Annotated in this window: 34 protein-coding genes and 2 pseudogenes; 17 read left to right on the top strand and 19 right to left on the bottom strand. The window is 67.0% G+C overall.

Going from position 1 to position 42817, the window contains the following annotated elements; genetic code table 11:
* The first annotated feature begins 211 nt into the window (after nt 1-211).
* The gene (locus ACFE7U_RS02120; protein ID WP_375408076.1) at nt 212-397 is read left to right on the top strand and encodes a hypothetical protein; all 186 of its coding nucleotides are present in this window, start codon (nt 212-214) and stop codon (nt 395-397) included.
* Nucleotides 398-451: 54 nt separating this feature from the next.
* Here the strand turns inward: ACFE7U_RS02120 and ACFE7U_RS02115 are convergent, their stop codons facing one another.
* From ACFE7U_RS02115 to ACFE7U_RS02095, 5 genes are all read right to left on the bottom strand, one after another.
* On the bottom strand, nt 452-1045 hold the full coding sequence (locus tag ACFE7U_RS02115) for a DNA-3-methyladenine glycosylase (RefSeq protein WP_375408075.1): 594 nt from the start codon (nt 1043-1045) through the stop codon (nt 452-454).
* A gap of 10 nt (nt 1046-1055) precedes the next feature.
* Nucleotides 1056-1733, bottom strand: a complete 678-nt coding sequence (gene rnhA, locus ACFE7U_RS02110; protein ID WP_375408074.1) for a ribonuclease HI — start codon at nt 1731-1733, stop codon at nt 1056-1058.
* Nucleotides 1734-1843: 110 nt separating this feature from the next.
* Entirely contained in the window at nt 1844-2455 is a 612-nt protein-coding gene (locus tag ACFE7U_RS02105; protein ID WP_375408073.1) for a DUF1989 domain-containing protein, read from the bottom strand.
* Nucleotides 2445-3152 (bottom strand): guanitoxin biosynthesis heme-dependent pre-guanitoxin N-hydroxylase GntA, encoded by a 708-nt coding sequence (gntA, locus tag ACFE7U_RS02100; protein WP_375408072.1) that lies wholly within the window; start codon nt 3150-3152, stop codon nt 2445-2447. Before gntA ends, ACFE7U_RS02105 begins: the two co-directional genes overlap by 11 nt.
* A 176-nt stretch (nt 3153-3328) precedes the next feature.
* A complete protein-coding gene (locus ACFE7U_RS02095; protein WP_375408071.1) occupies nt 3329-4756 on the bottom strand; it encodes a PLP-dependent aminotransferase family protein in 1428 nt (475 codons plus the stop codon).
* Nucleotides 4757-5112: 356 nt separating this feature from the next.
* On the opposite strand from ACFE7U_RS02095, the gene ACFE7U_RS02090 reads away from it, so the two are divergent.
* The 8 genes from ACFE7U_RS02090 (at nt 5113) to ACFE7U_RS02055 (ending at nt 12159) form a co-directional block, all read left to right on the top strand.
* On the top strand, nt 5113-5595 hold the full coding sequence (locus tag ACFE7U_RS02090) for an MSMEG_0572/Sll0783 family nitrogen starvation response protein (RefSeq protein WP_375408070.1): 483 nt from the start codon (nt 5113-5115) through the stop codon (nt 5593-5595).
* A 97-nt stretch (nt 5596-5692) separates the two neighbouring features.
* Nucleotides 5693-6841: a Nit6803 family nitrilase gene (locus ACFE7U_RS02085; protein WP_375408069.1), complete on the top strand. Its 1149-nt coding sequence runs from the start codon at nt 5693-5695 to the stop codon at nt 6839-6841.
* Nucleotides 6786-7874 carry an MSMEG_0568 family radical SAM protein gene (locus ACFE7U_RS02080; protein ID WP_375408068.1) on the top strand — a complete coding sequence of 363 codons (1089 nt, stop codon included), beginning with the start codon at nt 6786-6788 and terminating at the stop codon, nt 7872-7874. The genes ACFE7U_RS02085 and ACFE7U_RS02080 overlap by 56 nt, the downstream gene beginning before the upstream one ends.
* A gap of 5 nt (nt 7875-7879) precedes the next feature.
* The gene (locus ACFE7U_RS02075; protein ID WP_375408067.1) at nt 7880-8425 is read left to right on the top strand and encodes an MSMEG_0567/Sll0786 family nitrogen starvation N-acetyltransferase; all 546 of its coding nucleotides are present in this window, start codon (nt 7880-7882) and stop codon (nt 8423-8425) included.
* Nucleotides 8425-9402 carry a sll0787 family AIR synthase-like protein gene (locus tag ACFE7U_RS02070; RefSeq protein ID WP_375408066.1) on the top strand — a complete coding sequence of 326 codons (978 nt, stop codon included), beginning with the start codon at nt 8425-8427 and terminating at the stop codon, nt 9400-9402. Before ACFE7U_RS02075 ends, ACFE7U_RS02070 begins: the two co-directional genes overlap by 1 nt.
* The gene (locus ACFE7U_RS02065) at nt 9399-10580 is read left to right on the top strand and encodes an MSMEG_0565 family glycosyltransferase (RefSeq protein WP_375408065.1); all 1182 of its coding nucleotides are present in this window, start codon (nt 9399-9401) and stop codon (nt 10578-10580) included. Before ACFE7U_RS02070 ends, ACFE7U_RS02065 begins: the two co-directional genes overlap by 4 nt.
* The gene (locus ACFE7U_RS02060; RefSeq protein ID WP_375408064.1) at nt 10573-10854 is read left to right on the top strand and encodes an MSMEG_0570 family nitrogen starvation response protein; all 282 of its coding nucleotides are present in this window, start codon (nt 10573-10575) and stop codon (nt 10852-10854) included. Before ACFE7U_RS02065 ends, ACFE7U_RS02060 begins: the two co-directional genes overlap by 8 nt.
* Nucleotides 10855-10875: 21 nt before the next feature.
* Nucleotides 10876-12159, top strand: a complete 1284-nt coding sequence (locus ACFE7U_RS02055; protein WP_375408063.1) for an MSMEG_0569 family flavin-dependent oxidoreductase — start codon at nt 10876-10878, stop codon at nt 12157-12159.
* Nucleotides 12160-12245: 86 nt separating this feature from the next.
* On the opposite strand, the gene rpmG is transcribed toward ACFE7U_RS02055, so the two are convergent.
* From rpmG to ACFE7U_RS02035, 4 genes are all read right to left on the bottom strand, one after another.
* Complete coding sequence (rpmG, locus tag ACFE7U_RS02050; RefSeq protein ID WP_375408062.1) at nt 12246-12413, bottom strand: 50S ribosomal protein L33; 168 nt, start codon at nt 12411-12413, stop codon at nt 12246-12248.
* Nucleotides 12414-12520: 107 nt separating this feature from the next.
* Entirely contained in the window at nt 12521-13693 is a 1173-nt protein-coding gene (locus ACFE7U_RS02045; RefSeq protein WP_375408061.1) for an MFS transporter, read from the bottom strand.
* Nucleotides 13694-13781: 88 nt separating this feature from the next.
* Nucleotides 13782-15098, bottom strand: coding sequence for an efflux RND transporter periplasmic adaptor subunit (locus ACFE7U_RS02040; RefSeq protein WP_375408060.1), 1317 nt, complete (start codon nt 15096-15098; stop codon nt 13782-13784).
* A complete protein-coding gene (locus ACFE7U_RS02035) occupies nt 15091-18318 on the bottom strand; it encodes an efflux RND transporter permease subunit (protein WP_375408059.1) in 3228 nt (1075 codons plus the stop codon). The genes ACFE7U_RS02040 and ACFE7U_RS02035 overlap by 8 nt, the downstream gene beginning before the upstream one ends.
* A 391-nt stretch (nt 18319-18709) precedes the next feature.
* On the opposite strand from ACFE7U_RS02035, the gene ACFE7U_RS02030 reads away from it, so the two are divergent.
* Nucleotides 18710-19672 carry a hypothetical protein gene (locus ACFE7U_RS02030; protein WP_375408058.1) on the top strand — a complete coding sequence of 321 codons (963 nt, stop codon included), beginning with the start codon at nt 18710-18712 and terminating at the stop codon, nt 19670-19672.
* 384 nt (nt 19673-20056) lie between these two features.
* On the top strand, nt 20057-22840 hold the full coding sequence (locus tag ACFE7U_RS02025) for a PAS domain S-box protein (protein WP_375408057.1): 2784 nt from the start codon (nt 20057-20059) through the stop codon (nt 22838-22840).
* A gap of 57 nt (nt 22841-22897) precedes the next feature.
* On the opposite strand, the gene ACFE7U_RS02020 is transcribed toward ACFE7U_RS02025, so the two are convergent.
* The 3 genes from ACFE7U_RS02020 to gcvA all read right to left on the bottom strand — a co-directional run bounded on the left by ACFE7U_RS02020 (nt 22898) and on the right by gcvA (nt 26352).
* Entirely contained in the window at nt 22898-23122 is a 225-nt protein-coding gene (locus tag ACFE7U_RS02020) for a YbdD/YjiX family protein (RefSeq protein WP_375408056.1), read from the bottom strand.
* A gap of 5 nt (nt 23123-23127) precedes the next feature.
* Nucleotides 23128-25185, bottom strand: a complete 2058-nt coding sequence (locus tag ACFE7U_RS02015) for a carbon starvation CstA family protein (RefSeq protein ID WP_375408055.1) — start codon at nt 25183-25185, stop codon at nt 23128-23130.
* 279 nt (nt 25186-25464) lie between these two features.
* The gene (gene gcvA, locus ACFE7U_RS02010; protein WP_375408054.1) at nt 25465-26352 is read right to left on the bottom strand and encodes a transcriptional regulator GcvA; all 888 of its coding nucleotides are present in this window, start codon (nt 26350-26352) and stop codon (nt 25465-25467) included.
* A 95-nt stretch (nt 26353-26447) separates the two neighbouring features.
* On the opposite strand from gcvA, the gene ACFE7U_RS02005 reads away from it, so the two are divergent.
* The gene (locus ACFE7U_RS02005) at nt 26448-27404 is read left to right on the top strand and encodes a zinc-dependent alcohol dehydrogenase family protein (RefSeq protein WP_375408053.1); all 957 of its coding nucleotides are present in this window, start codon (nt 26448-26450) and stop codon (nt 27402-27404) included.
* A gap of 470 nt (nt 27405-27874) precedes the next feature.
* Nucleotides 27875-28258 carry a nuclear transport factor 2 family protein gene (locus ACFE7U_RS02000; RefSeq protein ID WP_375408052.1) on the top strand — a complete coding sequence of 128 codons (384 nt, stop codon included), beginning with the start codon at nt 27875-27877 and terminating at the stop codon, nt 28256-28258.
* A 102-nt stretch (nt 28259-28360) separates the two neighbouring features.
* On the opposite strand, the gene ACFE7U_RS01995 is transcribed toward ACFE7U_RS02000, so the two are convergent.
* The 3 genes from ACFE7U_RS01995 to ACFE7U_RS01985 are packed head-to-tail and all read right to left on the bottom strand — an operon-like array spanning nt 28361 to nt 30422.
* The gene (locus ACFE7U_RS01995) at nt 28361-28972 is read right to left on the bottom strand and encodes a TPM domain-containing protein (protein WP_375408087.1); all 612 of its coding nucleotides are present in this window, start codon (nt 28970-28972) and stop codon (nt 28361-28363) included.
* Nucleotides 28973-28979: 7 nt separating this feature from the next.
* A complete protein-coding gene (locus ACFE7U_RS01990; protein WP_375408051.1) occupies nt 28980-29762 on the bottom strand; it encodes a TPM domain-containing protein in 783 nt (260 codons plus the stop codon).
* Between the two features lie 9 nt (nt 29763-29771).
* A complete protein-coding gene (locus ACFE7U_RS01985; protein WP_375408050.1) occupies nt 29772-30422 on the bottom strand; it encodes a LemA family protein in 651 nt (216 codons plus the stop codon).
* A 180-nt stretch (nt 30423-30602) separates the two neighbouring features.
* On the opposite strand from ACFE7U_RS01985, the gene ACFE7U_RS01980 reads away from it, so the two are divergent.
* From ACFE7U_RS01980 to ACFE7U_RS01965, 4 genes and pseudogenes are all read left to right on the top strand, one after another.
* Nucleotides 30603-30959 (top strand): SelT/SelW/SelH family protein, encoded by a 357-nt coding sequence (locus ACFE7U_RS01980; protein ID WP_375408049.1) that lies wholly within the window; start codon nt 30603-30605, stop codon nt 30957-30959.
* The gene (locus ACFE7U_RS01975; protein WP_375408048.1) at nt 30956-33184 is read left to right on the top strand and encodes a sensor histidine kinase; all 2229 of its coding nucleotides are present in this window, start codon (nt 30956-30958) and stop codon (nt 33182-33184) included. The genes ACFE7U_RS01980 and ACFE7U_RS01975 overlap by 4 nt, the downstream gene beginning before the upstream one ends.
* Nucleotides 33185-33332: 148 nt before the next feature.
* Nucleotides 33333-33788: pseudogene (locus ACFE7U_RS01970) on the top strand (molybdopterin cofactor-binding domain-containing protein); the annotation flags it as partial.
* 311 nt (nt 33789-34099) lie between these two features.
* Nucleotides 34100-35509, top strand: coding sequence for a methyl-accepting chemotaxis protein (locus ACFE7U_RS01965; protein WP_375408047.1), 1410 nt, complete (start codon nt 34100-34102; stop codon nt 35507-35509).
* Between the two features lie 713 nt (nt 35510-36222).
* On the opposite strand, the gene ACFE7U_RS01960 is transcribed toward ACFE7U_RS01965, so the two are convergent.
* From ACFE7U_RS01960 to ACFE7U_RS01945, 4 genes and pseudogenes are all read right to left on the bottom strand, one after another.
* Nucleotides 36223-37647, bottom strand: coding sequence for a phosphomannomutase (locus tag ACFE7U_RS01960; RefSeq protein ID WP_375408046.1), 1425 nt, complete (start codon nt 37645-37647; stop codon nt 36223-36225).
* A 1099-nt stretch (nt 37648-38746) separates the two neighbouring features.
* Nucleotides 38747-39976 (bottom strand): HNH endonuclease signature motif containing protein, encoded by a 1230-nt coding sequence (locus tag ACFE7U_RS01955; RefSeq protein WP_375408045.1) that lies wholly within the window; start codon nt 39974-39976, stop codon nt 38747-38749.
* Complete coding sequence (locus tag ACFE7U_RS01950) at nt 39957-40121, bottom strand: hypothetical protein (RefSeq protein ID WP_375408044.1); 165 nt, start codon at nt 40119-40121, stop codon at nt 39957-39959. The genes ACFE7U_RS01955 and ACFE7U_RS01950 overlap by 20 nt, the downstream gene beginning before the upstream one ends.
* A 1216-nt stretch (nt 40122-41337) precedes the next feature.
* Nucleotides 41338-42671 (bottom strand): annotated as a pseudogene (locus tag ACFE7U_RS01945) (IS1182 family transposase).
* Nucleotides 42672-42817: the final 146 nt, after the last annotated feature.

The raw sequence follows: 42817 nt of genomic DNA, 5'->3' as shown, positions 1-42817 counted from the left end.
CTCGGCGGCTCTTGCTCCTCTGCTTACGCCAAGTTGCGGCCCCCGTCTGCGATCCCAACTGTCGAGGGCCGGTGGGCGACGAACGGCAGCTCACGTGATCGGCAGCGTGCGCTTCGGCACGGAGGCGATGCGATCCGCCGGCCCGGAAACGTTCGGGCAAATTCCGACGCCTAGACCTCGTCACACCAGAACAGCGACGGCGGCGACGCGGATGAACATCACGCCAATCCTCGGGCGACTGGGCCTCGTCCTGATCGGCCTCTGTCTCGTGATGGGCCCGATCGCCGACCCCGTTCACGTGACGGTGGTCTATGCGACCGCAGCCCTCCTCCTCGCCTATTGCTCAGCCGCCGACCTCCTCTTCGCCGGTCGGGACCGTGAGGCTCGGGTTCGCTGATCGTGGGCGGGTCTTGCCGATCGCAGAGCGGCACGCACGGCATCGTCGCCCGGATCACGGAGCGGTGGACTGGGTCGGGACCTCGATCACGGGTCTGGCCGGACGGCTGACGAAGCGGGACCCCGCCGCGAGAAAGCGCCATGGCTGATCGACGGCCTGGGTGATGCCGATGCGGCGGTCCGCGATCACCGCCAGCGGTTCCGTCGCGGTGAGGATCGAGAAACCCGCGCTCCCGACCGCGCGTCCGTCGTGGGCGTCGGTAATGCCGAGCGCCTGCGTCAGCCGGCCCGGGCCGGCGCAGAGCAGGCGCGGCGATGAGAGGCCGCGCCGCCTCTCCATGGCGTCGATTCCGGAACGCGGCTCGATCGCCCGGATCAGGACCGCACTGCCCGGCTCGCACACGACGTTGAGGCACCAGTGCAGGCCGTAGGAGCGATAGACATAGGCGTGGGCCGGCGGACCGAACATGCTCGCATTGCGGCGGGTCTGGCCCCTGAAGCTGTGCGAGGCGGGGTCGGTGCGGTCGTAGGCCTCGGTCTCCACGATGATCCCGCCGACGCCGTCGACATCGATCACGCAACCGACCAGTTCGGCGGCCACCTGCACCACCGGGCGGGCGAAGAAGCCGGGCGCGAGCGCGGTGCTCAAGACACGATCCTCAGGGTGACTTCGCGTTGGGAACCGGCTGCGCGGCCCGCGCCTGCGCCATCCCGTCCGGCCCGAGGTCCAGGGCAAGCCGGATCGCGTCCTCGACGAAGGCACGCGGCGTTACGCCGGCCAGCTTGGCGCGCCGGGAGATCTCGAGCCCGAGGCCAGCATCGATCGCCACCGGCGTGGTGCGGGGCTCACGAACGGCGTCGGGCACCGGCAGCGGAAGCACGATGGGGGTCGCCGGCGGAGCGGCGAGACCGAGAGCCTCGCGCCGGCCCCACGTCGCGAGCCGGTCGGCACGCTCGTTGCCGTCCTCCCCGGAATGGCCCCTGACCCAGGTCCAGCGTACGTCGCGGGCGGCGGCGAGGACATCGAGGCGCTGCATCAGATCGACGTTCTTGACCGGACCGGTAGCGGTGCGCCAGCCGCGCGCCTTCCATCCCCTCATCCATTCGGTGACCGACTTGACCACGTACTGGCTGTCGCAGCGCATCTCGATCGCGGCACCCTCGGGAAAGGATTCGAGAGCCCGAATCGCTGCGGTGAGCTCCATGCGGTTGTTGGTGGTGCCACGCTCGCCGCCGCAGAGTTCGATCGGGCCATCCGGTCCCGTGATCACCACGCCCCAGCCGCCGGGGCCGGGATTGGGATCACATCCGCCGTCGGCATAGACGATGGTCCGCATGAGTTCGCTTGCCTGTCGATCCGGACCGCGCGGCCCTGTTCCGAGGCGGTGGCGCATACCATGATCGACCCGGCACAATCGACCCGGAGTGACAGGATCTTTCCGCGGGATCAGGCTTGCGCGGCCGGAAGGATCTCGTAACGGATCGGCTTGAACGCGTAGTTGTTCGATTGCAGCGCCGAGCAGGCGGTGAGCCCGATGACGAGATCGGTCTCGGCTTCGAAGGTCACGCTGTCGCCCGCCCTGCTCAGGGGCGCCTCGACGTGGAGCGCCCCCGTGCCGCCATCGACGACGACGTTCATGAAGACGTTGAAGGCCACCGGGATGCGATCGGGCCCGATCCCGTAGGGTTCGAGCGCTGCGGCGAGGTTGCCAAAGCACCCGCGATGCGGCGCCTCGTCCCCGTAGATGATGCGGAACGTGTCGGCCGAGCACGGGGTCAGCAGAAAATCGTGCCGCCCGACCGTGTCGGCGACGATGCGCAGGAGCACGTTCGAGCGGTTCGAATAGATCGGGTCGCCGGTGGTGAGGTAGATCCGGCTGGCATAGTCAAGCGTTCTCCCCGAGGAGATGACCTCGTCGAGATCGTCGCGGACGAAGGCGAGGAGGTCGGCGACCTGTTCGCCCTCCGGGTCGATCACCCTCAGCCTCTCCCCCTTGGCCAGGGTGAAGGCGGTGCCCGAGCGCGGCGGGATCTCGCCGCTCACGATCTCACGCGGCATCGTGGGCGGTCCCGTTGACGACGTCGCGCCCCCTAAAGGGGCAGACCCAGTCATCGCCGACCGCGCGGCCGCTATATTGGCGTGCCTCGGAGGCCTCGCCGTGGCGGGCGATCATCGGGTTCATCGACCCGGCGAGCGCAACGTCTCGCGACAGGATGGACTCGCGCAGCTTCTCGTAGCGGCCCTGCTGGCGCAACTGCTCGAACTGGGCACGGATGTTGAAGACGATGACCGGACGGGAGAAGCGCCGGGCCGGGCGGCTCGCGCCGGGATGGAGACCGACGAGGAAGAACGCCTCGCCGCCGAAGGACAACGAGAAATGGGGATTGTCCGGGTCGGGCTCGACGCGAGTATCGTAGCGTTGTCCCAGGAAGCTGTCCTTGTCGGAGAGCGATTGCGCCCTTGCCCAGAGGTGCCGCTCGAACTCCTCTTCCGACAGGGGGGCGGCGCCCTCGAAGACGACGGCGAAGCTTTGGAACAGGTCGGGCTGGTCCCGGTAGCGGCAGATGAAGGCGAGCAACGCCGGGTAGATCCGGGTGTCGTCCCATCCCGAGGCGATGTCTCGAGCAACCAGGACGCGCATCTGGCCCCGCGACAACGCTGATTTGGCACCCACGCAGGGAAAAGTCGGATCCTTGATGAATTCCTTCAGCTCACGCGCCAGAGGATGTTGACTATCATTCGTCGGAAACCGCATGCCGGACAACTCTGGTCTTAACCTGTATCAATCGACCCTCGCGGGTCCCTTCGGATCAGGGCAATAGGAGTCCGGATGACGTTGTTCCGTGCCTGCGGCGGTGCTGCATACACTTGTCCACTGCGGTTTTCCGGCGGAGCCTCCGCGTCGATGGGGGGCGGCAGGGTCGATGCCGCTCAGATGTAGGCCGAGGCCAGGGCCGGCGATCGCTCGAGGGCATGGGCGATCATCTCCAGGGACTGCGTGATCTCGGCCCGGCTCGCGATGCCGCCGAGGCAGATCCGCACCGCTTCCGGAGGCTGCCCGGCGGCGGTGAAGGCATCGCTCGTCACGGTTCCGAGGCCGGCGGAACGGGCCTGGCTCGCGAAAGCGGAGCGCGTCCATCCCTCCGGCAGCGACAGCCAGATGTGGAATCCGTCCGGGTCCGCCGTGACGCCCGCCTCCGGCAGGATGCCGGCGGCGATGCGTTGGCGCACCCGTGACTCGGCGCGGATGAAGGCGAGGATCGCCTGCGCCGTCCCGTCCTCGATCCAGCGGGTGGCGAGCGCGGTGGTGATGGGGGATGCCATCACGGTCGAGGCGCGCAGCAGGGCCGCCAACGGCAGGGCTGCCCGCGCGCTAGGCGCCGGGACGTAGGCGAGGCGAAGGCCGGCGCCGAGGCACTTGGCGAGGCCGGCGACGTGGTAGGTGATCTCGGGCGCCAGCGTGTAGAAGCTCGGCGGCGGCGTCTCCGGCACGAAGCCGTAGGCGTCGTCCTCGATGATCGCCACGTCGTAGCGCCGCGCCACGGTGACGATGGCCGCCCGCCGTTCCGGCGTCACCGTCAGCGTCGTCGGGTTCTGCAGCGTCGGGTTGAGGTAGAGGGCCTTGGGCGCCAACCTCGTGCAGGTCGCCGCGAAGGCGTCGGCGTCGATCCCCTGCGCATCCATCGGCACGCCGGCGACCTTCAGGCGCTGATGAGCGGCCAGTGCCCGCAGCCCGGGATAAGTCAGCGACTCGGAACAGATCGTGTCGCCGGGCTTCGCGACGAGGCCCAGGATCGCGCCGAGGGCCGCATGCGCCCCGGGGCAGAGCATCAGACGGTCCAACGATGCGACGACGCCCCGCTGAGCCAGCCACGTCACGGCCGCCGCCTTGTCGTCCTGGGTGCCGCCGAAACCCTGATAGCGCAGAAGGTTGGGCAGGTCGTGCGAGACCGCCTCGAGCCCCGCCTGCATGCGCGAGAGCAGAACGGGATCGTCGGGTTCGGGTGGAAGGTTCATCGTGAAGTCGACAGGGCCGTGCGTCCGCGGGGCCGCGCTCCTCGTTGACCCGGGCCGTCGCGCCGGTTCGCGCACGTAGGTCCCCTGTCCGACCCGGGATTCGACGAGGCCCCTGCGCTGCGCCTCGACATAGCCGCGCGCCACCGTCGTGAAGTTCAGATCGAGGCGCTCGGCCAGCACGCGCTGCGGCGGCAGGCGCTCGGCCACCATCAGCCGTCCGGTACGGACGTCGTCGGCGATGGCTTCGACGATGGCAAGGTAATGCGGCTTGCCCCAGCGCCGCAGATCGGGGGTCCAACCCTCGGTCGCGGAATCGGGTGCTGGTCGGGAGATCTTGGCCATGAGGCTTGATCCGGTCAGGATACAGTCAATCGCAGAATGATCGGGTTGCAATCGCCGTGCCGGCCCGACCCTCGACCACGAAATCACCGGAAGCAGTCAATCCATACAAGTAAAACAAGACTGTGATCGGGTATTGTCGCCAATTTTGGAAGCATCTGCACAGATCATACGCATCTTGATTGCATTGCCGATCAACCGTTCGAGTCGTGTTTTGAATGCATGATTGATCGTATTCGACAGCGCGGGATCGGATGCGGGACCGGCCGGTGGATGCTGGCATGGGCCTTGCCAATTGCCGTTGAGCCCCGAGCCGCGCGCGGTCGCGGCGTCCCATAACTTCAACGGGAGTGGATCCGATGCCCGCCGTCAGCGCCGAACACCACAAGAAGGGCGATTACTTCGTCGATTATGAGGAAAAGGTCTTCGAGGACGTGAAGGCCGAACCCGGCCAGAAGGCGCTCGTCACCTTCCACACGGTGGCCTTCGAGGGTTCGATCGGCTTCGTGAACCTGCTTCAGGCCACCCGTCTCCTGCGCAAGGGCTTCGAGACCTCCGTACTGCTCTACGGACCGGGCGTGACGCTCGGCATCCAGCGCGGCTTCCCGACGCTGGGCGACGAGGCCTTCCCGGGCCACATGAACATGAACAACCAGATCGCGAAGTTCATCTCCGAGGGCGGCAAGGTCTATGCCTGCCGCTTCGCGCTCCAGGCCCTCTATGGCCACGGCGAGCCCTCGCTGATCGAGGGCATCCGTCCGATCGCCCCCACCGACGTCCTCGACCTCGTGCTCCTGCACAAGCGCGACAACGCGGTGGTGATCGACACCTGGACGGTGTGAGGGCTCGCCATCCCCCTCTCCCCGCGGGTGGGGAGGGGGCATCCAGCCGACCGTCGCTGCGAACCACCAAGGATCTGAGACCACCAAGGGCCTGAGCATGTCCGAAAAGCGCATCGTGCGGGCGGCGGCCGTCCAGATCGCTCCCGATCTCGACGACCCGGCGGGCACCCTCGACCGGGTGCTGGCGGCCGTCGACGAGGCGGCCGGCAGGGGCGCGCGGTTCATCGTGTTCCCCGAGACCTTCGTCCCGTACTACCCGTACTTCTCCTTCATCGCCCCGCCGGCCGCCCAGGGGCCGGCCCACCTGCGGCTCTACGAGGGCGCGGTGACCGTGCCGGGGCCGGTGACGCAGGCCGTCTCGGCGGCAGCGCGCCGGGCCAATGCCGTCATCGTCCTCGGCGTCAACGAGCGCGACCACGGCTCGCTCTACAACGCGCAGCTCGTCTTCGATGCCGACGGCAGCCTTCTCCTCAAGCGCCGCAAGATCACGCCGACCTATCACGAGCGCATGGTCTGGGGTCAGGGCGACGGGGCCGGGCTGACGGTCGTCGAGACCGCAATCGGCCGTGTCGGTGCGCTCGCCTGCTGGGAGCATTACAACCCGCTCGCCCGCTATGCGCTCATGGCCCAGCACGAGGAGATCCACGCAGCGCAGTTCCCGGGCTCCATGGTCGGCCAGATCTTCGCCGACCAGATGGAGGTGACGATCCGCCATCACGCGCTGGAGGCCGGCGCCTTCGTCGTCAACGCCACCGGCTGGCTCACCGAGGACCAGATCGCCGCGATCTGCCCCGACGAAAAGCTGCGCGGGGCGCTCCGCGGCGGCAATTGCACCGCCGTCGTCTCGCCCGAGGGCCGGCACCTCACCCCGCCCATGACGCACGGCGAGGGCATCCTCGTCGCCGACATGGACATGGACCTCGTGACCAAACGCAAGCGCATGATGGATTCGGTCGGCCACTACGCCCGGCCGGAACTGCTCAGCCTCAACCACGACGCCCGCCCCACCCGCACCGTGGTGACCACGCGCGACCCGACCTTCCACGACCTGACCTCCCACGACCAGACCACGCACGACCGGAGCCTCGACCATGAGCGACAGCCCGCTTCTGACCACGCCGGCCGTATCGGCGTTGCCCCAGCGCCTTCCAGGTCGAGGCACGGCTTACCAGGGCACGGCATACCTGGGCATGCCGACGGAGCGCCTGATCAACTCCCTGCAGTCGTTCGGAGTCAGGCTGGCTGACACGAGGGCCGGCGTTCAGAGCCGCCGCGGCGGTGCGGGGCCGAGCGACCACAAGGCGCTCACCATCGCGGGCCGCACCGTGATGGTGCCGGTCCATACGGCGGCCGCCTTCGAGTCGCCCTACCTCGTGCGCCGGCCCGACGCCGACGGGTCGAGCGAGATCGAGCACGACGGTGAGGTCGTCGGCCGCGTCACCTTTCCGGGCAAGCCGCGCTTCTACGCGCTGCAGACCTTCGACGGTGTGCCCTATTCCAAGATCGCGGTGCTGCACGGGCGCGACGTCCTCGCCACCACGATCCTGCAGACCTGCATCCGCTACGCCAGCCGCACCAAGACGTGCCAGTTCTGCTCGATCGGCCAGTCGCTGAGCGCAGGCCGCACCGTCGCCCACAAGACGCCCCAGCAACTCGCCGAGGTCGCCCGCGCCGCCGTGCTTCTCGACGGCGTCAAGCACATGGTCATGACCACGGGTACACCCAACGCCACCGACCGAGGTGCCGCCGTGCTCTGCGAGAGCGCCTTCGCGGTGAAGGCCGCCGTCGATCTGCCGATCCAGGGCCAGTGCGAGCCGCCCGACGACGACCGCTGGTTCGTGCGGATGAAGGCGTCGGGCATCGACGCGCTCGGGATGCATCTCGAAGCCGTGACCCCGGAGGTGCGCGCCCGCATCATGCCCGGCAAGGCCGGCGTGCCGCTGGAGCGGTACTACGATGCGTTCCAGGCCGCCGTGCCGGTCTTCGGTCGCGGTCAGGTCTCGACCTACATCCTGGCGGGCCTCGGCGACACGCCGGAAGCCATCCTGACGATGGCCGAGCGGCTGATCGGGATGGGCGTCTACCCCTTCGTGGTCCCGTTCGTGCCGATCTCGGGCACGCCGCTGGAGGGGCACCCCGCTCCGTCGCCCGAGTTCATGCACGCCATCCTGAAGCCGCTCTCGGACATGCTGGCGGCGGCGGAATTGCGCTCCACCGACATCAAGGCCGGGTGCGGCCGCTGCGGCGCCTGCTCCGCGCTCTCGGCCTACGAGCGGTGAGTGCGATGTTCGATCCCGTCCCGCCCTACCGGCCGAGCCACTTCCGCATCAAGTTCGCCACCGCTCCCTGGGAGCGGGCCGGCACCGCGGCGCTGCGCAGGGAGGTGTTCTGCCGCGAGCAGGCGGTCTTTACGGGCGACGATTGCGACGCCGTGGACGGCCATGCGTTGCCGATCTGCGCGCTCTCGACGCTCGGCGGCGACCCCGACGCCGTCGTCGGCACCGTGCGGATCCACGAGGTTGCCGAAAAGCCCGGCGAATGGTGGGGCTCGCGCCTCGCCGTGGCACCCGATTACCGCCGCGTCGGGGCGCTGGGCGCCGGGCTCATCCACGTCGCCGTAGCGTCGGCCCATGCGCGCGGCTGCACGCGCTTCCTCGCCCATGTCCAGAGTCGCAACATCGCCCTGTTCGAGGCTCTGCACTGGAGGAGCCTCGATACCCTCGACCTCCACGGCCTGCCCCACCACCTGATGCTGGCCGATCTGACGTGTTACCCGCCGATGGCGGACCCCGAGCGCGGCCTCGTCACCCTCCTGAGGCGGGCCGCCTGATGGGTGCGATGCCCGACCTCGCCGAGATCGCCCGCATGATCCGCGACGGCCAGGGCGTGGCGCACAAGCGCGACATCGACGCAGTGATCGGACGCTTGGGGCTCGGCGACCGTGGGGCGACCGTGTCGCTCGGCGACGATTGCGCCGCGATTTCCGACGGCGACGGATTTCTGCTCTTCGCCATCGAAGGCTTCATGGACGGGTTCGTGGCCGCCGACCCGTATTTCGCGGGCTTCTGCGGCGTGATGGTCAATGTCAGCGACATCGCCGCCATGGGCGGACGCCCGATCGCCGTGGTCGACGCCCTGTGGAGCCGGGACCAGGGGCACGCCGACCCGGTCCTGGCCGGATTGCGGGCGGGTGCCGCGACCTACGGGGTCCCGGTCGTCGGCGGGCACAGCAATACGCGCAACGAGGCCGAGCATCTCGCGGTGGCGATCCTCGGCCGTGCCAAGCGCCTGCTCACGAGCTTCGACGCGAAGCCCGGCGACGTTCTGGTCGCGGCGATCGACCTGCGAGGGCGCTTCCGCGATCCGCATCCCTACTGGGACGCCGCAACCGGTGCCCCGCCCGAGCGCCTGCGCGGCGACGTCGCGGTGCTGGCCGAGATCGCCGAGGACGGCCTGTCGCAGGCGGCCAAGGACATCAGCATGGCCGGCCTCGTCGGCACCGCGCTGATGCTGCTCGAATGCTCGGGCGTCGGCGCCGCGATCCGGCTCGACCGGATCCCGCGCCCCGACGGCATTCCCCTGGCGCGCTGGCTCACCGCCTTCCCGAGCTACGGCTACCTCCTCAGCGTCTCGCCCGACCGCCTCGGTTCGGTCCTCGACCGCTTCGCCGCGCGGGGCATCGCGGCGGAGGCGATCGGATCGGTGGATGCGAGCCGGGTCGTGCGCATCGCGCAGGCCGGCGCCGAGGCCGTGGTCTGGGACTTCGCACTGAGCCCGCTCATCGGCTGCGGCGGAGGCGTGCGGTGAGGGAGCGTCGTCTGCGCATCGCGATCCTGACCCATTCCACCAACCCGCGCGGCGGCGTCGTCCACGCGCTCTCGCTGGGCGAGGCGCTGACCGATCTCGGCCACGACGCCGTGGTCCATGCGCCCGATCCCGGCGGCCAGGGCTTCTTCCGCGCTGCTCGCTGCCGGACGACGCCGGTGGCGGCGCAACCCGTCTCCGGCTCCACCATCGAACTCGTCGGTGCCCGCATCGCCGACTACCAGCGCCATTTCGCGACGCCGGCCGCCTGCGACTACGATGTCTTCCACGCCCAGGACGCGATCAGCGGCAACGCCCTCACCACGCTGATGCGCCGGCGGCTGGTCCCGGCCTTCGTCCGCACGGTCCACCACCTCGACCAGTTCGCCGATCCGCAGCTCGCCTACTGGCACGACCGCGCGATCTACGAGGCGACGACGCTGCTCTGCGTCAGCCGCCTCTGGCAGGACACCTTGCGCCGTGATTTCGGGCTCGATGCCGACACTGTCGGCAACGGCGTCGACACGAGTGCCTACGGCCCCCTCGTCGCCGTGGAGGACGACATGCTGCGCCGGGAATGGGGCATCGGCCCCGGCCCGGTCTTTCTCTCGGTGGGCGGGTTCGAGGAGCGCAAGAACGCACTGCGCATCATCGAGGCCTTCGCCCTGGTCCGCGCGCAGCAGCCCCAGGCGCAGCTGCTCGTGGTCGGTGGCGCCTCCCTTCTGGATCACGCGAGCTATCAGGCGCGCTGCCGGGCGGCCCTCGACGGGGCGGGCCTCGAGGTCGGCCCGGGCCGCGCCGTGATCAGGACCGGGCCGGTGCCTCAAGCCGCGATGCCCAGCCTCTACCGGATCGCCGACGCCCTGGTGTTTCCCTCGCTCAAGGAGGGCTTCGGGCTGTGCGTGCTGGAGGCGATGGCGAGCGGGACGCCCACCATCGTGGCGGATCTCGCGCCTTTCACCGAGTATCTGACCGCGAACGACACCCTGTTCGTCGATCCCGAGAATGTCTGGGCCATCGCGGGGGCGATGGCGGCGGTGCTTGGACCCGACCGTCGCCGCCACCTGTCGGCGGCCGGCCCGGCCATCGCCAAACGGCATTCCTGGCGCAGCTGCGCCGCCAAGCACGTGGCGGCCTACGCGGCCTGCACCAACCGGAAGCAGGCCCTCTCCGATGCCTGAGATGCGTTTCCATATCCGCTGGCCCGATGGCAGCCGCGAGGCCTGCTACTCGCCTTCCCTGGTGATCAAGGAGCATTTCGCCCTGGGCGAAGAGCTGCCCCTGGCCGACTTCGTCGCTCGCAGCCGCACCGCCCTCACGATCGCCAGCGATCGCGTGAAGGCTCGCTACGGCTTTCCCTGCAGCCTCGCCACGAGCCAGCTCGCGCGGATCGAGGCCGCGGCGGCGGTGATGCCCGAGGACGGCGGCGTCCTCATCGAAGCCTTCGAGGAATAGGCGAGGAGCAGGGCCCGAACCATGAGCGAGACCCGACCGAATCCCGGCCCGCGCCACCTGCCCGTCATCATCGTCGGCGGCGGGCAGGCCGGCCTGTCGATGAGTTACCAGCTCAAGCAGCGCGGCATCGCGCACCTCATCGTCGAGAAGGCGGGCATCGCCAACACCTGGAAGACGCAGCGCTGGGACAGCTTCTGCCTCGTGACCCCGAACTGGCAGTGCCAGCTGCCGGGCTTCCCCTATCCGGGCGACGACCCGCACGGGTTCATGCGCAAGGACGAGATCGTCGCCTATATCGAGGCCTATGCGCGGATGATCGGGGCACCCCTCGTGGAGGGCGTGGCGGTAACGGCGATCCGCCAGCGGCCCGAGGGCGGCTTCGCGCTGGAAACCGAGGCCGGCGCCTACAGCGCGGATCAGGTCGTGATGGCGATCAGCGGCTACCACGTGCCCTCGATCCCGGGCTTCTCCGCGCAGCTGCCAGATCGAATCGCGCAGATCCATTCCTCCGCCTACCGCAACCCGGAGCAGCTGCCCGAGGGCGCCGTGATGGTGGTGGGCTCGGGCCAGTCCGGCTGCCAGATCGCCGAAGACCTGCATCTGGCCGGCCGCCGGGTCCATCTCGTGGTCGGCAGCGCACCGCGATGCCCGCGCGTCTATCGCGGCCGCGACGCCGTCGACTGGCTCGCCGAGATGGGCCAGTACGACCTTCCCGTCGACGACCACCCGCTCAAGGAGGACGTAAGGCGCAAGGCCAACCACTACCTCACCGGGCGCGACGGCGGCCGCGACATCGACCTGCGCCGCTTCGCGCTCGAAGGGATGGCCCTGCACGGTCGGCTGGAGACGATCGACGGCGCGGTGCTGCGCTTCGCCGACGACCTCGAAAAGAACCTCGACGGCGCGGACGCGGTCTATACCGGCATCCAGGGCGCCATCGATCGCCATATCGAGGCCAAGGGGATTGCCGCCCCGGCCGGAGAGCATTACCGGCCGGTGTGGAAGCCGGACTTCCGGGCCCAAAGCCTCGACTGCACCGCCGCCGGGATCGGCAGCGTGGTCTGGGCGACGGGGTTCCGAGGCAAGTTCGGGTTCATCGAGGCCCCTGCCTTCGATGCACGCGGCCTGCCGGTGCACAAGCGCGGGGTCACCGCGGTGGACGGTCTCTACTTCGTCGGGCTGCCCTGGCTCCACACCTGGGGCTCCGGCCGGTTCTCCGGCATCGCGCGGGATACCGCCTACCTCGCCGAGCGGGTGGCGGAACGAGCCTCGCCCGAGTCGATGACGCTGTCGCTGGCGAGCTGACCAAACGAAAAGGCCGCCCCGGGGGAGCGGCCTTTTGGATTCCGGCGTGCCGGTCTCGGGCGAAGACGCCCTTACTTGATCCTACCTTACTTGATCTTGGCTTCCTTGAACTCGACGTGCTTGCGCACAACGGGATCGTACTTCTTCATCGAGATCTTGTCGGTCTGCGTGCGCGAGTTCTTCTTGGTAACGTAGAAGTACCCGGTGTCGGCGGTGGACACGAGTCGGATCTTGACGGTGACGGCCTTGGCCATGGCGTAGCGCTCCTCGAGATTGCGGCATTCCGCATGAGCGAAACGCAAAACGGCCGGGAAGACCCGGCGGAATACGGGTGGGGCAATGCCCGATCGGGCGGCGAACGTCAAGATGGAGCACCCGGTTTGAGGCGCCACAGAACGAGCAGCGCATAGGCCAGGAACAGCCCGCACAGGGCATGGGCGAAGCCCTGCGGCGGCATCAGGTCCATCGCGCCGCCGATGATCGGCGGGCCCAGCATGAGGCCGAGATTGTAGAGCACGACGAAGGCGGCGTTGGCGCCAGCGAGCTCACGGCCGCTGACGCTGGCTCCGAGATGGGCGAGGCCGACGGTGTAGAGGGTCCCGGCGAGCCCGCCCCACACCACGAGAAGCGCCGCCAGCGCCGGGAAGGACGCCGAGGCCGCCGGGATCAGCGCCGCGCCGACCGCGCCGCCGGTCGCCGAGGCGAGGAGGACGAGGCGGCGGTCGAAGCGGTCGGAGAGCCATCCGAACGGGATCTGGAACAGGACGTTGCCGACCGCCATCAGGCTGACGAGCCCCGCCGCCGTGGCGGCCTCGTAGCCGATGCGCAGCCCGTAGAGCGGCAGGATCGCGAAGCCCCCGGTCTCGACGGCGCCGTAGACGAGGGCCGCGAAGGTGGCCGCCGGCGCCAGCCGCAGATAGGCGAGGAAGGGCAGGCCCCTGCCCCTTGCCATGTGGGGCGACAGCCCGCGCGCCAGGATGAGCGGGATCGTGCCGAGCGCGAACAACCCGGCACCGGCGAGGTAGGGTGCATAGCCCTCCGTCCCGAGCACGGTGAGCAGCGTCGGCCCCACCGCGAAGCCGAGCGCCAGCACGGTGGCGTAGATGCCCATGACGAGGCCGCGCCGGGCTGGCGGCGCCACTTCGTTGATCCAGAACTCAGAGAGCACGAACAGCACGCCCATCGTCATGGAGAACACGAAGCGCAGGACGAACCACCAGCCGAGGGCGGGCAACAGCTTGAAGCCGACCAGCGTGACCGCCCCGAGCGCGATGGCGAGGACGAGCAGGCGCACGACGCCGACCCGGGCCGCGAGCGCCGGCACGAACGGCACGGTGACGATGCTGGCGAGCCCCGCCACGGCGGTGTTGATGCCCACCAGCGTGCTCGACGCGCCCATGCGCGACATCTCGAGGGAGAGCAGCGGGATCGACAGGCTGAGCCCGATCCCGACCACGGCCACGCAGGTGATCGCGGCCGCGATGGCCGCGTAGCGGTCCCGGTCGAGGGGCGGGCTGGGCGTTCTGTCGAGCATGGGGGAGAGATGGGGTGACCAGGCCGGGGGGCACACCCTCTCGGCCCGATCAATCCCGCTCGCAACCCTGCCCGGCGTCAGGCTTCCGTCAGCGAACGGCGGCCTGGCGCGGCGGCGTCTCCGCCGGGGGCGCCATCCGGTCGATCTTCTGACCGTCGCGAAGACCGACCGGCGGGCTCAGGATGACCTGCTCGCCGCCCTCGAGGCCCTGGCTCAGCTCGACCACCGTGCCGCGGTCGCGCCCGATCTGGACGCTGCGCCATTGCGCGGTGCCGTCGTCGCGGGCGATGGCGACCTGGGTGCCGCGCTGGTTGAACACGAGCGCCTCGGCCGGGATGGTCGAGGCCGGTTCGGCGCGGGGGATCTTGAGGGTCACGTAGACGTAGAGGCCGGCCCGAAGGATGCCGTCCGGGTTGGGCACGTCGACCTGCGTCGTCAGGGTGCGGGAGGCCGTCAGCAGCGTCACCGAACTGCGCTCGACCACGCCGGCGAAGGTACGGTCGGGCATCTGCGGCACCTTGATGGACGCGGGCACGCCCTCCTTGACGCCGATCGCTACCGATTGCGGCACGTTGACGGAGATGCGCAGGATGTCGTCGCGGTCCATGGCGAGCAGCGCCGTGCCGGTGCCGTCGGCATGGACGAGGTCGCCGACATCGACCCCGCGGGTGGTCACGACGCCGTCGAAGGGGGCGACCACGTCCTTGAAGCCGGCGAGCGCCTTGAGCCGGTTCACGGTCGCGAGCTGCGCCTTGATGTTGGCCTCGGCCACCTTCACGCCGGCCTGCGCCGAGGCCAGAGTCGCACCCTGGCTCAGCACCGTCGCCTGCGAGTTGTCGGCGTTCTGCTTCGAGGCCCAGCCCTGGCCGGCCAGCGTCGAGGTGCGGTTGTTGGTGACGTTGGCGAGGTTCACGTTGGCCCGCGCCTGATCGACCATGGCCTTGGCCTGGAGGAGCTGGGCCTCCATCTGCCCGACCTGCGCCTCGGCCTGGGCGAGCTGCTGGTCGAGATCCGGCGCAGCGATGCGCAGGAGGATGTCGCCCTGCTTCACCCGGCTGCCGATATCGACCCTGCGCTCGGCGATGTAGCCGGTGGCGCGGGCATAGAGGGCGGCCTTGGCGAAGGCGTCGGTCTGGCCGGGCAGGGTCAGCTCGGTCGGCTTGTCGGCGCGCTCCACGGTGGCGGTGCGCAGTTTCGGGACGAAGGCGTTGACCTTGCGCTGCGTCTCGGCGGCGGCAGCGCGCTGCTGCCATTGCCCGTAGCCGCCCCAGCCGAGGAGGCCCACGGCGAGGAGCCCGGCGAGCACGAAGGGCCCTTTGCGCGGCGGGGGCGGTATCTCGCCCGGCTCCCGGCGATGGCTGTGTCCTGTCACGACCGTCCCATCCTGATCATCGGCCTCACGCATAGTCTTCCAGCGGCCGCACCTCGCCCCGACGCAGGACGGCGTAGAGGAACGGCACGAACAGCAGGGTCGCCGGCGTGCCGAGCGCCAATCCCCCCATCACGGCCCGTGCCAACGCCGCGTTCTGCTCCGCGCCCTCGCCGTGCCCGAGCGCCATCGGGACGAGCCCGAGGAACATGGCGCCTGCCGTCATCAGGACCGGCCGTAACCGGGTCTCGCCGGCGAGGATGGCGGCCTCGAGGGCGCCGCACCCCGTGGCCTCGCGGTGTTCCTTGGCGAAGGTAACGAGCAGGATCGAGTTCGCGGACGCGATTCCCACCGACATGATCGCCCCGAACAGTGACGGAATCGAGAACGTCGTGCCGGTGATGAACAGGGCCGCGACGATGCCGCAGAAGGCGAGCGGCAGGGCGGCAAGCACCACGAAGGGGTCGCCCCAGCTCTGGAAGTTCACCGCCATGAGGAGATAGACGGCGACCAGCGCGATCGAGAGCCCGACGCCCATGCGGAAGAAGGCCGATTGCATGTTCTCGATCTGCCCTCGCACCGTGATCTTGTCGGGTGCGGGCAGGTTCTTCTGCTCCTCCTCCACGATCGTCCGGATCTCGCGTGCGACGGAGCCTAGGTCGGAATCCTGCACCGCCGCGTAGATGTTGAAGGTCGGCTGCGTGTTAACGTGGTTGATCACGGTCTGCGTGCCCTGGCGGCGCATGGTCGAGACGCTGGAGAGGAGCGTCAGCACGCCCGGCGCATCGCCGTTGCCGGCCACCAGCAGAGGCGTGTTCTGCAGCGATGTCAGCGATTCGTTGCGGTATTCCGGCGTCTGCACCCAGAGCTGGTAGGGGATGCCGGTCTTGGGGTCGCTCCAGAAGTTCGGCGTCACCTGGAAGGAGCCCGACAGGGAGACGTTGAGGGCCTGGCCGACCTGCTGCTGCGTGAGGCCGACCTCGGCGGCGAGCTGCCGGTCCACGTCGATGAAGAATTGCGGGGTGCCGACGATCTGGTGGAGGCGCACGTCCACCGCCCCTCGCGTCTCCTTCAGGCGCCGGACGACGCTCTGGGCGACTTCGAGATCCTTGGCGGTGTTGCGGCCCGACACCTGGATGTCGATCTGCGCCAGGGTGCCGAAGTTCAGGATCTGCGTGATGATGTCGGAGGGCTGGAAGTAGGCCACCACGTCGGGGAAGCGCTCGCGGATCACCTCGCGCAGGCGCTTGGTGTAGCCCGCCACCGAGCCGTGCCCCTCCTTGAGGTTGATGAGCATCTGGCCGTCGTTGTAGGCGACGAAGGAGCCGTCCGAGAACGCGAAGTTGTAGTTGTTGGCCGGCAGGCCGAGATTGACCAGGACCTGGTCGATCTCGCCTTCGGGGATCACCTCGCGCACCGCGGTCTCGACCTGCGCGAACACCTGCTCGGCCGCCTCGATGCGCATGCCCGGGCGGGTGCGCAGGTGAAGGGTCATCTGGCTCGATTCGACCTGCGGGAAGTAGTCCTGGCCGACCACCGTGAAGAGGGCGGCGGTGCCGGCGAACATCAGGCCGACGACCGCGAGGGTCGCGAACCGGCGGGCCAGCACCGCGTGCAGGAGGCCGATATAGCCGCTCTGGAAGCGGGCGAACCGCGCCTCGAACCCGTGCCGGAAGCGGCCTGCGAGACGCAGCAGGGGGCCGAACAGCCAGGCGAGGGCGCGGGTGACCCGGCCCTGGCGGGGCGCGTCGTCGGCTTGTCCGTAGCGTTCGGCGTATTCGCGGGCGACCAGCACGTCGATGAGCACCGGCACCAGGGTCCGGGACAGCACGTAGGAGGTCAGCATCGCGAACACGACTGCAAGCGCCTGGGGCGTGAACAGGTATTTCGGCGTGTCGGTGAGCGCGAAGACCGAGACGAAGGCGGCGCAGATCGAGAGGGTCGAGATCAAAGCGGGCTTGGCGATGCCGGCCGCCCCCTCGACCACGGATTTGCGGAAGGGCTCGCCCTCCTCGAACATCCGGTGGGTGTTCTCGATGGCCACCGTGGCGTCGTCGACGAGGATGCCGACGGCCAGTGCGAGGCCGCCGAGCGTCATCACGTTGATGGTCTCGCCGAGTGCGGCCAGGATCGCCAGCGAGGTCAGGATCGAGAGCGGGATCGAGACCAGCACCACGATGGTGGAGCGCCAGGAACCGAGGAACAGCAGGATCGTCAAGCCGGTCAGCGCCGCTGCGATCACCGCCTCGTGGATCACGCCCTCGATCGCCGCCGAGACGAAGACCGACTGGTCGAAGAGTTCGCGCAACACCATGCCCTCGGGGGCGGCGGCGCGGATGTCGGGCAGCGCCTTCTTGACGTTGTTGACGACGTCGAGCGTCGAGGCGGTGCCGTTCTTGAAGATCCGCATGAGGACCGACTGGGCACCGTCGGCACGCACCACGTTGACCTGCGGCGGACCGCCGTCGCGGACGAAGGCGACGTCGCGCACCAGCACCGGCTGGCCGGACACGACCTTGATCGGGATCAGGTTGAGCGCCTCGACGGTGTCGGGCGAGGCGTTGAGCTGGATCGGGTATTGCTGCTCGCCGATCTTGGCGAGGCCGGATGGGATCGTGAGGTTCTGCACCGTGATCGCGTTGGTCACGTCCAGCGCCGTGAGCCCCAGCGCCTGCAGGGCGTGCAGGTCGAGGTCGACCATGATCTGGCGCGGCGCGCCGCCGAAGGGCGAGGGCAGGGTCGAGCCCGGCACCTGGATCAGGCGCTGGCGGATGCGGAACTGCGCGTAGTCGAAGACCTTGTTGAGGCTTTCCTTGTCGGAAGTCAGCGAGAGCTGGATCACCGGCACGGTGGAGGCGGAGAAACGCAGCACGATCGGCGGCTGCACCCCGGGCGGCATCGTCGCGCGGATGGAGTTCATCGCCGAGACGACCTGCGCGATGGCGAGATCGATGCTCACGGACTGGTCGAAATAGACCTTCTGGATCGCCGTGCCCTGAAGGGTGGTCGATTCCATCCGGGCGATGTTGTTGACGTTGTTGGAGAGCGAGAACTCTGCGTAGGTTGTGATGCGCCGTTCCATCTCCGAGGTGGAGAGGCCGTTATAGGTCCAGACCACCACCACGACCGGGATATCGACGTTGGGCAGCACGTCTTTGGGAGCGACGACGACGGCGGCCGCGCCGCCGAGCATCATCAGCACGGCGAGAACGTAGATCGTGACGCGGAACTTTAGGGCGTACTGAACGAGGCCCATTGCATCCTCAGGCTGTCACGCAAGGGTTCAGGTGTTCGCATAGGTTCTCGGCGAACGCAGCCCTGACGCAAAGCCGCAGGGTCGACGTGAGATCGACGCTATTGTTCCGGCTGAAGGTCCATCCCGGTCTCGTCGAGGATCGTACTCATCGGTTCGGATCCTGTCAGACACCGTTGCGCCGTCCGGTGTACGAGCCCTGCGCGACGACCGCCATTCGCCCAAGAGTGATCCACGTTTCGCGTGGGGCGATCATCCAAGGCCGCGGGCCAGCAGGTCCAGAATTCGGCTCCGTGTGGCCAAACGGGCGCATTCGCGGCGCGATCCAGGGTGTCTAAGGAAGGCGGCAGCCGCCTGAGATCCCTCATGCCTGTCGCGCAACGCAGCAATCGCCATGCCCACGTATCCTCTCCTTCGCAGCCTCTTTGCAGCGTTCGCCTTCTTGATCGTCGACCCGTCCGTTGTCATGGCCGGCGGCAAGGAGGCGGAGACGAGCAAGTCGTCGGAGCAGAAGCCCGAGAAGAAATCGGACGAGCCGAAGGAGGTCGATACCGAACACCTGTTCGGCTTCACCGAGGGCGCGGATGCCGGCGAGAAGGGCCAGCAGGAGGTCGTTGTCGACACGATCGGCCGTATCGGAAAGCGGCGTGCCGGGCCGGGGCCGTCGAGCTTTCGCGCGTTCAACACCCGTCTCGGATACCAGTTCGATCCCATCGAGAGGCTGAGCGTCGAGGTGAGCGCCTTCGGCGACGTGCGCCGCGTGCGCAACGTCATGGACCTCGACGATAAGTCCTTCGGCACCTTCGATGGCGTCTCGTTGGACGTGAAATATCAGTTCCTGAAGGGCTCTGCCGAGCAGCCTGTCGGGCTCGCGCTAGAGGTCCGACCACGCTTTGCCCGCGTGCTGCCGATCGAAGGCCGGGGCGCGGACATCTTCGACATGGAGACGCTCCTCCTCGCCGACGTCCAGATCGTCCCGAACAAGCTCTGGTACGGCACCAACGTCAGCTTCGAGCCCGCGGCGGGACGCCAGCGCGGCTCGAAGGAGGGGTATCGCTCGTCGACCTTCCTGTGGTCGAACGCGATCGTCGGAGAGGTCGCGCCTAACACGTATCTCGGCCCGGAAGTGCGATACCTGCGCGGCTACGACGGCTTGTTCCTGAGCCAGCTCCAGAGCGAAGCCCTCTTCATCGGCCCGACCCTGCACCATCGCTTCACCGAGAAGGTGTGGCTGACCATCGCGTATGCGGGCCAGGTCTGGGGCCGCGATACCGATGCCGGCTTGGCGGGGAGGAAGCTCGGCCTCAGCCAGTTCGAGCGGCACAACGTGCGGCTCAAGGTGGGCATGGAGTTCTGAGGACGAGGTCCCGCGGGCGATCCTGCGAGGATTGCGGCCGGCCGCAGCCGGAGGGCGCCCGTTCCCGGGCGTCCAAGGCATCAGGGGAAAGCCCCCAGGACGAAGGTCTCGCGGCGGCAAGGCCGGCGGATCGATCGGAGGCGCGCAGGGGAACTAGATACGGAACGGCCCCATCGCGGCGTTTTCGTAACCACCTTGGTCTTATCGTTCCACCCAGTGATGTGCGGGTGTGGGTCGTTCGCCTTGAAGATGCGTCTCGAAGACGGGTTACGCTCCCTGCGACCCGGCAGCCCTACCATTGCGATGCTCGTCGCCGCGGTCATCGTGGTGGCGCTCGGCTGCTGGTAGATCTCGCGCGCGCGCGAGGCCGCGCTCGCAGGCGCCATGCAGAACGCGCAGAACCTGAGCCGCTCCCTGGCCCAGCACGCCGAACGCACCGCGGAGGGCGTCGACCTCACGCTGTCGGCCATCGTCGACCGCCTCGAAGGCCCTGCGGACCGGACCGAGCTTCAGCGCTACCTCGAACGGCGGGACGCCGCGCTCCTGCAGACGCGCAATCTCGTCGTCACGGACAGCACCGGTGCCTGGATCGCCCAATCGGCTCAGAACCAACCCCATCTCACGAGCGCGGATCGGGCCTATTTCCAGTGGCATCGCGACCACGACGACGGAGCCGTGCACGTCACCCCAACTATGGTGAGCAAGGCCGGCGACCGCATCATGGCGATGTCGCGCCGCTACAACGCTCCGAACGGCACCTTCGCGGGCGTGGTCATCGGCGCCTTGACGCTCGACTTCCTCGACGATTTCTACGCGACGCTCAGCATCGGCGAGAACGGCGCGATCGGTCTCTGGAGCGCCGACGGCCGCATGATCGTGCGCCGGCCCGCATCGCCCGACGGCCTGACCAAGGACCACAGCCGGGGTCCGATCCATCGCGCGCTGCGGGAGAAGCCCTCGGGCGTCTTCGTCGGCAGCGGGTCGCAGGTCGACGGCGTCGCCCGCATCGTCGGCTATGCGAGCCTGGAGCGCTATCCCACGCTGATCGTCTCCACGTCCCTCGCGGTCGACGAGGTCCTGGCGCCGTGGCGCCGTGAGGCGCTGGTCCAGGGCGCGATCATCGGCATCGCCGCCCTCGCGCTGATGGCCATCGGTATCGGGATCGAGCTTCGCGGCCGTCACGCTCGCGCGTCGGCCCAAGCCCTCGCACGGAGCGAGGAGCTTCACAGGCTGCTGACCGAGAATTCCAGCGACATCATCACCATCAAGCCGAGCTTCGGCGACCGCAGCTACGTCTCGCCTTCGGCGCGGAACGTGCTGGGTTGGGAGCCCGCGGAACTCATGGGCATGACGGCGCAGGACTTCATCCATCCCGATGACCTGGACCGCGTGCGGGCCGAGTTCGCCTGCGTCACTCATGCGAACCCGAAGGTCGTCAGCATCCATCGGGCCAGGCACAAGGCCGGGCACTGGGTCGACATCGAGGCCGTGTACCAGCTCACGGGTGCGGGGACGAAGGACGAGCGCGTCATCCTCACCGCTCGCGACGTCACCGCCCGTCAGGCGGCCGAGGCCGCCCTGTCCGAGAGCGAGGCCCGCTACCGGCTCCTGGCGGACACCGCCACCGACATGATCGTCCTGTCGGATCTCGATCACGTCCTCGTGTACGTCTCGCCGGCGTCCAGGGAATTGCTGGGCTACGAGCCCGCCGAGTTGGTGGGAAGCGCCGCGAACGGGACGGTCCACGAGGACGACGCCGCCCGCGTCCAGGATCTGCTCCGGCAGCAGCGGGATGGCTCGCTCGACCGGGCCGTGAGCATTCACAGGGCGGCCCGCAAGGACGGGTCGTTCGTCTGGGTGGAGGCGAAGGCCCGCGTCATCCGCGATTCCGCGACGCACGCACCCACCGGCATCATCTGGGCGGTCCGCGACGTCTCCGAGCGACAGCGTCAGGCCGAGGAGCTTCGCGGCGCGAAGGAGGCCGCTGAGGCGGCGGCGAACGCAAAGGGCGAGTTCCTGGCGAGCATGAGCCACGAGCTGCGCACGCCGCTGAACGCTATCATCGGCTTCTCTCGCCTGATGGTCGAAGCGCGCGATGACGGGCGCGATCTGGCGATGCCGGTGATGCATCGCTATGCCCGCCTCGTTCAGGACGCGAGCACGACGCTGCTCTCCATCGTCAACGACGTGCTCGACGTCTCGAAGCTCGAAGGGGGCAATCTCGAGCTCGACCCGCATCCGTTCTCGCCCCGCGACCTCGTCGAGAACGTCGCCACCCTCCTGCGGGGCCAGGCCGAGGGGAAGGGCCTCGTCCTCCATGTCGAGGCCGACCCGTCGCTGCCGGCCGCGTTGATCGGCGACGATGCGCGCTTGCGCCAGGTGCTGCTCAACCTGCTCTCCAACGCGGTGAAGTTCACCGCCAAGGGCATGGTGTGGGTGTTCGTCGGTTGCGAGAGCGAGGACACCGGAATGGCCCGGGTGCGCTTCTGCGTGATGGATACCGGCATCGGTATCCCGCAGGACAGGCGCCACCGCTTGTTCAAGCGCTTCAGCCAGGTCGACAATTCGACGGCACGGCAGTTCGGCGGCACGGGTCTCGGCCTCTCGATCTGCAAGAGCCTCGTCGAGGTCATGGGCGGCAGCATCGTCGTCGACAGCGTGGAAGGCGAAGGCACGACCTTCTCGTTCGTGCTCGAACTGCCGGTCGCCGAGCCGATCGCCGCGACGCGAGAGCAGAACGCGCCCGATCCGGCAACACTGGCTTTTGGCGGCGCCCATATCCTCCTGGCGGAGGACGTCGAGCTGAACCAGGAACTCGCGGTCGCCATGCTGACGAAGTGGGGGCACACCGTCGAGGTGGTCAGCGACGGCGCCGCGGCGGTCGATGCCGTCATGCGACACCGCTACGACCTCGTGTTGATGGACGTGCAGATGCCGGTGATGGATGGGATCGAGGCGACAAGGCGGATCAGGGGCCTCGGCGGCCGCTACGCCACCCTTCCCATCGTCGCCATGACGGCGAACGTCCTGTCACGCGACGTCGCGATCTGCCGCGAGGCCGGCGTCGACGACCATATCGGCAAGCCGTTCGTGCCGCAGACGCTGCGCGCCCTCGTCGAGCACTGGGTTGCGGACCCATCGTCGGCACGTCGCGCGGCGGCCGCCTGATCGACGAAATCCGCCGGGCGGAGAGACGTCGGGGAGGGCAGGGAACGGCGAGTGGTCTCAGCAGCAGCGAAAACCGCTCGTATTGCCGACCCCGAACCGCGCGTTCTCGCGGTTGCGGAAGAACTCCTTCTCGGTCATCGGCGCGAGGTCCGGGTGGGTGCGGCGGATATGGGCGGCGTAGGTCTCGTAGTCGCCTTGCCCCACCATGAGCCGGGCGCCGTCGCAGACGCATTTCGAGAAGGTCTTGAGACGCTCCCGCAGTTCGAACGACGACAAGGCCATCGCGGCTACTCCGCCGGCGCCGGGGCCGGACCGGTCTCGAGCGCCGTCCAGCGCTCGGCCCGGTAGGCCTTGACGCAGGCCGCGATGCCGAAGCCCGCGATGGCGATGACGAGGCCGACGAACATCACGGCGAGCACCGCGTCGATGCGGTCGTTGACGATGATCTGGTTCATCTGGTCGATGGTCTTGGCCGGGGGCAGGATTTTTCCCTCGCTGAGCGCGGCGCTGAAGCGGTCCGCGTGCGAGAGGAAGCCGATCCGCGGGTCGGCGGAGAAGATCTTCTGCCAGCCCGCGGTCAGCGTGCAGATGCACAGCCAGGCGGTGGGCACGATGGTGATGAGCGCGTAGCGGTGGCGCTTCATCTTGAAGATGACCACGGTGGCCAGCGTCAGGGCGACGGCGGCGAGCATCTGGTTCGAGATGCCGAAGAGCGGCCACAGGGTGTTGATGCCGCCGAGCGGATCGGTGACGCCTTGGTAGAGGAAGTAGCCCCAGGCCGAGACGCAGAGCGCCGTGGCGAGGATGCTCGGCACCCAGGCGGTGGTGTCCTTGAATCGCGGCGAGGCGAGGCCGAGCAGGTCCTGCAGCATGAACCGCCCGGCGCGGGTGCCGGCATCGACGGCGGTGAGGATGAACAGCGCCTCGAACAGGATCGCGAAATGGTACCAGAACGCCATCATGCCCTTGCCGCCGATGGCCGAGGAGATGATGTGGGCCATGCCCACCGCTAGCGTCGGGGCGCCGCCCGCGCGCGAGACGATGGAGGTCTCGCCCACGTCCTTGGCGGTCTGCGTGATGGTCTCGGGGGTGATCGGGAAGCCGAGATTGGTCACCGCCGTCGCGGCGCTCTCCGCCGTGGTGCCCAGGAGGGCGGCGGGCGAGTTCATCGTGAAGTAGACGCCCGGATCGATGACGGAGGCCGAGACCAGGGCCATCACGGCGACGAAGCTCTCCATGAGCATGCCGCCGTAGCCGATGAAGCGCACGTCGCGCTCGTTCTCGATGAGCTTCGGCGTCGTGCCCGATGAGATCAGGGCGTGGAAGCCGGAGACGGCGCCGCACGCGATGGTGATGAAAAGGAAGGGGAAGAGCTGGCCCGACCAGACCGGGCCGGTGCCGTCCACGAACTTCGTCACGGCCGGCATCTGCAGATGCGGCGCCACCCAGGCGATTCCGAGCGCGAGGCCCACGATGGTGCCGATCTTGAGGAAGGTCGAGAGGTAGTCGCGCGGGGCGAGCAGCAGCCAGACCGGGAGGATCGAGGCGAAGAAGCCGTAGCCGATCAGCATCCAGCACAGCTGCGTGCCCGTGAAGGTGAAGGCCGGGCCCCAGACCGGATGCTCGGCGACGCTGCCGCCGTACACGATGGCGAGCATGAGGAGCACGAAGCCGAGGATCGAGACCTCGCCGATCTTGCCCGGCCGGATGAAGCGCGAATACACGCCCATCAGGAGCGCGATCGGGATCGTCGCCATTACCGTGAAGGTGCCCCACGGGCTGTCGGCCAGCGCCTTGACGACGATGAGCGCCAGGACGGCGAGCAGGATCACCATGATCAGGAAGGTGCCGAACAGCGCGATCACGCCGGGGATCAGGCCGAGCTCGGCCCGGATCAGCTCGCCGAGCGAGCGTCCGTCGCGGCGCATCGAGACGAACAGGATCATCGCGTCCTGCACCGCGCCGGCGAAGACCACGCCGGCCAGGATCCAGAGGAGGCCCGGCAGGTAGCCCATCTGCGCGGCGAGCACGGGCCCGACGAGCGGGCCGGCGCCCGCGATGGCCGCGAAATGGTGGCCGAACAGCACGTTGCGGTTGGTGGGGACGTAATCGAGCCCGTCGTTGTGGCGATAGGCCGGCGTCTGCCGGCGCGGGTCGAGCCGCATCACGTGCTCGGCGATGTAGAGGGAGTAGTAACGATACGCGATCAGGTAGACGCAGACCGCCGCGACCACGATCCAGAGGGCGTTGATGGTCTCGCCGCGCGACGTCGCCACGATGGCCAGCGCGGCCGCCCCCAGCGCACCGACGAGGGCCCATGGCCCGTGCTTCCCGATCGCACCCATCGACGTCCCGCTCCAGCGGCCCGTCCTGACCTGCGGGCCGTCCTGCGCCTTTTCGCGCAGAACGCGAGCGAGGGCTAGGGTCAAATCGCAGTCAGCCAGGTGGCTGGAAGGCTGCCATGGGCGACAGCCGGCACTGGCGCTGTCCCACAATGCAGGCGAAATTTCAGTCCGACCACCGCATCGCTGCCGAGGGGCCGTTCATGCGGGCCTGAGGGCTACGCTCACCCCGGTGCGAAACGCATCAGTGATGGGCGAGGTATGGGTGTCCGGGCTGCCGGATCAAACGGCGGCGGAGACGAGCCACTCGACCAGCTTACCGACATCCCTCGCCCGGGCCGGATGCCGTGGGTGGACGACCCAGTAGGGATGGGCGTCGAGCACCGGCCCGAAGGGTTGAACCAGTGCGCCGCTCGCCAGGTCGTCGGCGGCCAGCACGACCGACAGGAGCGCTATCCCCTGACCCGCAATCGCGGCCTGGATGACGTGCCCTTCGTCACTGAACCGAATGCCCGCGCCGCCATCGACGTCGCTGATCCCGGCCTGCCGCAGCCAGGCGTGCCATGTCGGCGTCTCGTCGGTCAGGTGGGACCATTCGAAGTGCAGCAGCGGGTGGCTTGCCAAATCTCCCTCGGATCGAACCGCGAGGTGAGGGCTGCAAGCCGGTGCGACCCGGTCGACCACCAGCCTGTGAACGTCGAGGTCGGGGTACGGACCGGGCCCGTATCGAACGGCGACATCCACTCCGTCGCGAGCGAAGTCGACCAGGCTGTCGGAGGCGTGCAAACGCAGGTCGCAACCGGAATGCGCGGCGCGAAAGTCGGCAAGCCGTGGCACGAGCCACTTCGCGACGAAGGCGGTCGGCGCCGAGAGCGTGAGTACGCCTGCCGACTGCCGGCCGCGGATCTGGTCGATGACTTCGGCGAAGGCGTCGAAGCCGTCGCGGAGCACGGGCAGCAGCACGGCCCCCTCGGCGGTCAGCCGGACCCGTCGCGTCTCGCGGTGGAACAAGCGAAGTCCCAAGGTCTGTTCGAGGAGCCGGATCTGATGGCTGATGGCGGTCGCCGTGACGCCCAGCTCGTCGGCGGCACCGCGAAAGCTGAGGCGGCGCGCCGCCGCCTCGAAGGCCCGCAGCGCCGCGAGCGGGGGAAGCGATCTCCGCATCGTCATGGCTGAATGTAGCTCATCCGTCCCGTGAGGAGAACGATTTTGTCATCCGCCACCCCGGCTGACACAAGGGCGCCTGCCAAGGACAGGAGGCCCGCTTGAAAGCGATGGTGTTGACGAGGTTTGGCGGGCCCGACAGCTTCGCGCTTCGGGACCTTCCCGACCCCCGACCGGGACCTCGGGAGGTCCGCGTGGCGGTGCATGCGACGTCGATCAACCCGCTCGACTGCCAGATCCGCCGCGGTGACTACGCCGACCAGTTCGAACTGCCGGCCATCATCGGGCACGACGTCTCCGGGGTCATCGACCAGATCGGATCCGACGTGACGGAGTTCAGCGTTGGGGATGAGGTCTATTACACGCCGCGGATCTTCGGCGGGCCGGGATCGTACGCGGAATACCACGTGGCGGCCGCCGACATCGTGGCGCGGAAGCCGGTCAACATCAGCCATGCCGAGGCCGCGAGCGTCAGCCTCGTTGGTGTGACCGTCTGGGAAGGGCTGGTCGAGCGTGCCCGATTGCAGGTGACCGAGACGGTCCTGATCCATGGCGGCGCCGGCGGCGTCGGGGCCATCGCCGTCCAGGTCGGCAAGGCCATCGGCGCGCGGGTCCTGGCGACGGCGCGAGGCAGCGACGCGGCGCTCGTCGAGAGGCTCGGCGCCTCAGCTGTCATCGATTTCGAGCGCGAGGACTACGTGGACGCCGTCGATCGCCTGACCGACGGCAGGGGCGTCGACGTCGTCCTGGATACGATCGGGCGTGATACGCTTTCGCGTTCCCCCCGCATCCTCCGCGAGGATGGGCGAGTGGTCACTCTGGTCGACACCGCGACGCCCCAAAACCTCATCGGCGCCTGGGGCCGGAACGCGACCTACCACTTGGTCTTCTCTCGCCAGAATGGCAGCAAGCTCGACGCCCTCACGCGCCTCCTCGAGCGAGGCCTCGTGGTGCCGCAAGTCGCCTTGGAGTTTTCTCTCGACGAAGTCGCACGCGCTCACGCGCGCGCGGAGGAGGGTCAGCTAAAGGGCAAGATCGTGCTTCGGGTCAGATCGTGACGCCGCCGGATCACTTGCGGAGCCCCTGACCTCACCGCTGGCAAGGTCCTGATGACGGCTCTGCGCGGTGCGGGCGCCGAGGTGCCTGGCCCCTGCCCACGCGTTGAGGGACGCACGATCTGCTGGAGGACGAGACGCGGTCCCGTGCCGTTCTGGGTCTCAGCCTCTGCGGCGAGGACCCGATTCGAGTTCGTTCACATGCTCGAAGAGCGGGGCGTGCCGTTCGTGATCCTGACCGGCTACGATCCGGACGTGATCTCAGAGGTCCTGCGAGAACATCGTGCGGCCGCGAAAGCCATTGCCGTTCCGTGCCGTCGTTGACGCCATGGGGCAGTTCTGAAGTGCCGATTTCGCGTCGAGAACGGGTACATTGCCGAGCACCGAGACACCATTCCGGACCGGGCCGAATGGAAAACGGGAGCGGCACAGTCTGGCGCGTGAGCGCCCATTTCCAAATCGGGATGACGAGTATGACCGATCTTGAACGCAACAAGGCGAATGTGACTGCCTTCTACGAGTTGATGTTCAACGCCTGCCAGCCGCGCGAGGCGATCGCGCGCTATGCAGGCGACGACTACATCCAGCACAATCCCCATGTCGCCACAGGCAAGGCTGGCTTCATCGACTATTTCGAGCGCATGGCCCGCGATTGGCCAGACAAGCGCGTCGAGGTCAAACGCGCGATTGCCGAAGGCGATCTGGTGGTCCTCCACTGCTTGCAGCATTGGCCCGGCGACCAAGACTATGCGGGCATCGATATTTTCAGGCTCGATGAGGCAGGCAAGATCGTCGAGCACTGGGATGTTCTGCAGGTTCTGCCGGATGACTCAGCCAATCCGAATGGGATGTTCTGAGCGGTACGGAACCTCCGCTCGAGGTCGGAAGCGGACACACGACCGGCCGTATCGATTGGGCTTTTGACCTTGGGGGTTCAGGGCGATCTCAGCCGGGGCCGTTCAGTCCACCACGATGACGCGGTTGGGCAATTCGTCGGTATCGTCGGCGCGCCCCGGCAGTTCCGCCGCGAGGATCGCGCCGACGCTGGCCACGGTGACGACGAGGCCGTCGGTCGCCTGGTTCCTCCGCAGGGCGTCGAGGAGGGTGTCGATCACGCCCGACCACGTCTCGACCGGCACCCGCTCGGCGATGGCGCTATCAGCGACGATCTCGGCATGGCCCTCGGCCACGGCGAGGTAGATCAGCATTCCGGTGCGTCCACGGGTGCGGGTGACGCCACGGGACGCGAATTCCCGCAGGGCCGCATCGTGTGCCCGCGCCCGCCGCACGGCGCGAGGAACGAGGGCGAGGCGGGCCGCCGGGTGGAGCGTCGCGAGCAGGGCGCCGAGGACGACGAGGGCCTGCGCCAGGGCGATGGAAGCCGCACTCCACTGGGTGGCCAGGATCAGCGGCCAGGGGACGACGAGACCGCACAGGAGGGCGAACAGGAGGGCGACGGACCGGTAGGCCCCGGCCCGGGCCGCCACCAGCACGACGATCTCGCCCGACGTGGTGCGCTCGGCCGCCTGGATGGACGCCGCGATGCGGTCGCGGTCGGTCTGGCTCAGCATCGACATCTTACCAGTCCCCCGAGGCGCCGCCGCCGCCGGACGATCCGCCTCCGCCCGAGAACCCATCGCCGCCGCCGAAGCCGCCGCCCGACACGCCGCCGCTCCAGCCCCCCGACGAGGGGCCGGGCAGGATGATGAAACCGCCCCCGCGGCCAAGACCGCCGCGGTTCATCCGCGAGAACACGAAGACGATGACGAGGATGACGAGGATGAACAGGATCACCTGTCCGGGATCGGCCTCGTCGCTGCGGACCCGACCCTTGCGCTGCCATTCCTCGGCGTCGCCCGAGAGGATCTGCAGCATCGCGTCGACGCCCGCCTCGATGCCGCCGCCATAGTCGCCGGTCTTGAAGCGCGGGGTGATCGCCGTCGTGATGATGACCTTCGAGAGCGCATCGGTGAGCGCGCCTTCGAGCCCGTAGCCGACCTCGATCCGCACCTTGCGCTCGTTGGGGGCGACGAGGAGGAGCGCTCCGTTGTTGGTCTTGGCCTGGCCGATCTTCCAGTTGCGGAAGAGGCGATTGCCGTAATCCTCGATGGTCAGGTCCTGCAGGGTCGGCAGGGTGGCGACCACGACCTGATCGGACGTCTTCTCCTCGTAGGCCTTGAGCTTGGCCTCGATCGCCGCCTTCGCCTCCGGCTTGAGGATGCCCGCGGCATCGACCACCCGGCCGCTCAGCGCCGGGAAGATCGGGTCCGCCGCGAAGGCCGCGACCGCCATCCAGGCGAACAGAAGCCCGGCGAGCGCCGCCAACGACGCCCAGCCGGACCGTCTCACGATGCCGTGCATGGGTTTTGGCTAAAACTTGACGCTCGGGGGCCGGTCGGAATTCGGGGTCGCCGCGAAGGTCTCCATCGGCTTCGATTCCGGATAGAACCACGAGGCGATCCAGCGGCCCGGAATGGTGCGGATCTCGGTGTTGTAGGCCTGGACCGCGCCGATGTAGTCGCGCCGCGCCACGGCGATGCGGTTCTCGGTGCCCTCCAGCTGCGATTGCAGGGCGAGGAAGTTCTGGTTCGACTTGATGTCGGGATAGCGCTCAACGGTCACGAGCAGGCGGCCGAGCGCCCCCGAGACCTGGTTCTGCGCATCCTGGAACTCCTTGAACTTGGCCGGGTCGCTCACCGTCGAGGCGTCGACCTTGATGCTCGAGGCCTTGGCGCGGGCTTCGGTCACGCCGACGAGGACGTCCTTCTCCTGCTGCGCGAAACCCTTCACAGTCTCGACGAGGTTCGGGATCAGGTCGGCCCGGCGCTGGTACTGGTTCTGGACCTCGCTCCAGGAGGATTTCGCGCTCTCCTCGAGGGTCGGCACCCGGTTGATGGCGCCGCAACCGGAAAGACCGGTGGCGAGCGCCACGACCGCCAGAACGGCGCAGACGCGGCCGAGCAGGGGCGATCGACCCAGGGTCGAGGACGAACGGGATACCAGGGCCGCATCGGAACGCATGATCACAATTCTCCCAAGCTCCGCGGCGCCGTCACTCCGACGCGCCGCGGTGCAGTCGATCACACAGATGGTGCTGCGACGGCCGGCCGCAACCATCCAATGCACCAGAGTGATCTACTCGCGAACAGTCCCTGCCCGAAAGGTTGACAAGCAAGGGCCGTTCGGGTCCCCGTTTCGGCCATGGACGAGACGTCTCCTGCCTCGACGGTCGAGAAGCCGCGGGTCGCCATCACCTATTGTACGCAATGCCAGTGGCTGCTGCGGGCGGCCTGGATGGCCCAGGAACTGCTGTCGACCTTCCGCGACGAGATCGGCGAAGTCGCCCTGGTGCCCGGCACCGGCGGGATCTTCGTCATCACCTGCGCCGGCGAACCGATCTGGGACCGTGGCCGCGACGGCGGCTTTCCCGACGTCAAGGCCTTGAAGCAGCGGGTGCGGGACCGTCTCGCGCCCGGACGGGACCTCGGGCACGTGGACCGGGGCCATATCGACAGGGGTCATGCTGAGGGGCCGGCCGCCGCCAGCGATACGCCATGAGCTCCGATGCCGATCTGTCGGCGGGCAAGCCTCCCTTCCTGACGCCGCGCCGGCGATGGAGCCGCGCCGCGCTGCGGGAGACGGCCGAGCGCATCCGCCGCCGTGGCTTCTCCACCCAGGTCTACCTCATCCTGCTGGTCATCGCCCTGATCGGGCCGGGGCTGATCTTCACGGCCATCCTGCTGATGCGTTACGCCGCCGCGGAGCGGGCGCGCTTCGAGCAGGACGCCCGCGAGAACGTGCGCAGCATCGCCCTCTCGGTCGACCGCGACACGGCGGGGCTCGTCTCCGTGCTCCAGACACTGGCGACCTCCCAGCGCCTGCGGGACGGCAACTTCGAAAGCTTCGACGCACAGGCTCGCCTCGTGCGCGACGCCGTCGGCCTCGAGATCCTCCTGCGCCGTCCCGACGGGCAGCAGGTCGTCAATACCGGGGTGCGGCGCGGCGCGCCGATGCCGTCGAGCGTCCTGCCCTTCGATCGCGAGATCGCCACGGGAAGCCAGCGGGCCATGGTTTCGGGGATCATCGTGGGCGCGATGCCGCGCGATGCGACCTATGCGGTGGCCGTCCCGGTCCAGAACGACGGGGAGGTCAGCTTCATCCTGAGCTTCACGGTCCCGGTCGCCCGGCTCCAGGCGATCATCGTCCGGGAATCGGTTGAGGGCTGGACCACCGGCATCTCCGACCGCGACGCGATCGTGCTCGCCCGGATCCCGGACCCGGATGCGATCATCGGGCGCCCGCGCCTCGCGACCCTTCGCCAGCACCAGACCGAGACGCCCGGCGTCTGGGAGGGCAAGGACCGCAAGCTCCGGCCCGTCACCGTGGTCGAGGCGCGCTCGCGGCTCACCGGCTGGACGGCGGGCGCGGTGATCCCGCAGACCCTGGTGGAGGCGCGGCTGCGCAACTGGATCTGGGCCTTCGGGGGCTTCGGACTCCTCGTCCTCGCGACCTCGTCGATCCTGGCGGTCCACCTCTGGTCGCGGGTGTCGCGCCCTCTGAGGCGGCTGGCCGCCACCGGACCTGCGCTGGCCCGCGGCGAGGCCATCCCCCGGATCACTTCGCCGATCCAGGAGATCCGCCGGCTCGGCGACGTGCTGGCGGATGCCTCCCTGCGCTTGCGCACCCGCGAGGACGAGCGCGACCGGGCGCTGGCCGACACGCAGCGAGGCCTCAGCGCCCTGCGCGAGAGCGAGGCTCGCTTCCGGCACATGGCGGATTCCGCCCCCGCCCTGATCTGGATGACCGACGAGCGGGCGGAGATCAGTTTCGCCAACATGCATTTCGACCACCTGTTCGGGCAGCCCGCCTCTGCGCTCGCGGAGGAGGGCTGGAACCGAATCATCCATCCAGGCGACCTGCCCGCCTTCTCGGCCCAGTTCTCCGATGCCTTCGCCGCCCGGCAGCCGTTCCGGGCGGAGGTGCGGGTCCTCGACCGCGACGGTGCCGTGCGCTGGCTGCGCTGCGAGGGGGTGCCCCGCCTCAACGATACCGGCGTCTTCCTCGGCTATACCGGCTGCAACGTCGACATCAGCGATGCCAAGCGCGCCGAGGAGCACCTGCTCCTCCTGATCCACGAGCTGAACCATCGGGTGAAGAACACGCTGGCGACGGTGCAGTCGATCGCGACGCAGTCCCTGCGCCGCCTCGACGGACCCGAGGCCGCTTCCGCGCGCGCGGCCTTCGAGGCGCGGTTGCTCGCCCTGGCGCGGGTCCACGACGTTCTCACCCGCGAGAACTGGGACAGCGCGGAACTCGGCACCGTGGTGGCGGATGCGACCGCGCCGCTCCATGCGGGTGAGGGTCAGCGCGCGCGCTTCGTCGTGAACGGCCCGAGCCTGCGCCTGCCGCCGCGGCTGGCGCTCTCCATTGCCATGGCGTTGCATGAACTCGGCACCAACGCGGTCAAGTACGGCGCGCTCCGCGGCGAGAACGGCACTGTCTCGATCACCTGGACGGTGGAACGCGAGCCGGAGATCGTTCTGCGCCTGCGCTGGGTCGAGAGCGGCGGCCCGACCGTGTCGCCCCCGACCCGGACCGGCTTTGGTTCGCGCCTGATCGAGCGCAGCCTCGCTCGCGAGCTGGCCGGCGACGTCCAGCTCATCTTCGCCCCAAGCGGCGTGATCTGCTCGATCTCTGTCCCGATCCCGCCGCCGACCGCCATGGACCGGCGCACCCGCAGCCTGCCGCCGCCCATCGAGGCCCGTCTGCCGCTCTCCGCCTGAGCATCGCTTCGGTAGTCGTGTCGCACCGGGGATCGGACGGGCGCGCCTCACCTTCCCTGTCTCGACGAACGGGACTTGGCTCAGGCGGCGGGGCCATCGGTCCATTCCCGGCGACGTCTTTCCCAGCGGCAGATCTTTGAGGCGCCTGCATTGCGCCGGGGTCGACGTCGATGCCGAGACCGGGGAGGTCTGTATGCGGCGGATGCACGGCGCCTTCACGGACGGCCGTATCCTGAATGCCAAGACTGCGCGGTCACAGGCGATCGGCGGGACGACCGTGGGCGGGGGCGCGGCCCTCACCTAGGAGGTGGTGATCGACTGCCGCGACGGTCACTTCGTCGATCATGACCTCGCCGAGTATCACGTGCCGGTCCACGCCGACATTCCCACGATGAAGGCGGAGTTCCTGCCTGAACTTGACGACAAGGCGAACCCGCTGAAAAGCAAAGGGCTGGGCGAGCTTGACATCTGCGGTGCGGGCGTGGCGGTCGCCAACGCCGTCTCCAATGCCACCGGCATCAGGATCCGGGATTTTCCGCTGACCCTGGACAAGATCCTCGAAGACTTCGCTGACCAGGAGCGAGGCGAGGAGCGCCGACCCTGAGATGTGTCGCCCGGATGCTTCACAATGAGATGTCTTAACGTTTCGTGTGCTCGTCGTAGGAACGCATCAACAACGATCACGAGCGCCCGCCACGAGGAATTTGCAGAAACTCTAGAATCCAATCGCGCCGTCTTCGATTGTGCACATCTTAGTTGATCCATTTCGAACGTGCAGGTCGATCTTTACAGGCGATATCGCATGCATGATGCTGGATAGATCTTTCGCCCGCTGGGGAAACGCCATTGCTGATAAGGGGCTGTTAAGCGCTGTTAGGCATGCTCGGCCAGAGAATGCAAAAGGACTTTACGTCGATGATCGGCCTCGCCTTCGGACGGAACCGCAAGGATACCAACCAAGCTGCCGCGATCTCGGAAGCCAGGGCGGCTGACGAAACGCTCCGTCTGACGACGGCGATCGAGACGCTGATGGCCACGCAGAATCTTGCCGCGGTCGATCTGCCCGAAGGACCCTTACGCGCATCGCTTCAGTCCTTCATGACCAAGCGCAACGAGGAGCGGACGCGCAACCTCGGCAACATGGCCTCGATCGCCAAGGAGGCGTCCGAGGCCGCGATCAACATCGGCTGGATGACCTACGATGTCGGAGAGGTCGCCCGGGCGACCCAGACGATCGCAGGCGCTACCGAAGAGATGGCTGCATCGATCGCGGAAGTCTCGCAGACCTCCGACACCGTCGTGGCCGTGGCTCAGGACGCCCTCGTGGCCATGCAGGCCTGCGTCGGAGACGGGCAGCAGGCGCGCAACGCCATGCAGGAGATCGACTCCCGCACCTCGCTGATCTCGGACCGCGTCGTCGTCCTAGAGCGCGCCATCTCGCAGATCGAGGTCATGGCGACCGCGATCGCGTCCATCTCCAACCAGACCAACCTGCTCGCGCTCAACGCGACGATTGAGGCGGCCCGGGCCGGCGAGGCCGGTCGCGGCTTCTCGGTGGTCGCCGCGGAGGTGAAGTCGCTCTCAGCCCAGACCGCAAAGTCCACCGGCGAGATCCGCGCGCTCCTGAGCACGCTCACCACGGAGATGTCGTCGATCTCGGTAGCAGTCGGCGAGAGCCGCACCGCCGTCACCTCCGGTCGCTCGATCGTGGAGCAGCTCGAAACGCGCGTCGCCCAGACCAACGAGCGCATCTCGCATGCGAGCGATCTTAACCAGGCGATCTCGCAGATGCTGGGCCAGCAGCGCTCCGCCACCGCCGAGATCTCCACGAGCGTCCAGGGCATCGCCGCCAAGGCCGCCAAGACCCACGAGGAGATCGACAAGATCACGACCCGCCTCGTCCGCGCGGAGACCCTCGGCCAGAAATCTCTCGAGACCGCCGGCCAGAACATCCCCAACTTCGCCCTGACGCGCCTCGTCGCAGATATCGGCCTGTGGAAGCGCAAGCTTGCACGCATCCTCGTTGGGCTCGCACCGGCGGATCAAAGCGCGGCGACGATCACCGGCCGACCGGGACCGAACCTCAGCGCCGCACTGGAGCTATCCGAGTTGAAGTCGCATCCCGCCATGGCCCGCTTCGCGAAGGCCGAGCGCACCGCCCTCGACGAAGCCACCCGGATGATCGGTGGCGTCGCGTCCGGAAACTGGGATGTCGGCACCCCGGCTTATTGCGCCGCGACCACCGCCATGAAGGCGATGACCGACGCGGCCGCTGAGATGCTGGGCATGAGTTCGAACACCGGCGATCTCGACGACGACGCCTGACAGAGGTCTAGGACGCGGCAGTGAACCATTTGGCGGACGGCAGCATCCTGCCCCTGATGTTGCTAAGGTCGCGATAACTGGTAGGTCGCAATACCCGTCTCCCCCGGGTCGGTTCCTAGATCAGCAGACAGAATATCGGACCTGAGACACTGCCTACGGCAAAGCGTGCAGACGGGCACGGTTGCCCGGAGTCGCCCAGTCTCGAATGGGCAGATGTCTGCCGGATCGAATGAGCTACCCTGCTACACAAGTTCGGCTCGAACGACAAAGTCAGAGCCATGATGGACCGGCTCGAAGCGCGAAGTCTGGCAGCTGAGCCGATCCACGGGAAAAAACCAGACCGAGCAATTCTCAATTTCAATAGGCGGATGCACGACGATCACAATCGGGTTCGTTTTGGCGAAAGTTACGCGATGACGCGGAAATGAGGCTGACACCAGGGTATTTGAACAGACGGGCATCAGCGATTCGCGTTTGATTGGACGACGGCTGTTCATCGAGCTGCTCTCATCGGTCGCTGCTGGCCAACGGTGCTCATCCAACCCCCTTAGATCAGTGAAGCTAAGCCGCGTTGAATTGCAGTCTCTGCGAATGAAGCTGCACTCCACGGCGCGGACCATACTCCAGAAGATTTTAGAGAGGCTTTGATAATCGGAATCTACGATACAAAAACTTTTCAGATAGCATTTTAACTTAGTGGTGTCGTGCTAAGCCTAGTGTTCTACCGCTTTCATCGCTATCGATGCTTCTGATAATCCCCAGCGGACGAGATCCTCCGCCTCCGCTGCCGACTTCGCCTCAGCGTAGCATCGCAGCTCGGGCGCATTGCCAGAAGCGCGAAAGTGAATTGTTCGTCCGGCATCGAAGTTCACCCTGATGCCGTCTTGTTCGTCAACGGATTGTGGTAAGCCGACTGGCCGGAAGAAATTCTGACGGAACGGCGCCTGGCTGAGTTGCTGCAAAAAGGCGGCACTTCGTTCAGCGGGCGTATTAGGTAGACGGTCGCTCGCAGTTTCGCCGACGTTGAGCGAGGTGACGAGATCTGCCAAGGACACACCGGCCTCTCGCGCGGCGGCCAGGGTCGCCAGGATTGGAAGCATTGCATCACGGGTCGGTAGGGCAGGAAGGGTCTTGCCGCTCAGGGTAACGTCCGATCCGAGCAGGAACCCGCCGTTTGCTTCAAACCCAACAATGGTTTTCGCTCCATCCTGCTTCGCTTGTGCCATACCGGCGATGACGAAGGGCGAGCCGACCTTAGTACGCAGCACCTTGTGGAATCCGCCAGCGAGCTCGACGGCCGAACCTGCCGTGACAGGCACGACAACCGTGTCGACACCAAGGTATCGGGCAGTGATCAATCCGAGCACGTCCCCGCGCACGATCCGGCCAGCGGCATCCGCGACCAGCGGCCGGTCGGCGTCACCATCGGTTGTCACGAGCGCGTCGAAGCCGCCAGATGCCATGGCGTCGCGAATGAAAGCGAGATCCTCAGGGCGGTGAGCTTCGGTGTCGATTGGCACGAAGGTCTCAGAGCGACCGATTGGCACCACTTTTGCTCCGAATGCCGCGAGAAGATCGGCGAGGAGATCGCGAGCCACAGAGCTCTGCTGATATACCGCAACCCGCTGGCCGGCCAGGATGTCTGGCGAGAAGACATCCTGGTACCGCTGACGGTAGCGGTCGATCCCATCCGGCTCCGGCGTGGCGGGGAAGTCTGGCCCCATGGAGCCTACCTTGGCAATATCGCCAAGGGCGGCCAGGATGGCGGCCTCATCGGCCTTGGTGATCTCGCCGTCGGGTCGGTAGAATTTGAGGCCGTTGCGGTCGTCTGGGATGTGGCTGCCTGTAACCATGACGGCGCACGCCCCGCGTCGGATCGCTTCGAGCGCGAGGGCTGGTGTCGGCAGGGCACCGCAGTCAATCGCTTTGAACCCGGCCGCAGCAGCAGCGAAGGCTACAGTCGCTGCGATGTTCGTGCTGCTATCACGCAGGTCTCGACCGATCACAACGGTGCGGCTCACGCTCGACGATGCGGCAACTGAGCGGAAGAACGCGCTCGCATAAGCGTAGCTCGGCCAACCAACGAGCTCTGTCACGAGTCCTCGAAGGCCGCTGGTCCCGAATTTCAAACTGCTCATGAGCATTCTACTAGCTATAGGCTTGGCGGCATGCGGGTTGGAAGGCGGACCGGGCTTTTACACGAAGCGTGGCGCGGCCTCAAACGGCGGCGGGTTCTCGCCCTCCCAAGTCGATGACCGACAGTCAAGGGGGCACTTGCCAGGCTTGTTGGATCCAGCTGCGGTCGGAGCAGTCTCAAGGTGTCTTGGTCCGCGGCGCGATTTCGCGAGACCGTCCGTAGAGATCCTCCACGCGGATGATGTCGTCCTCGCCCGTGTAGCTGCCGACCTAGACCTCGATCAGTTTTGGCGGGATCTTGGCAACGTTAGGGAGAACTGGCGGTCGAGCATATGGGCGGCAAACTCAACTCCATTTTCTGTCTAAAGCCTTCGAACTGAATGTGGAGTCGAACCAGTGCCTCGAATGTCAGGACTACATGAAGGGGGCGCTTGTTAGCTCTTGAAACAGTGGCGTCTCGCCCGCGGGGCGATCGAGCGCCGCGACGAGCTGGAAAAGCTGGCCATCGAAGATGTGGCCGGACAAAAAGTCCGTCGTCCACTCCTTGTTAGGATTGCTCACCAAGGCCCACTTTGCTTGGAATGCAACACGCCTTGGTCGGGCCATAAGCCAGACGCCCCCTCTGGTGGATTTTCTTAAGAAAGTTGACGTGTGCTCCTAGGGAGTCCGTCTAAGCGGCGGATGGCGGTCCTTCGGCGGGAGAAGGCGCGCTGCTCGTACCGTTCCAGGCGCTCTAGCCTTTTCAACAGATCAGCCCAGACATCAGCGTCAGGAAAACCGCTCGCGATGGCCAGTGGTTCTGCTGCAGGAGCGCTATCCTGGATAACGGCACTCTTGAAGGCCTGAACCCGTCGGAGGTGGAATTCTGCCTCGGCCACAGCGCCCGCGGCTTCCAAGAGTAGCGGATCGGCTCCGAGTTCACCGGCAATGAGATCAGCAAGGTGCTTAACTTCGGCTGTATCGTACAGTGCAGAATTCTTAGAAGTTAAGCCATGGGTTTGCGCATTACGCGCTGAACGCAGTTTTCCTTCCGTCGTACGCGGGCCTGTGCTCGCCTGAGCATTGCTGCGGTTGGCCTGAATGACGCGCTCGGAGGTCATATCAACGACGAGGCTGAGAAAACGGGCTTGTGTCCTGAGAGGACGGTTCAACGTCGATGACGTCCGCGGCCGCTGCCCGGAGTCGCTGACTGAGGCTCGCTCGCTTGCGCTCGATATCGCGCAGCAGCGTGTCGCGGCGCTGATCAGCGCTGGCGACCATTCGCTCAATGCGCTCGATTTCGGGGAGCTTAAGTTGGAAAGCCTGTGCCATCACATCTGCGACAGTCAGCCCTCTCTTCTGGAGTTTTTCTTCCATTTTAGTTGTCTTGCTTTGATTGCCCTCAAGCCAGCCGAAAGCGAGACCCCGGGCCTCGCGCTCATTGTCAGATCTTAATGTGGCAAATGGGCAATATTCGATCTCGAGCACCGGTACTATTAGGGCCGTAATGACTTCGACTCGCGCCTGGCTCAGAATTTGATTCCGCCAGTGCCGTAGACGTTTCACCTCCCAAACAAGATCAATAATATCCTTGACCCAGATCGCCTCGACAATGTCCGTCGGCATCACCTGCTGGACCATTTTACCAAGAAGCGCTTCGTACTGCTCTGGATCATCGCCGAAGAGAAGTGGACGATCATCAAAGAGGAAAGCAAGGTGCTGCGGGATGGCCGGCAGAATCTCGCCTGACGTACCTGTGTCCTTGATCTCAGCATTTTTCGGGGTCGCAGTCGTCGAGCGATTTGCCATGGGATCCATCGTTCTTGACTTGTTCTCCCTTAAACGAGATCTGCAGGCCTTGCAAAGCTGTTTCTCTGCCCCGCGTAGATCATCTCCTGAAAGTGGTTTTGAGGCCGAACAGAGATCCCTGGCGTGCTGCGCTCTCACTTCATTATTGGTACGGACAGGCGTGAGTTCAACTCTGCGGACAACTTGGCCGTTCACCTTTCGTTTGAAGGCCCCGGCACGCGAGCTTGGAAAGGGCCGGGAGGTGTCCAGAGCCCCAAGGTGCCGGAGCTTCTGCCGCTTCGCACGCGCAGTGCGAGTATGATCGTCCCGGGTCTTTGCACCGCCGCAGGCCTCGTGTGCCGGGCCCATGTTGTCGAGCTCGTCGGCTCCGCCAAGTTCGAGAGCCCGGATGTGCTCGACGATCCAGCGCTCGCGGAGGCCGTCGATGCGCCTCGCGCAGACAACGCAAGTTCCACCCGTGCGCTCCCAGGCCTGGAGGCGGCGCTTGGCTGAAAGGGAGCCGCGTGGCGTGGTGCCGACGTCCTCAGGGGTGACGAAGGGCATGGCGGCACTTGGCGGTGGAGTGCGAGCGGACGGAGAGCGCTTCGATGGCACGGTGGGACAGGTGCTCCCAGTCGCACAAGAGTTGCTCGTAGCGTTCGATCAGAGCCTTGAACTCGGCGTCGTCCTCTTCCGAGACGAGTGTCACCTGGAAGCCCAAAGACGCAACGGTCGCACGTGCAGGATTAGCCGCGCGCTTGCGCGGTCGTATCTCGGGCATGATGAGCCTCTAGGGATGGTGTGAATGGCTGGAAGCCGCACAGGCGCGCTATGCTCACAAGACCAGTGAGGCGTTGGCTTGGTGGGGCGCCGGGATCACCTCTCGGGCCGGCCTGGACGGGGTGAAATTTTGCTGATCCAGAGTGTAACGGCCCACGGCTTCAGCGTTCCGGCTCAGTCGGACGACTGGAATCAGCTGTGAGGAGGCGGTGGTTTGGGAAGCGGGCTCACCTCCCCTTTCGCGGCGCTTAGTTGGTGGACCTGCAGACGGTTGCGGGGCGCCAGCGCCCGCTGCGAATTGAGGTCCCCACGAAATGTGGCCAAGCGGCAGGCCGCCTTCGCAGCCTGCCACGTACCTTTGAGAGCAGCAGAGAGGCAAAGGCTCCAGCGCTCTCCTGTAACCTCGCGGCGAGCCTTTGCTGCAGCGTTTGCGGCAGACATGATGGCGCTGCGGTCGTAGGTGCCAGACGCTACAAGCGGGCGGGCGTGCGCCAATGCCTCAGCTCGGTGACAGGCAAGCTTAGTGAACACCTGCCCGCGGCAGTGAGCGGCGCGCTCACCCGGAGCGAAGGTAATGCGATCCGCACGCAGATCATGTATTGCAGCAGACCAGGAAATAGAGCGACAACGAGACATCGAGATGACCCCTTTTAGATCTCATGATCTGTTTCATATCATATGGATTGAATCATATCAATATGGCAGCTGACGGCGATGAAGTGCTTACGGGCGCACAAGTTCGAGCAGCACGTGCTCTCCTAAAATGGAGTGCGGAGGAGCTCGCCGGTTGGACCCGATTGGGAATTGCAACGGTTAGAAGAGCTGAAGCTCAGGACGGCCCCCTTACGTCCACACCCGCAAATGTGCAGAGCATGCGAGAAGCGTTTGAGCGCGCTGGCCTCGCGTTCATTCCCGAGAACGGTGGAGGTGCCGGCGTTAGATTTAGGGAGAGACGAGATGCTGGGACGAAGAGCTGAGTAGGCAGTTCGTCTATATTCGCGCTGCAACTTTTTACAGACCACTCACTCATCTTACTATGGATAAAGTGAGTAATGTGGCAAACGATCTAGGAGCCCGTGCGAGTAACGGGGTTTGAAGCCGGGGTAGAGGGGCGGGACTTGAGCAGACGAGGCGGCTCGTCCGGCTCAGCGTCCGACCTGTGCCAGCTTCAGGAGGTTGTGGGCGGTGCAGATCATCGCCCATTCGCCCCGGACCTGATCGAGGCCGCGCAATAGGAACTGTCCGAAGCCCCGGGGCTGCTTGATCTGCCCGAACACCGGCTCGACGACCTGCTTTCTGAGGCGGTAGCGGCTCCGGCGCCCAGCTCGCTTCAGCCGCGCGGCTATCGCGCTCATCGGGGGCATGTTCGTCAGCTTCCGACGACCGGACGCGTCCGCCTCGCCGTGCCGCGCACGACCCGGAACAAGATAGGCCGTGATCCCGCGCTCCTTCAGGGCCGCAAGGTTCGCCTCATTGGCAAAGCCGACATCGCCCGAGACCTCGCGCGGCTTGCGTCCGAGATGGGCGCGCACATCATCGATGAGCGGCACGAGGGCGCGGTAATCGGCGGAGTTCGTTACGAGCCGGTGCGCCACGATGATCTGATGCGCTGCATCGACTGCGATCTGGCCGTTGTAGCCCTGCACGAACCCGTCGCGGGTCGGCAGGATGCGACTGTCCGGATCTGTGAAGTTGCGTTGTGTCCGGTCCGGCGGACCGCCGTCCTCACCGCGCAAAGGTCGGCCCTGCCAACGCATGCCTGACGAGGCGCCCGGCCCACTCTCGTCCTCAGGGTCGGGCGGGTTGAGCGCCTCCGCCTCCAGGGCGGCCTTGGCGGCGCGGATCGTCTCCAGCCGCCGCTGCGTATCGGCCATCCAGGCCGACGTCTCGTCGCCACGCTGGTCTGCGCCGTGTGCCAGATCCTCGGCCGCATCGGCCTTGCGCGCTTGGTCCAGTCAGGCTTCGGCTTCGGCGTCCAACGCCGGCTCGGCCGTCTTCATGCGCCCGTAGCTCATCGCCTTGTGGCGAGACGCGTTGGCCTTCGCCTTGGTGCCGTCCACCGCCACATGGGCGAACTGCACCAGACCGGCTGCCCGACACAGGCGCAGCACCTGCACGAACAGGTCCGACAGGGCCACGAGGTGGCGCTTGCGAAAGTCGGCGATGGTGCGGAAATCGGGCCGGTTCAGGCCGGTCACCGCCATGACGTTGACCCGTTCCGCACAGGCAAGGGCTAGCTGGCGCGACGAGTATAGGCCGCGGCTGTAGCCATAGAGGAGCAAGGACACCATCATGCCCGGATGGTAGGGCGGGTAGCTGCGCTCCTCGCTGTAGCTGTCGAAAATGGTCGAAAGGTCGAGAACCTCCTGCACCGTGTCGCGCACGAAGTAACCATATGATGGGGCGGCACGAACTCGTGCAGCGAGGATGGCAGAAGCCAGCCCTGATCAACATCCCACGCGCGAAACACCTTTGCCATAAGCCGAGTGACTCACCCTAGGGCATCGCCGTCGAGACACTTACTCGGACAGGCTCCTAGTACTACTGTGTCACAAATTTCCGGTGGCAGGAGGGACATCGTTTCAGGGTTCGAGTGAGTGCCCGTGCCAGCTTCAGGCGCAAGGT

This window comes from uncultured Methylobacterium sp. (assembly GCF_964251405.1).
Lineage (GTDB): Bacteria > Pseudomonadota > Alphaproteobacteria > Rhizobiales > Beijerinckiaceae > Methylobacterium.
Note: the sequence above shows the minus strand (reverse complement) of the source record. Positions and strands in the feature narration are given on the sequence as shown.

Excerpts from the sequence above, each read along its gene's own strand:
- ACFE7U_RS02120 (WP_375408076.1), top strand. The coding sequence starts at position 212 with ATGAACATCACGCCAATCCTCGGGCGACTGGGCCTCGTCCTGATCGGC.
- ACFE7U_RS02055 (WP_375408063.1), top strand. The coding sequence starts at position 10,876 with ATGAGCGAGACCCGACCGAATCCCGGCCCGCGCCACCTGCCCGTCATC.
- ACFE7U_RS01990 (WP_375408051.1), bottom strand. The coding sequence starts at position 29,762 with ATGCACGGCATCGTGAGACGGTCCGGCTGGGCGTCGTTGGCGGCGCTC.
- ACFE7U_RS02080 (WP_375408068.1), top strand. The coding sequence starts at position 6,786 with ATGCCGACGGAGCGCCTGATCAACTCCCTGCAGTCGTTCGGAGTCAGG.
- ACFE7U_RS02105 (WP_375408073.1), bottom strand. The coding sequence starts at position 2,455 with ATGCCGCGTGAGATCGTGAGCGGCGAGATCCCGCCGCGCTCGGGCACC.
- ACFE7U_RS02035 (WP_375408059.1), bottom strand. The coding sequence starts at position 18,318 with ATGGGCCTCGTTCAGTACGCCCTAAAGTTCCGCGTCACGATCTACGTT.
- ACFE7U_RS02095 (WP_375408071.1), bottom strand. The coding sequence starts at position 4,756 with ATGGCCAAGATCTCCCGACCAGCACCCGATTCCGCGACCGAGGGTTGG.
- ACFE7U_RS02025 (WP_375408057.1), top strand. The coding sequence starts at position 20,057 with ATGCAGAACGCGCAGAACCTGAGCCGCTCCCTGGCCCAGCACGCCGAA.
- ACFE7U_RS01980 (WP_375408049.1), top strand. The coding sequence starts at position 30,603 with ATGGACGAGACGTCTCCTGCCTCGACGGTCGAGAAGCCGCGGGTCGCC.
- ACFE7U_RS02075 (WP_375408067.1), top strand. The coding sequence starts at position 7,880 with ATGTTCGATCCCGTCCCGCCCTACCGGCCGAGCCACTTCCGCATCAAG.
- ACFE7U_RS02000 (WP_375408052.1), top strand. The coding sequence starts at position 27,875 with ATGACCGATCTTGAACGCAACAAGGCGAATGTGACTGCCTTCTACGAG.
- ACFE7U_RS01985 (WP_375408050.1), bottom strand. The coding sequence starts at position 30,422 with ATGCGTTCCGATGCGGCCCTGGTATCCCGTTCGTCCTCGACCCTGGGT.
- ACFE7U_RS01955 (WP_375408045.1), bottom strand. The coding sequence starts at position 39,976 with ATGCCCTTCGTCACCCCTGAGGACGTCGGCACCACGCCACGCGGCTCC.
- ACFE7U_RS02045 (WP_375408061.1), bottom strand. The coding sequence starts at position 13,693 with ATGCTCGACAGAACGCCCAGCCCGCCCCTCGACCGGGACCGCTACGCG.
- ACFE7U_RS02090 (WP_375408070.1), top strand. The coding sequence starts at position 5,113 with ATGCCCGCCGTCAGCGCCGAACACCACAAGAAGGGCGATTACTTCGTC.
- gcvA (WP_375408054.1), bottom strand. The coding sequence starts at position 26,352 with ATGACGATGCGGAGATCGCTTCCCCCGCTCGCGGCGCTGCGGGCCTTC.
- ACFE7U_RS02030 (WP_375408058.1), top strand. The coding sequence starts at position 18,710 with ATGCCCACGTATCCTCTCCTTCGCAGCCTCTTTGCAGCGTTCGCCTTC.
- ACFE7U_RS02020 (WP_375408056.1), bottom strand. The coding sequence starts at position 23,122 with ATGGCCTTGTCGTCGTTCGAACTGCGGGAGCGTCTCAAGACCTTCTCG.
- ACFE7U_RS02060 (WP_375408064.1), top strand. The coding sequence starts at position 10,573 with ATGCCTGAGATGCGTTTCCATATCCGCTGGCCCGATGGCAGCCGCGAG.
- ACFE7U_RS01995 (WP_375408087.1), bottom strand. The coding sequence starts at position 28,972 with ATGCTGAGCCAGACCGACCGCGACCGCATCGCGGCGTCCATCCAGGCG.
- ACFE7U_RS01975 (WP_375408048.1), top strand. The coding sequence starts at position 30,956 with ATGAGCTCCGATGCCGATCTGTCGGCGGGCAAGCCTCCCTTCCTGACG.
- ACFE7U_RS02015 (WP_375408055.1), bottom strand. The coding sequence starts at position 25,185 with ATGGGTGCGATCGGGAAGCACGGGCCATGGGCCCTCGTCGGTGCGCTG.
- gntA (WP_375408072.1), bottom strand. The coding sequence starts at position 3,152 with ATGCGGTTTCCGACGAATGATAGTCAACATCCTCTGGCGCGTGAGCTG.
- ACFE7U_RS02085 (WP_375408069.1), top strand. The coding sequence starts at position 5,693 with ATGTCCGAAAAGCGCATCGTGCGGGCGGCGGCCGTCCAGATCGCTCCC.
- rnhA (WP_375408074.1), bottom strand. The coding sequence starts at position 1,733 with ATGCGGACCATCGTCTATGCCGACGGCGGATGTGATCCCAATCCCGGC.
- ACFE7U_RS02040 (WP_375408060.1), bottom strand. The coding sequence starts at position 15,098 with ATGCGTGAGGCCGATGATCAGGATGGGACGGTCGTGACAGGACACAGC.
- ACFE7U_RS02070 (WP_375408066.1), top strand. The coding sequence starts at position 8,425 with ATGGGTGCGATGCCCGACCTCGCCGAGATCGCCCGCATGATCCGCGAC.
- rpmG (WP_375408062.1), bottom strand. The coding sequence starts at position 12,413 with ATGGCCAAGGCCGTCACCGTCAAGATCCGACTCGTGTCCACCGCCGAC.
- ACFE7U_RS01960 (WP_375408046.1), bottom strand. The coding sequence starts at position 37,647 with ATGAGCAGTTTGAAATTCGGGACCAGCGGCCTTCGAGGACTCGTGACA.
- ACFE7U_RS01965 (WP_375408047.1), top strand. The coding sequence starts at position 34,100 with ATGATCGGCCTCGCCTTCGGACGGAACCGCAAGGATACCAACCAAGCT.